The sequence below is a fragment of the Micromonospora sp. WMMD1102 genome (assembly GCF_029626265.1).
Lineage (GTDB): Bacteria > Actinomycetota > Actinomycetes > Mycobacteriales > Micromonosporaceae > Plantactinospora.
In genome coordinates this window covers 4,520,344-4,578,014 of record NZ_JARUBN010000001.1, presented here as the reverse complement: position 1 = coordinate 4,578,014, position 57,671 = coordinate 4,520,344, and the positions used below count along the sequence as shown (strand labels likewise).

48 protein-coding genes and 2 pseudogenes (2 of these 50 only partly in view) are annotated in these 57,671 nt (G+C 72.7%); 46 read left to right on the top strand and 4 right to left on the bottom strand.

What is annotated here, in order from left to right; all coding sequences use genetic code 11:
* From O7626_RS20410 to O7626_RS20335, 16 genes are all read left to right on the top strand, one after another.
* On the top strand, positions 1-138 hold the final stretch of the coding sequence (locus O7626_RS20410) for a PadR family transcriptional regulator (RefSeq protein ID WP_278062753.1). 498 nt of this gene lie to the left of the window's left edge; 138 of the gene's 636 nt are visible here — the last part of the coding sequence; the start codon falls outside the window, past its left edge; it ends in the stop codon at positions 136-138.
* Positions 135-857, top strand: a complete 723-nt coding sequence (locus O7626_RS20405; protein WP_278062752.1) for an ABC transporter ATP-binding protein — start codon at positions 135-137, stop codon at positions 855-857. The genes O7626_RS20410 and O7626_RS20405 overlap by 4 nt, the downstream gene beginning before the upstream one ends.
* Positions 854-3,355: an FtsX-like permease family protein gene (locus tag O7626_RS20400; protein WP_278062751.1), complete on the top strand. Its 2,502-nt coding sequence runs from the start codon at positions 854-856 to the stop codon at positions 3,353-3,355. Before O7626_RS20405 ends, O7626_RS20400 begins: the two co-directional genes overlap by 4 nt.
* A gap of 192 nt (positions 3,356-3,547) precedes the next feature.
* Complete coding sequence (aspS, locus tag O7626_RS20395; protein WP_278062750.1) at positions 3,548-5,374, top strand: aspartate--tRNA ligase; 1,827 nt, start codon at positions 3,548-3,550, stop codon at positions 5,372-5,374.
* A gap of 101 nt (positions 5,375-5,475) precedes the next feature.
* A complete protein-coding gene (locus O7626_RS20390) occupies positions 5,476-7,176 on the top strand; it encodes a hypothetical protein (RefSeq protein ID WP_278062749.1) in 1,701 nt (566 codons plus the stop codon).
* A 236-nt stretch (positions 7,177-7,412) separates the two neighbouring features.
* Complete coding sequence (locus O7626_RS20385; RefSeq protein ID WP_278066225.1) at positions 7,413-8,033, top strand: helix-turn-helix domain-containing protein; 621 nt, start codon at positions 7,413-7,415, stop codon at positions 8,031-8,033.
* Positions 8,030-9,382, top strand: coding sequence for an MFS transporter (locus tag O7626_RS20380; protein ID WP_278062748.1), 1,353 nt, complete (start codon positions 8,030-8,032; stop codon positions 9,380-9,382). The genes O7626_RS20385 and O7626_RS20380 overlap by 4 nt, the downstream gene beginning before the upstream one ends.
* Positions 9,383-9,480: 98 nt before the next feature.
* Entirely contained in the window at positions 9,481-9,696 is a 216-nt protein-coding gene (locus O7626_RS20375; RefSeq protein ID WP_278062747.1) for a hypothetical protein, read from the top strand.
* Positions 9,697-9,772: 76 nt separating this feature from the next.
* Positions 9,773-11,230 carry a replication-associated recombination protein A gene (locus tag O7626_RS20370; protein ID WP_347404803.1) on the top strand — a complete coding sequence of 486 codons (1,458 nt, stop codon included), beginning with the start codon at positions 9,773-9,775 and terminating at the stop codon, positions 11,228-11,230.
* Between the two features lie 2,639 nt (positions 11,231-13,869).
* Positions 13,870-14,511 (top strand): hypothetical protein, encoded by a 642-nt coding sequence (locus O7626_RS20365; protein WP_278066224.1) that lies wholly within the window; start codon positions 13,870-13,872, stop codon positions 14,509-14,511.
* Between the two features lie 173 nt (positions 14,512-14,684).
* Positions 14,685-15,155, top strand: coding sequence for a DUF948 domain-containing protein (locus O7626_RS20360; protein ID WP_278062746.1), 471 nt, complete (start codon positions 14,685-14,687; stop codon positions 15,153-15,155).
* A 43-nt stretch (positions 15,156-15,198) separates the two neighbouring features.
* Positions 15,199-15,504, top strand: coding sequence for a hypothetical protein (locus O7626_RS20355; protein WP_278062745.1), 306 nt, complete (start codon positions 15,199-15,201; stop codon positions 15,502-15,504).
* Positions 15,501-18,182 carry an alanine--tRNA ligase gene (alaS, locus tag O7626_RS20350; RefSeq protein ID WP_278062744.1) on the top strand — a complete coding sequence of 894 codons (2,682 nt, stop codon included), beginning with the start codon at positions 15,501-15,503 and terminating at the stop codon, positions 18,180-18,182. The genes O7626_RS20355 and alaS overlap by 4 nt, the downstream gene beginning before the upstream one ends.
* Complete coding sequence (gene ruvX / locus O7626_RS20345) at positions 18,179-18,640, top strand: Holliday junction resolvase RuvX (protein ID WP_278062743.1); 462 nt, start codon at positions 18,179-18,181, stop codon at positions 18,638-18,640. The genes alaS and ruvX overlap by 4 nt, the downstream gene beginning before the upstream one ends.
* Positions 18,637-19,857 (top strand): endolytic transglycosylase MltG, encoded by a 1,221-nt coding sequence (gene mltG / locus O7626_RS20340; RefSeq protein WP_278062742.1) that lies wholly within the window; start codon positions 18,637-18,639, stop codon positions 19,855-19,857. Before ruvX ends, mltG begins: the two co-directional genes overlap by 4 nt.
* 1 nt (position 19,858) lies before the next feature.
* Positions 19,859-20,704, top strand: a complete 846-nt coding sequence (locus O7626_RS20335) for a shikimate dehydrogenase (RefSeq protein ID WP_278062741.1) — start codon at positions 19,859-19,861, stop codon at positions 20,702-20,704.
* Positions 20,705-20,797: 93 nt separating this feature from the next.
* Here O7626_RS20335 and O7626_RS20330 read toward each other — a convergent pair whose 3' ends face one another.
* Together O7626_RS20330 and O7626_RS20325 are read right to left on the bottom strand one after the other, a co-directional pair.
* On the bottom strand, positions 20,798-21,088 hold the full coding sequence (locus O7626_RS20330; protein WP_278062740.1) for a hypothetical protein: 291 nt from the start codon (positions 21,086-21,088) through the stop codon (positions 20,798-20,800).
* Between the two features lie 2 nt (positions 21,089-21,090).
* Complete coding sequence (locus O7626_RS20325; RefSeq protein WP_278062739.1) at positions 21,091-21,294, bottom strand: hypothetical protein; 204 nt, start codon at positions 21,292-21,294, stop codon at positions 21,091-21,093.
* Between the two features lie 121 nt (positions 21,295-21,415).
* On the opposite strand from O7626_RS20325, the gene O7626_RS20320 reads away from it, so the two are divergent.
* From O7626_RS20320 to O7626_RS20310, 3 genes are all read left to right on the top strand, one after another.
* Positions 21,416-22,192 (top strand): helix-turn-helix transcriptional regulator, encoded by a 777-nt coding sequence (locus O7626_RS20320; RefSeq protein ID WP_278062738.1) that lies wholly within the window; start codon positions 21,416-21,418, stop codon positions 22,190-22,192.
* Entirely contained in the window at positions 22,185-22,370 is a 186-nt protein-coding gene (locus O7626_RS20315; RefSeq protein WP_278062737.1) for a DUF397 domain-containing protein, read from the top strand. Before O7626_RS20320 ends, O7626_RS20315 begins: the two co-directional genes overlap by 8 nt.
* Positions 22,371-22,767: 397 nt before the next feature.
* Entirely contained in the window at positions 22,768-24,738 is a 1,971-nt protein-coding gene (locus O7626_RS20310) for a hypothetical protein (RefSeq protein ID WP_278062736.1), read from the top strand.
* A gap of 220 nt (positions 24,739-24,958) precedes the next feature.
* Here the strand turns inward: O7626_RS20310 and O7626_RS20305 are convergent.
* Positions 24,959-25,327, bottom strand: a pseudogene (locus tag O7626_RS20305) (MerR family transcriptional regulator); the annotation flags it as partial.
* A 641-nt stretch (positions 25,328-25,968) separates the two neighbouring features.
* On the opposite strand from O7626_RS20305, the gene aroC reads away from it, so the two are divergent.
* From aroC to nusB, 6 genes are all read left to right on the top strand, one after another.
* Complete coding sequence (gene aroC, locus O7626_RS20300) at positions 25,969-27,147, top strand: chorismate synthase (protein ID WP_278062735.1); 1,179 nt, start codon at positions 25,969-25,971, stop codon at positions 27,145-27,147.
* Positions 27,147-27,662, top strand: a complete 516-nt coding sequence (locus O7626_RS20295; protein ID WP_278062734.1) for a shikimate kinase — start codon at positions 27,147-27,149, stop codon at positions 27,660-27,662. The genes aroC and O7626_RS20295 overlap by 1 nt, the downstream gene beginning before the upstream one ends.
* A gap of 1,433 nt (positions 27,663-29,095) precedes the next feature.
* Entirely contained in the window at positions 29,096-30,172 is a 1,077-nt protein-coding gene (gene aroB, locus O7626_RS20290; RefSeq protein WP_278062733.1) for a 3-dehydroquinate synthase, read from the top strand.
* The gene (aroQ, locus tag O7626_RS20285; RefSeq protein ID WP_278062732.1) at positions 30,169-30,615 is read left to right on the top strand and encodes a type II 3-dehydroquinate dehydratase; all 447 of its coding nucleotides are present in this window, start codon (positions 30,169-30,171) and stop codon (positions 30,613-30,615) included. Before aroB ends, aroQ begins: the two co-directional genes overlap by 4 nt.
* 100 nt (positions 30,616-30,715) lie before the next feature.
* A complete protein-coding gene (gene efp / locus O7626_RS20280; RefSeq protein ID WP_278062731.1) occupies positions 30,716-31,273 on the top strand; it encodes an elongation factor P in 558 nt (185 codons plus the stop codon).
* Positions 31,274-31,296: 23 nt separating this feature from the next.
* On the top strand, positions 31,297-31,707 hold the full coding sequence (gene nusB / locus O7626_RS20275; protein WP_278066223.1) for a transcription antitermination factor NusB: 411 nt from the start codon (positions 31,297-31,299) through the stop codon (positions 31,705-31,707).
* A gap of 486 nt (positions 31,708-32,193) precedes the next feature.
* Here nusB and O7626_RS20270 read toward each other — a convergent pair whose 3' ends face one another.
* On the bottom strand, positions 32,194-32,682 hold the full coding sequence (locus O7626_RS20270; RefSeq protein ID WP_101366736.1) for a transcriptional regulator: 489 nt from the start codon (positions 32,680-32,682) through the stop codon (positions 32,194-32,196).
* Between the two features lie 283 nt (positions 32,683-32,965).
* On the opposite strand from O7626_RS20270, the gene pyrR reads away from it, so the two are divergent.
* From pyrR to O7626_RS20165, 21 genes and pseudogenes are all read left to right on the top strand, one after another.
* Positions 32,966-33,547: a bifunctional pyr operon transcriptional regulator/uracil phosphoribosyltransferase PyrR gene (gene pyrR / locus O7626_RS20265; protein ID WP_278062730.1), complete on the top strand. Its 582-nt coding sequence runs from the start codon at positions 32,966-32,968 to the stop codon at positions 33,545-33,547.
* Entirely contained in the window at positions 33,547-34,470 is a 924-nt protein-coding gene (locus O7626_RS20260; protein ID WP_278062729.1) for an aspartate carbamoyltransferase catalytic subunit, read from the top strand. Before pyrR ends, O7626_RS20260 begins: the two co-directional genes overlap by 1 nt.
* Entirely contained in the window at positions 34,470-35,831 is a 1,362-nt protein-coding gene (locus O7626_RS20255) for a dihydroorotase (RefSeq protein ID WP_278062728.1), read from the top strand. Before O7626_RS20260 ends, O7626_RS20255 begins: the two co-directional genes overlap by 1 nt.
* Before the next feature lies 1 nt (position 35,832).
* Positions 35,833-36,987: a glutamine-hydrolyzing carbamoyl-phosphate synthase small subunit gene (gene carA / locus O7626_RS20250; protein ID WP_278062727.1), complete on the top strand. Its 1,155-nt coding sequence runs from the start codon at positions 35,833-35,835 to the stop codon at positions 36,985-36,987.
* On the top strand, positions 36,987-40,355 hold the full coding sequence (gene carB, locus O7626_RS20245) for a carbamoyl-phosphate synthase large subunit (RefSeq protein WP_278062726.1): 3,369 nt from the start codon (positions 36,987-36,989) through the stop codon (positions 40,353-40,355). Before carA ends, carB begins: the two co-directional genes overlap by 1 nt.
* Positions 40,352-41,416: a quinone-dependent dihydroorotate dehydrogenase gene (locus O7626_RS20240; RefSeq protein WP_278062725.1), complete on the top strand. Its 1,065-nt coding sequence runs from the start codon at positions 40,352-40,354 to the stop codon at positions 41,414-41,416. The genes carB and O7626_RS20240 overlap by 4 nt, the downstream gene beginning before the upstream one ends.
* Positions 41,413-42,732 carry an adenosylmethionine--8-amino-7-oxononanoate transaminase gene (locus O7626_RS20235; RefSeq protein ID WP_278062724.1) on the top strand — a complete coding sequence of 440 codons (1,320 nt, stop codon included), beginning with the start codon at positions 41,413-41,415 and terminating at the stop codon, positions 42,730-42,732. The genes O7626_RS20240 and O7626_RS20235 overlap by 4 nt, the downstream gene beginning before the upstream one ends.
* 102 nt (positions 42,733-42,834) lie before the next feature.
* The gene (gene pyrF / locus O7626_RS20230) at positions 42,835-43,677 is read left to right on the top strand and encodes an orotidine-5'-phosphate decarboxylase (protein ID WP_278062723.1); all 843 of its coding nucleotides are present in this window, start codon (positions 42,835-42,837) and stop codon (positions 43,675-43,677) included.
* Between the two features lie 171 nt (positions 43,678-43,848).
* Positions 43,849-44,166, top strand: coding sequence for an integration host factor, actinobacterial type (gene mihF, locus O7626_RS20225; protein ID WP_101366727.1), 318 nt, complete (start codon positions 43,849-43,851; stop codon positions 44,164-44,166).
* 26 nt (positions 44,167-44,192) lie between these two features.
* Positions 44,193-44,705 (top strand): guanylate kinase, encoded by a 513-nt coding sequence (locus O7626_RS20220; protein ID WP_278062722.1) that lies wholly within the window; start codon positions 44,193-44,195, stop codon positions 44,703-44,705.
* Positions 44,706-44,865: 160 nt separating this feature from the next.
* On the top strand, positions 44,866-45,129 hold the full coding sequence (gene rpoZ, locus O7626_RS20215; RefSeq protein WP_101366725.1) for a DNA-directed RNA polymerase subunit omega: 264 nt from the start codon (positions 44,866-44,868) through the stop codon (positions 45,127-45,129).
* A 20-nt stretch (positions 45,130-45,149) separates the two neighbouring features.
* A complete protein-coding gene (gene coaBC / locus O7626_RS20210) occupies positions 45,150-46,355 on the top strand; it encodes a bifunctional phosphopantothenoylcysteine decarboxylase/phosphopantothenate--cysteine ligase CoaBC (RefSeq protein WP_278062721.1) in 1,206 nt (401 codons plus the stop codon).
* 90 nt (positions 46,356-46,445) lie between these two features.
* Positions 46,446-47,639, top strand: a complete 1,194-nt coding sequence (gene metK / locus O7626_RS20205; protein ID WP_278062720.1) for a methionine adenosyltransferase — start codon at positions 46,446-46,448, stop codon at positions 47,637-47,639.
* A gap of 38 nt (positions 47,640-47,677) precedes the next feature.
* Positions 47,678-49,801 carry a primosomal protein N' gene (locus O7626_RS20200; RefSeq protein WP_278062719.1) on the top strand — a complete coding sequence of 708 codons (2,124 nt, stop codon included), beginning with the start codon at positions 47,678-47,680 and terminating at the stop codon, positions 49,799-49,801.
* A gap of 238 nt (positions 49,802-50,039) precedes the next feature.
* Positions 50,040-51,026, top strand: coding sequence for an AAA family ATPase (locus O7626_RS20195; protein WP_278062718.1), 987 nt, complete (start codon positions 50,040-50,042; stop codon positions 51,024-51,026).
* A gap of 203 nt (positions 51,027-51,229) precedes the next feature.
* A pseudogene (def, locus tag O7626_RS20190) lies at positions 51,230-51,757 on the top strand (peptide deformylase); the annotation flags it as partial.
* Positions 51,758-51,857: 100 nt separating this feature from the next.
* Positions 51,858-52,784 carry a methionyl-tRNA formyltransferase gene (fmt, locus tag O7626_RS20185; RefSeq protein WP_278062717.1) on the top strand — a complete coding sequence of 309 codons (927 nt, stop codon included), beginning with the start codon at positions 51,858-51,860 and terminating at the stop codon, positions 52,782-52,784.
* Positions 52,781-54,382, top strand: coding sequence for a transcription antitermination factor NusB (locus tag O7626_RS20180; protein ID WP_278062716.1), 1,602 nt, complete (start codon positions 52,781-52,783; stop codon positions 54,380-54,382). Before fmt ends, O7626_RS20180 begins: the two co-directional genes overlap by 4 nt.
* Positions 54,383-54,576: 194 nt before the next feature.
* The gene (locus tag O7626_RS20175) at positions 54,577-56,691 is read left to right on the top strand and encodes a xanthine dehydrogenase family protein molybdopterin-binding subunit (RefSeq protein ID WP_278066222.1); all 2,115 of its coding nucleotides are present in this window, start codon (positions 54,577-54,579) and stop codon (positions 56,689-56,691) included.
* Positions 56,692-56,729: 38 nt separating this feature from the next.
* On the top strand, positions 56,730-57,410 hold the full coding sequence (gene rpe / locus O7626_RS20170) for a ribulose-phosphate 3-epimerase (RefSeq protein ID WP_278062715.1): 681 nt from the start codon (positions 56,730-56,732) through the stop codon (positions 57,408-57,410).
* Positions 57,411-57,432: 22 nt separating this feature from the next.
* Positions 57,433-57,671, top strand: partial view of a response regulator gene (locus tag O7626_RS20165; RefSeq protein WP_278062714.1) — the start only. 769 nt of this gene lie beyond the right edge of the window; only the first 239 of its 1,008 coding nucleotides appear in the window; its start codon is at positions 57,433-57,435; its stop codon lies beyond the right edge, outside the window.

Sequence of the window (57,671 nt, the reverse complement as noted above, 5' to 3'; positions counted from 1 at the left end):
GTCGAGGCCACGGTGCTGCGGCGCCGGCGTCGCAACACCCCGCCCGCTACCGCCGATGCCGGTGAGCCCGCCGGTGGCGGCGTGGCAGCCGGTGGCGGCGAGGCGGCCGGGGCCGACCGACCGGAGGCGGTGCGATGAGCGCCCCGGTGTTGCGGTTCGACCAGGCGAGTCGGACCTACCGCTCCGGCGACACCGAGGTGCACGCCCTGGACGGGGTCAGTTTCGAGGTGGCGGCGGGGGAGTTGGTCGCGGTGATGGGCCCCTCCGGCTCCGGCAAGTCCACCCTGCTCGCCCTGGCCGGCGGACTCGACACGCCCACCCGGGGCAGCGTCGAGGTCGAGGGTGCCACTCTCGCCGGCCTGGACGCCCCGGCGCTGGCCCGGCTGCGCCGGGACCGGATCGGCTACGTCTTCCAGAACTACAACCTGGTCGCCGACCTGACCGCCGCCGAGAACGTCGCACTGCCCCGGGAACTCGCCGGGGTACGCCCCCGGGCGGCCCGCCGCGAGGCGCTCGCCGCACTGTCCCGGGTCGGCCTGGCCGATCTCGCCAAGCGTTTTCCCGACCAACTCTCCGGCGGGCAGCAGCAGCGGATCGCCATCGCCCGCGCGTTGGTCGGGCAGCGTCGGCTGGTGCTCGCCGACGAGCCGACCGGTGCGCTGGACTCCGAGACCGGCGAGGCGGTGCTGGCGGTGCTCCGGGCCCAGGTCGATGCCGGCGCCGCCGGGGTGCTTGTCACCCACGAACCCCGCTACGCCGGCTGGGCGGACCGGACCGTCTTCCTCCGCGACGGCCGGCTGGTCGACACCACCGGCCCCCGGGCCACCCCAGAACAACTGCTCGGCGGTCGCGGATGACCGGCGAGTCCACCGGCTCGTGGCGCATCGCGTTGCGGATCGCCCGCCGCTCGGCCCGCCGGCACCCCGGCCGGGGGCTGCTGATCCTGCTCATGCTGTTCCTGCCGGCGTACGCGGCGACCGTCCTGGTCGTCTCCTGGGCGAAGCTGGGCGCCGTGGACCGGGACGTCACCTTCTGGATGGGCAACGCAGACCTGATCCTCAGCGCCAGTCCGGCCGACCTCGACAAGCTGGCCGCGACCCTGCCGCCCGGCAGCCGTACCGCCCCGCACGGCACCGGCCGGACGGTGGTCGAGACCGCTGGCGACGGGCTGGCCAGCTACGAGTACGAGGCGACCGACCCGACCGACCCGCTCAACCACGGCCGGTACGTGGTCCGGGACGGGACGGTCCCCCGGCACGCCGCCGAGGTGGCGCTGACCCGGGTACTGGCCGACCAGATCGACGCGCGGGTGGGTGACCGGGTACGTGCGGGTATGCCGCTGCGGGAGCTGACAGTCGTCGGGATCGTCGACATCAGCCGGTCACTGCGGATCCCCGCCCTGGTCGCGCCCGCCGATGCGGAGTTGTCCCCGCAGGGTGGCCGGGAACTGCTTGTCGACCTGCCGGCCGGGGCGGGCTGGTCCGGCCCGCGCCCCGGCACGAGTGTGGGGATCGGGCCGGACGGTACCGCCACGCCCACCGGCATCCAGTACGGACTGCGTGAACGGTCCGCTGCGGGGCCGACCGCAGCGTACCTGGCGACCCAGGCAGCGGCCGCCGCCCTGGTGGTCAGTTTCGCGGCGGCCCAGGTGGTGCTGCTCGTCGGTGCGGCGTTCCTGGTCGGCGCGCGCCGGCAGCGCAGGGAACTCGCCCTGGTCGCGGCGGCCGGTGCCAGCCCTCGGCAGGTCGGCAGGATCGTCCTAGCCGGCGGCCTGCTCTTCGGCGCTGTCGCGGCCGGGCTCGCCGCGCCTGCCGGGATCGGCACGGTCGTGCTGGCCGGACCGGCCGTCGAGCGGATCTCGGACCATCCGTTGCTGGAGCTGAAGGTGCCCGGCTGGTCGGTCGCCGGGGTCGCGGTGCTTACCGTGCTGGTCGGGCTCGCCGCCGCGTACCTGCCGGCCCGTTCCGCGGCCCGGGGACCGTTGCGGGCGGCCCTCGGCGGCCAGCGGGACCGGTCGCGGGCCGACCTGGGCTGGCTGGCGGCGGGCCTGGCGCTGCTGGTCGTCGGCGCGGCGGTGCTGGTCGGGTCGGCGCATCCGGACGGCCGGGTCGAACTTCTCGCGCTCGGCGGGATCATGCTGCTGCTCGGGGTGACCATCGGCGCGCCGGCGCTGGTCCGGATCGTCGGTCGGCTGGCGCCCGGGCTGCCGGTCTCGGCCCGGCTCGCGCTGCGGCACTCGGCCCGGCACCGGTTGCGTACCGGGGCGGCTGTGGCGGCGGTAAGTGCGGCCGTTGCCGGCAGTGTCGCGTTGGGACTTGTCGGTGCCGCTCGGGACGACGCCGCCCAGGTGTGGCGGGTCGCCCGGGACGGACAGGTCCTGCTGCCCGCCGAGGCTGCGACCGTGCTCGGACCGGCCGGGATCCGCCGACTCGCCGACACCCTGCCGAGCCGGAGCGTGGTCGCCCTGCGGATCGGCACCGACCCGAAGCTCGGGCCCGGCGCCGTGGTCGCGCCGGAGTCGTGGGACCCGGCGACGCACGTCGGTCCGGCCGGCGACCAGCTCGCGATCGCGGTCGGTGGTGCCGAGACGATCCGGGCGGTCACCGGCCGGGAGCCGACCGCCGCTGAACTCGCCGCCCTCCGGGACGGCGCGGCGGTGCTGTTCAACGACATCCTCGCCACCGACGGACGGGCCGTGGTCGGCATCGGTGCCTCCGGGCCGGTCACCGTGCCGGCGGTGGTGGCGGTCTCCGGCGAGTACTTCCGGGATCTGCCCGGGATGGTCGTCGCCGAAGCCACCGCGCAGCGGCTCGGGCTTACCGTCACGCCGGGGCGGTTGCTGGTGGACACCGAGCGGATGCCGCGCCCGGAGGAGGTGGCCGCCGCCACCACGGTGCTGCTGCGGGAGCAACTCGCCGCCTCGTCGCAGTCCCCGCCGATGCGGGTCGAACCGGCCCGCCCGCAGCGTGGCCCGACGGAGACCAGGATCATGTTCTGGGTACTCGCGGCGGTAAGCGCGGTGGTGACCGTGGCGGCGACAGGTGTCGCTGTCGGCCTCACCGCCACCGAACTCCGCAACGACCTCGCCACGATGACGGCGGTGGGGGCCGGGCCACGGGTACGCCGGCGGATCACCGCAGCCCAGGCCGCGGTGGTGGCCGGGCTCGGCGCGCCGCTCGGCGTGCTCGCCGGTCTCGGCCCGGCTGCCGGGTACGTCGCGTTCAACACCTCGGCCCACTGGCGGACGCCCTGGCTCTACCTGCTGCTGCTCGGGCTGCTGCCGCCGGTCGTGGCCACGGTGCTGGCCGGGGTGTTCACCGGTAGCCGACCGCTGCCGGTGCGGCGCACCGACTGATCCGGCCCGGCGCACCGAACTGGTCCGGTCCGGGTGCGTCGGGTGGTCCGGTCCGGGACGTCGGGTGTCGGGTGGCCATCCCGGGTGGGCGCCCGGCGCCACCGGCCACCCTGACAGAATGTCGGGGCAGAATCGGTCACCGGAACGCCCGCCACCGCCGTGCGGCGTCACACCCGTGAGGAGACACCTGTCGTGATCCGTACCCATGATGCCGGCACATTGCGTGCGACGGACGCCGGCAGCGCGGTGACCCTCGCCGGCTGGGTCGCCCGGCGGCGGGACCACGGCGGGGTGATCTTCGTCGACCTGCGGGACGCCTCCGGCGTGGTGCAGGTGGTCTTCCGCGAGGGGATGGAGTCCGCCCACGCGCTGCGCAACGAGTTCTGCGTCAAGGTCACCGGCGAGGTGACCCGCCGGCCGGAGGGGAACGACAACCCCGAACTGGCCACCGGCGAGATCGAGGTGACGGTCGACCGATTGGAGATCCTCTCCGAGGCGGCGCCGCTGCCGCTGCCGGTGGACGACCAGGTGGAGGCCGGTGACGACGTACGCCTCAAGTACCGCTACCTCGACCTGCGGCGCGGCGGCCCGGCGAGGGCGTTGCGGCTGCGCTCGGCGGCCAACCAGCTCGCCCGGCGGGTGCTGCACGACCGCGACTTCCTGGAGATCGAGACGCCGACCCTGACCCGGTCGACCCCGGAGGGTGCCCGCGACTTCCTGGTGCCGGTACGCCTCCAGCCCGGCACCTGGTATGCCCTGCCGCAGTCCCCGCAGCTGTTCAAGCAGCTGCTGATGGTCGGCGGGATGGAGCGGTACTACCAGATCGCCCGCTGCTACCGGGACGAGGACTTCCGGGCCGACCGGCAGCCGGAGTTCACCCAGCTCGACATCGAGATGTCGTTCGTCACCGAGGACGACGTGATCGACCTCGGCGAGGAGATCGTCGCGACCCTCTGGCGGGAGCTGGCCGGGCACGAGATCGACCGGCCGATTCCCCGGATCACCTGGCACGACGCCATGGACCGGTACGGCTCCGACAAGCCCGACCTGCGTTACGGCGTCGAGCTGACCGAGCTGACCGACTACCTGCGCGGCACCGAGTTCCGGGTCTTCGCCGGGGCGATCGACGCGGGCGGCTACGTCGGTGCGGTGGTGATGCCGGGCGGCGCCGGGCAGAGCCGCAAGGAACTGGACGGCTGGCAGGACTGGGCGAAGGCGCGGGGCGCCCGCGGCCTGGCGTACGTGGTGCTGGACGCCGAGTCCGGCGAGGCCCGGGGACCGGTGGCGAAGAACCTGTCCGCCGAGCACCTGGCCGGACTGGCCGACGCGGTCGGGGCGAAGCCGGGTGACGCGGTCTTCTTCGCCGCCGGTGCGCAGCGGCGGGAGGCGCAGGAGTTGCTCGGGGCGGCCCGGATCGAGATCGCCCGCCGGGCCGGTCTGGTCGACGAGAACGCCTGGGCGTTCTGCTGGGTGGTCGACGCGCCGATGTTCGAGCCGGCCTCCGACCAGGAGAGCGGCCGGGCGGGTGGCTGGACGGCCGTGCACCACCCGTTCACCTCGCCGAACGCCGACTGGGTCGACCGGTTCGAGGAGGCGCCGGACCGGGCGCTGGCGTACGCGTACGACATCGTCTGCAACGGCAACGAGATCGGTGGCGGTTCGATCCGTATCCACGGTGCCGACGTGCAGCGCCGGGTCTTCGACCTGCTCGGCATCAGCCCGGAGGACGCGGCCGACAAGTTCGGCTTCCTGCTGGAGGCGTTCAAGTACGGCCCGCCGCCGCACGGCGGGATCGCCTTCGGCTGGGACCGGGTCTGCATGCTGCTGGCCGGGGCGGACTCGATCCGCGAGGTGATCGCCTTCCCGAAGACCCGGGGCGGGTTCGATCCGCTGACCAGCGCACCGACCCCGATCACCGCACAGCAGCGGACCGAGGCGGGCATCGACGCGAAGCCGAAGCCGGCGGCACCGGCGCACGGCGGGACCGCCGGGGTGGCCGCACCGGTCGAGCCCTCCTGAGCCCGCCGTCGGTCGACAATTGACTCCTGGTTCAAGGCGGCGCTCCGGGACGGTCGGGGGTGGGCGGCAATCGACTTGCCGCGGATGCTCATACTCGGTCCATGGCGCCCAACCCTGATCTGTTCATCGACTTGGACCCGAGCGAGGCGGGATCCGAGGTCGTCAAGACCGTCGTCCTGCCCTGGTCGGGCCAGAGCACCCCACTGCGGATCCCGGCCGGGCTTGGCGACGGCACCGTGCTGCGGCTGCCCGGCATCGGTCCGGCCACCGTCCCCGGCGGCCCACCCCGGGACGCGTACGTCCAGATCCGGATCGTGCCGGGCGGAGGCGGCGCGGTCCCCGCGAGCTTCGGAGTCGCACCGTTCGGTACGCCCGGCCCGGTCCCGCCGGTGACCTCAGCCCCGCCGACCACCCCGTTCGGGGCTCCGCCGCCCGTCTCCGCCCCGCCGACCACGTCGTTCGGCGCTCCGCCGCCCGTTTCCGCTCCGCCGAATTCCCCGTTCGGGGCGGGACCGCCGACCACTCCGTTCGGGGCTCCGCCGCCGGTCTCCGCCCCGCCGACCACTCCGTTCGGGGCTCCGCCGCCCGTCTCGGCTCCGCCGACTACGCAGTTCGGGGCGGGCCCGCCGGTGTCGGGGCCGCCGACCGCGCCGTTCGGCACCCCGCCGGTGTCGGGTCCGCCGACCACCCCGTTCGGCGCTCCGCCGCCGGTGTCGGGTCCGCCGGGGGCTCCCTTCGGGGGCGGCCCGGGCGGCCCGGGTGGACCGCCGTTCGGTGCGCCGCCGCAGTTCGGCGCGTTCCCGCCGCCGCCACCGGCCAAGTCGGGGCGCGGCAAGATCATCGCCATCGTCGGCGGCGCCGTCGCCGTCGTCCTGCTGGTGGCCCTGGCGGTGCCGCTGGCCATCTGGGCCGCCAGCCGGGGCTCGGACGACCCGCCCGCGAACCGGAACACCTCCGGTCAGGGTGCGGAGCCCTCGCCGAGTGCCGCGCCGGTCACCGCGCAGGAATACCAGGCGCTGCTGGCCGAGGTGGACAAGGCGATCGCCCCCGGCTTCACCCAGCTCGGCGCGGCCAAGAACCCCAAGGCGGTGAGCGCCGCAGCCGGGACCATCGGCCGGACCCTCGACCAGCAGATCACCGCGCTCTCCGGCGTGGTGCCGCCGGAGAACGCCGCGACGGCACACGCCGACCTGCTGCGCGGGCTGGAGGGCATGGTCGACTCGATCACCGAGACGGGCTCGGCCGCCGGAGCCGGGGAAGTCTGCCTCGGCTCGTCGGCGCTGGCCCGGGTCAGTCGGGACCCGGCCGCCGAGGACGTACGCACCGCCGGGCAGGCGCTGGCGGCGGCCGACCCGGCGCAGCCGTACCAGGTCGGCGCGTTCGTGCCGAAGAAGACGGCGGACGGCAACCGGCGGCTCGGCAACGGCTCCTACCTCAAGCGGGTACGCAGTGGTCAGGGGCAACTCAAGATCGAAAACGGCGGCAGCAGCGACGCCGTCATCAACCTGGTACTCGGCAGCGCCAAGGCCCCGACGGTAAGCGTCTACGTCCGGGGCAAGGGCAAGCACACCGTCTCCTCGATCAAGGACGGCACCTACCGGATCTACATGACCGGTGGCAAGGACTGGGACGCCCGGGCCAAGGCGTTCAGCCGGAACTGCAACTTCCAGCGGTTCGAGGACACCTTCAAGTTCACCACGACCTCCAGCCAGTACACGATCTGGACGATCACGCTGACCCCGGTCGCGGGTGGCAACGCGCGGACCAGCGAGGTCGACCCGAACACGTTCCCGGGCGGCTGACCGGGAGTCATACCGCAGGGACGGCGCCAGCCGAAGGCGTACCGGCCGGATCGAGGGATCCGGCCGGTACGCCTGTTTTGTCGTCGGATAGTACTGCGCAAACAACGCCCAGATCTTGTGCACAACTATTGTGCATAGGATCTGTGCATAGTTACTGTGCATGCATGGCAGCTGAGACGACGGGCGGCGACCCGACCGCACCACAACGGTCGGCAGGTGACGCCCCCGCGCCCTCGGTGGTGGTGCTGGACAGCGCGCAGATCCGGATCCTGGCCCACCCACTCCGGTCCCGGCTGCTCGTCGCGCTCCGTTCCGACGGCCCGGCCACCGCGACCGGGCTGGCCGAGACGCTCGGCACCAACACCGGGGCCACCAGCTACCACCTGCGGCAGCTCGCCGACGCCGGGCTCGTGCTGGAGGAGCCGGACCGGGGAAGTGGACGGCAGCGCTTCTGGCGGGCGGCGCACCAGTTCAGCAGCTGGAGCGACGCCGACTTCGCCGACGATCCCGACGCCCGGGCGGCGGCCGACTGGCTGACCCGCAACGCGGTGCGCCTGCACACGAGCCTGGCCGAGCGCTGGCTCGACGACCGGCACAGCTATCCGGCCGAGTGGCAGCAGGCCACGACCTTCTCCGACGTGCTGCTCCGGCTCACCCCGGCACAGTTGCGGCAGCTCAACGACGAGCTGTGGGAGGTGGTCGGGCGCTACCGGGCGGCCGTACCGCCGATCGACCGGGTGCCGGCGGCGCAGCCGGCGGACGGCGCCGAACACGTACTGCTCTATCTACAGAGCTTTCCGGTGCGCGGCCCGGTCCCGCTGGCCGGCGGCGGCACCGGGCCGGGGGAGCCGTCGTGAGCACCCTGACCGTCCGGCAGGTACGCCGGCGTTACCTGGTCCTGCACGCGCTCCGCTGGCTGCCCAGCGGGCTGCTCATCCCGGTACTCATCCTGCTGTTGCTGGAACGCGGGCTCAGCCTGCCGCAGGTCGGCCTCGTCGCCGCGGCGCAGGGCGTGGTGGTGCTCGCGCTGGAGCTGCCGACCGGCGGGCTCGCCGACGCGCTGGGCCGCAAGCCGGTGCTGGTCGGGGCCGTGCTGGTCAACCTCGGATCGCTGTTGCTCTTCCTGGCCGCCGACTCCTTCGGGCTCTTCCTGCTCGCCTTCGTGCTACAGGGGATCTTCCGGGCCCTGGACAGCGGCCCCCTCGAGTCCTGGTACGTCGACGCCGCCCTGGCGGCCGACCCGGACGCCCCGATCGAGCGCGGACTCAGCGCCGGCGGGGTCGTCCTCGGCATCGCCATCGGGGCCGGCGCACTGCTCAGCGGCGGCCTCGTCGCGCTCGGCCCGGTCGGCGGGATCAGCGCGCTCACCCTGCCGCTGCTGGTCGCCATCGCCCTGGAAGTCGTCGCCCTGACCGCCCTGCTCCTGTTGCTGGTCGAGGTGCGCCCGGCCGCCGGGACGGCCGCGCTGCGCGGTTCGCTGCGGGCCGCGCCGGCCGCGGTCGGCGGCGCGCTGAAGCTGGCCCGCCGCTCCCGGATCGTGCTCGCGCTGATCTCCGTCGAGCTGTTCTGGGGCTTCGGGATGGCCACCTTCGAGGCACTGCTGCCGGTCCGGCTCGCCGAGGTGCTGGGCGACCCGGACCGGGCGGCGGCACTGCTCGGACCGACCGCCTCGGCGGCCTGGCTGGCCTCGGCCGGCGGCGCGGCGGTGATCGCGTACGCCAGCCGGTGGCTGGGCGTGCCGCTCTGCGCCGGGCTGCTCCGGATCCTCCAGGGTGCCACTGTCGTCGGGATGGGACTGCTCGCCGGGCCGGTCGGGATCATCGCGGCCTACCTGCTCTGTTACGCCGTGCACGGCGCGTCCAACCCGCTGCACGCCGGACTGCTGCACCGGCAGGTCGACGGCCCGTACCGGAACAGCGTGCTCTCGCTGAACTCGATGGTGGCCCAGCCGTCCGGCGCGCTCGGCGGCGTACTGCTCACCTCGCTGGCCGCCGCCACCTCGGTGAGTACCGCGATGGTCGTCGGCGGGGTGGTGCTGGCCGTCGCCGCACCGCTCTACCTGCCCGCCTGGCTGGCCGGCCGGCCCACCCCGGCGTCCGCCGCCCTCCCGGACCCGGATCCGGTCTCGGCTTCGGATCCGGTCCCCGTCCCGGTCTCGTCGGATCACACCGGCGGGCCTGCTACGACCGGGTCTGACCGGATCTGACGGGGCCCGGACGACCCTGCGCCGGGCGGGTGGATTGGCGGGCGAGGCGCCCGGGTACATCCTGGCCGACCTACTGGGACCCCCGCCGGGAGGAACTCATGCTTGCCTATATTGCCGCCGGTGTCTTCGGCTTCGCGCTGCTCTTGGACCTGTTCGACGAGGACCTGGGTGCGCCCGACCTGTTCAGCACCTCCACCCTGATGTTGATCGGCCTGCTCTGCCTGGCGCTCTACCTCGCCGGGGTGGGCCGTGGCCCGGGTGCCGGCGGCGGTGGCGGCCGGTGGTACCGGGGACGCCGGCCCGGCCGGGGCTGAGGTCGGCCGGGATCGCGACCGGTCCGGTTATCGGTGCATTTCCGGCACCGGAAACCGGGCCGGTAGTGTCTTCCCGATGGAGTCCGACGGCCTGTTCTCTCTCGTCGATCCCGCTGGCGGACGTACCGCGCCGGCCGGGACCGCCGCCGACGGCTTCACCGCACCCGGCGCCGATTCGCCGTTGCCGGTCCGGATGCGTCCGGCCAGCCTGGACGAACTCGTCGGACAGGACCACCTGCTCGCCCCCGGTGCACCGCTGCGACAGCTGGTCACCGGGGCGTCACCGATGTCGGTGATCCTGTGGGGGCCGCCGGGCAGCGGCAAGACCACCATCGCGCACCTGGTGGCCGGGGCGACCGAGCGGCGCTTCGTGGCGATGTCGGCACTTTCCGCCGGGGTCAAGGACGTCCGCGCGGTGATCGACACCGCCCGCCGGGAGCGGCGGGCCGGGGGACGCCCGACAGTGCTCTTCATCGACGAGGTGCACAGGTTCAGCAAGACCCAACAGGACTCGCTGCTGGCCGCGGTCGAGGACCGCACCGTCACGCTGCTGGCGGCGACCACCGAGAACCCGTACTTCTCGGTCATCTCGCCACTGCTGTCCCGGTGCGTACTGCTCACCCTGCAACCGCTGGACGACGACGCGGTACGCGGGCTGCTCCGCCGGGCCGTCGCCGACGAACGTGGCCTGGCCGGTGCGCTCACTCTCGCACCCGACGCCGAGGAGCACCTGGTCCGGCTCGCCGCCGGGGACGTACGCAAGGCGCTCACCGCGCTGGAGGCGGCGGCCGGTTCGGCGACCGCGCTGGGCGGGAGCGTCATCGACCTGGCCACCGCCGAGCAGGCCGTCGACGTGGCGGCGGTGCGCTACGACCGCGACGGCGACGCGCACTACGACGTGGTGAGCGCGTTCATCAAGAGCATGCGGGGCTCCGACGTGGACGCCGCGCTGCACTGGCTGGCCCGGATGCTGGTGGCCGGCGAGGACGCCCGGTTCATCGCCCGGCGGATCGTGATCTTCGCGAGTGAGGACGTCGGGATGGCCGACCCGGGTGCGCTGGGCGTGGCCACCGCCGCCGCACACGCCGTCGAGTACGTCGGCCTGCCCGAGGCGCAGCTCAACCTCGCCCAGGCCGTGATCCACATGGCCACCGCGCCGAAGTCCAACTCGTCGACCACGGCGATCGGGGCGGCGATCGGGGACGTGCGGGCGGGGCGCGGCGGTGCGGTGCCCCGGGCTCTGCGCGACGCACACTATCCCGGGGCACGTGGACTGGGACACGGCACCGGTTACCGCTATCCGCACGACGACCACCGGGGGGTGGTCACCCAGCAGTACGTCCCGGACGACCTTGTCGGGGTGGACTACTACCAGCCGAGCGGGCACGGTGCCGAGCGCGCCGTCGGCACCCGGCTGCCGCTGCTGCGCCGGATCGTCCGGGGAGAGCCCGCACCACCACCATCGGAAACTGCCGGCAACGGCAGGCCGGCGGCGGACGGTGGCGGGACAGTCGAGGGGGAGGAACACCAGTGAGATCGCGCGGTTCGGACCGGGGCGACGACGGCCACGACGAGCGGCGGGAACCACAGGGCAAGGCACGCCGGTGGGGCCGGGGCAGGTCGCCCGAGGCGCCACCCGTGGAGCCGGAGGTCAGTGGCGAGGAACTCGGCTGGATCTCCGACCTGCGTACCGCCAAGGAGCAGAAGGTCGACATCGGTCCGGCCGACGGCTCCAGCCCGACCGATCCGCCGCCCCGGCTGCCCGCCGCCTACGAGCGGCTGCCCGAGGCCGGCCCGGAGACGACCGGGTCGATGCGGCCTGCCGGGGCACCGCCGGCCGATCCGCCGGTCGGGCCGGGCCGGCGGCACGACGACGAGCCGACACCCGGCCCGGCCCGGCGGGCCCCGGAGCCGGACGACGCCGCCCCAGCGCCCGCCCGGGGTGCCGGTGCGCAGCCGCCACGCCCCGAGCCGAGGACCTCGGCCCCGCCGGTCGTGCCCGCGCCACCGCTCGGTCGCCCCGGCCGTGCGGCCGAGCCGGTCTCCCCGACGGCCTGGTCCGGGCCGGCGCCGGAGCGCCGCCCGGCCGGTGACCGGGACGAGCCGGCGATCCGGCCGGGCAGCACACCGTGGCCGGGTGAGCCGGTGTCGTCCGCCGGGCACCAGCCACGGCACGGCGCCGCGTCACTCGAACCGGGTCCGGTCCGGCGGGCGGCGGAGGGCCGGGGCGACGAGTCGACCGCACGCCGCTCGGCCGCACCCGGGGAGATCGGCGAGGGCCGGCACGGCCGCCCGGCCGGCCACGCCGCCGGTGACCTCCCCGGTCCCGGCAGCCCGGCCGGTCCCGGCGACCGGTTCGGCGCACCGGCTGTTCCGGCCACCGGCGACTTCGTCGTACCGGCCTCCGGCAACGCCCCGCCGTTGCCGGCCGCTCCGGGCCGACCGGGTGCCGCCGAGCGTGACCCGGACGGCCCGGGACGCGGCGGTCCGGTGCTCGGCGCCCGGCGTCCCGATGCCGTCCCGCCGCCCTCCGGCGCCCATGCCGCCGGTACGCCGTCCGCCGCCGGCTACGCACCGGGCGCCGGAGTGCACGCCTCCGGCGGCACGCACTCGGCGGGCAGGGACACGTCCGCCGCTTCCGGCGGTACGCACGCCTCGGGTCCGGGCGGGCGTGCCGCCGGCACCGGCGGGGTGCACCCGGCCGGCGGCGCGCACGCCGCGGTCAGCGGTCCGCCCGGCGCGGGAGCGGCGCCCGGCCCGGCCGGCGCCCACGCGGCCGGCGGGCCGGAGACCCGTCCGCCCGGCCATCCGGAGCGACCCGGGGACTGGATCCGCAAGGCGGCCCGGGGAGGTGTCCGTCCGGTCACCCCGGCCGCCGGGTACGGGCCACCCGCCCCGGCATCCGGAGCCGGTGCGCCCGGTTACCCGCCGTCCGGCCCGGCCGGCGGCCCCGAGCCGGTCGGCCGGTCGGCCGGCGGCCACGGATCGGCATCCGGACCGGACCTGTCCACCGGACCGGGCCGGGCAGCCGCTCGCACACCGTCCGGGTTGGACGACCTCGACGTCGGACGACCGGGTCCGGGCCGGCACGGCGCGCTGCCGACCGAGGAGCCCCGGGACGAGGGGCGGGTGCCCCGGGTACGTCCCGGCGGCGCTGGTGTCTCCGGTCCGCCGTACGGCACCGACGGTGCGGGCGGTGGACGGCACGGTGCGCCGCCGGTGGTACCGGGTCGGCACGGCGCGGTCGCGCCACCGGCCGGGGGCCCGCGCGGCGACCGTCCGGTCAGCGGGGGCCCGTCCGGAGCCCTGCCGGGACCGGGTGGCTCCCGCGGTACGCCGCCGCGCGGTGGCATCCCCCGGCACGGCGAACCAGGTGACGAGCCCCGGGCGACGGCCGGACTCGGCCGACCCGTGGAACCATTGGATCGGCGCGGTGCCCCGGGCGGCAGGTACGCCGTCGAGCCGGCTGACCGTCCCGGCCCGCCGGGTCCCGGTCGGGGTGACGTCCCGGCCGCCCGCCCGACCAGCGGTCGCGCGGCTGCCCCGGCCGACGGTGGACCGGCAGGGCGAAGTGGTGGTGCCGCCTTCGAGGGTGCCCCTGGCCGAACCGGTGCTGCCGCCTTCGACGGTGGACCGGCGGGGCGGAGCGGTGGCACCGCCTTCGAAGGCGCGCCGGGCCGAACCGGTGCTGCCGCCTTCGACGGCGCTCCCGGTCGACCTGCCGCCACCACACCCGGCGGCCCGGCTCGGGCGTCCGCCCGGGGACCCGTCGCGCCGGTCCAGCCCGGACCCGCGTCCGCCCCGCCGGCCCGGGACCAGGGTGCCGCTGCGCCGACCCGCTCCGGCCCGGCCGAGACCGGCCGCGGTGCCACCGCCCGGCCGACCCCCGGACGGCTCGACGGCCCACCCCGGGACGACGCGGTCCGGCCCGATCCGCCCGTCCGACCCGACACCCCACCCCGGACGGCCCGCCCCGACTCCGGCCGCCCGGACAACGCTGGCCGCCCCGACACCGGCCGACCCGCCGGATCCGGCCGGCCGGACGGTCCGTCCCGGCCGGATCCCGCGATCCGTGCCGCCGCCGTGCCGCCGGCCGCCGCCCCCCGCCCGGATGCCGGGCCCGACCGGTCCGCGGAGCCGTCGGCGGAGCCGGCCCGTGGCGCCCGGGCCGAGCTGCGCCGCCAGCTCCGCGAGCAACGGCGGTTGAAGACGGTCGCCCTGCTCCTGGCCAGCCTGCTGGTGCTCGGCGCGCTGCCGACGTACTTCGGCGTCCGGGCCGCGACCCGGGATCCGGTGTTCAACTCCCTCGACGCGCTGGCGGTGCCGGCCTGGGCCGCCACCGACACGGTCGACGGGGTCAGCGGCAGCCGGTGGTGCTTCATCGAGTGCCGGTTCCGGGAGCGGACCGTCCAGTCGGACCGGTCGTGGGAGGAGACGGCGCAGGTCTACGAGACCGCCCTGAACCGCGAGGGATGGCGACCGTGGAAGGTGGCGCTCTGCCCGGAGCAGCCGGTCGAGGGGCACTACACCTGCTGGCGCCGGGACGAGCTGACCCTCGACATGTGGGTACGCCAACCGGCCTGCCCCGAGGCGCCGGTCGGCACACCGGGCGCGGCCCCGGCACCGGCCGCCACCGGGCCGGGAGGGGTGAAGTGTGACGGTGCGCTGATCTCGATCAAGGTCCGCAACGCGATCGCGGACGACCGGATCGGTCCGCAGCCGACCACCGACCCGTCGCTGACCGGGGTGGATCCGGATCCACTCTTCACGGACGATCCGCTCGGCGGGCTGACGCCCACCCCCACCCCGTCGTGAGGCCGGCACTCGTCACCGACGGTAGGGTTGCGGGTTGGTACTCCGAGGGGCATTCCGGGTAACCGTCGTGACGCGGTGCCGGACGTCCGGGTGAGATGCCTGGCGCGCGATTTCCGAGACGCTGCATTTCCGCGAGACGCTGCATTTCCGAGACGGTGCATGGAGGAGGACGGGTGGACGCTGGAGAGATCGGTCAGATCGCCGCGCTGGTCGCGGCGGGTGCGTTCCTGATGCTGGTGTTGGTGCTGGCCAGGCCGATCTGGCGGCTGGGCAACACGGTGGACGCGGCGACCCGGGCGATCAACGACATCAACGAGCGCACCGCGCCGCTGCTGGGCAACATGAACGTCACGGTGGAGAACGTGAACACCGCGCTGGGGCAGGTGCAGACCTCGCTGGACGGGGTGAACATCCAGCTCGCCAAGATCGACACGATGACCGGGCACGCCCAGAACGTCACCGCCAACATCGCGAACCTGAGCACCGTGGTCTCGGCCGCCGCGGCGAACCCGCTGGTCAAGGTGGCCGCCTTCGGGTACGGCGTGCGCAAGGCTGCCTCCGCCCGGCGGCGCGCCGAGGACGAGCGCGAGGTGCGTACCACCCTGAAGCAGCAACGTCGGGCCGCCCGGCGCGGCGGGCACTGACCCCCCGCGCAGCGGCGACCCGGCACGAGGGAAGGATGAGGCCATGAGACGACTGCTCTGGTTGGGCATCGGGCTGGCCGTCGGCGCGCTCGTCGTCCGGAAGCTGACCCGCACCGCACAGGCGTACACGCCGCAGGGGATCGCCGGCTCGGTGGCGCAGTCCGCGGGTGGCCTGGTGCAGTCGCTGCGGGACTTCGCCGACGACGTGCGGGACGGCATGGCCGAGCGTGAGCAGGAGATCCACCAGGCGTTCGCCGAGGGGGTCGCGTTCGACGACCGCTTCGAGGAGTTGCGCGAGGATCCCCGCATCGGCGACCGCGAGTTGTTTCCGGAGGAAGGCACCCGATGAGAACGGCGGAAGTCAAGCGGCGCTACCTGGCGCACTTCGAGGCCAACGGGCACACGGTGGTGCCGTCCGCTCCGCTGCCGGCGATCGACGACCCGAACCTGCTCTTCGTCAACGCCGGCATGGTGCAGTTCGTGCCGTACTTCCTCGGGCAGCAGACGCCGCCGTTCCGGCGTGCGGTGTCGGTGCAGAAGTGCATCCGTACCCCGGACATCGACGAGGTCGGCAAGACCTCCCGGCACGGCACGTTCTTCCAGATGAACGGAAACTTCTCGTTCGGCGACTACTTCAAGGAGGGCGCGATCGCGCTCGCCTGGGAGCTGGTCACCAAGCCGGTCGCCGAGGGCGGGTTCGGGCTCGATCCGGAGCGGATCTGGCCGACGGTCTACCTGGACGACGACGAGGCCGAGGCGATCTGGCGCCGGACCGGGGTGCCGGCGGAGCGGATCGTCCGGCGCGGCAAGGCGGACAACTTCTGGTCGATGGGGATCCCGGGGCCGTGCGGGCCCTGCTCGGAGATCTACTACGACCGGGGCCCGGCGTACGGCCGCGAGGGTGGCCCGGCCGTCGACGAGGACCGCTACCTGGAGTTCTGGAACCTCGTCTTCATGCAGTTCGAGCGGGGACCGGGGACCGACAAGGAGAACTTCCCGATCCTCGGTGACCTGCCGGCGCAGAACATCGACACCGGGATGGGCCTGGAGCGGATGGCCGCGATCCTCCAGGGTGTCGACAACCTCTACGAAATCGACGAGGTGCGGCCGATCCTGGACCGGGCGGCCGAGCTGACCGGCCGGCGGTACGGCGCGAAGTCGGGGCACGCGGCGAGCGAGTCGCACCCGGACGACGTACGGCTGCGGGTGGTCGCCGACCACGTCCGGACCGCGCTGATGCTCATCGGTGACGGGGTGACCCCGGGCAACGAGGGGCGCGGCTACGTGCTGCGCCGGATCATGCGCCGGGCGATCCGGGCGATGCGGCTGCTCGGCTGGCAGGAGCGGGCGCTGCCCGAGCTGCTGCCGGTGGCCCGGGACTGCATGTCCCCGTCCTACCCGGAGGTGGCGAAGGAGTTCGACCGGATCTCGTCGTACGCGTACGCCGAGGAGGACGCGTTCCTCTCCACGCTGCGGGCCGGCACCACGATCCTGGACACCGCGATCGCCGAGACCCGCTCGGCGGGCGGGGCGAAGCTGTCGGGGGACAAGGCGTTCCAACTGCACGACACGTACGGCTTCCCGATCGACCTGACCCTGGAGATCGCCGCCGAGCAGGGGCTCTCGGTGGACCAGGACGGGTTCCGGCGGCTGATGGCCGACCAGCGGTCCCGGGCCAAGGCCGACGCGCAGGCCCGCAAGACCGGCCACGTCGACCTGTCGGCGTACCGTTCGGTGCTGGACTCCGACGGGCCGGTCCAGTTCACCGGCTACACCGAGGTGTCCCGGGAGTCGTCGGTGCGGGCGCTGCTCGGTGCCGGCGGCACTCCGGTCGAGGTGGCCGGTGAGGGCGAGACGGTCGAGCTGGTGCTGGACGCCACCCCGTTCTACGCCGAGGGCGGTGGCCAGCAGCCGGACGTCGGTCTGGTCACGGTCGGCGCCGGCCAGGTCGAGGTGCTCGACGTGCAGCAGCCGATCCCGGGGCTGATCGTGCACCGGGCCCGGGTGGTCCGCGGCGAGGTACGCACCGGCGAGGCCGGGCTGGCCGAGATCGACGTGGTACGCCGCCGGGCGATCTCCCGCTCGCACACCGCGACCCACCTGGTGCACCAGACGATGCGAAACTTCCTCGGCGAGGCGGCGACCCAGGCCGGTTCGCTGAACGCGCCGGGGCGGCTCCGGTTCGACTTCAACACCCCGACCGGGGTGGCGCCGAGTGTGCTGCACGACGTGGAGCAGCAGGTGAACGAGGTGCTGCTGGCCGACCTGGAGGTGCACGCCTTTCTCACCTCGCAGGAGGAGGCCCGCCGGCTCGGCGCGATGGCACTCTTCGGCGAGAAGTACGGCGACGAGGTCCGGGTCGTCGAGGTCGGCGACTACGCCCGGGAGCTGTGCGGCGGCACCCACGTGGCCCGGTCGGCGCAGCTTGGCCTGGTGAAGATCCTCTCCGAGTCCTCGATCGGCTCCGGGGTGCGCCGGGTGGAGGCGCTGGTCGGGCTGGACGCGTTCCGGTTCCTGGCCAAGGAGCACCTGCTGGTCTCCCGGCTGGCGGAGCTCTACCGGGTGCCGGGCGAGCAGGTGGCCGACCGGGTCGAGCAGACCGTGGCGCAGTTGCGGGACGCGGAGCGGGAGTTGGAGAAGCTCCGCGCCCAACTGGTGCTCGGCGGTGCGGCGACGCTCGCGGCGAACGCCCGGGACGTCCGTGGGGTGGCTTTCGTCGGCACCGAGGCGCCGGAGGGCGCGGGCGGCAACGACGTGCGTACCCTCGCCCAGGAGATCCGGGGCAAGATCGACCCGGCGCGTCCGGCGGTGGTCGCGGTGGCGGCCCGGTCCAACGGCAAGGCGTCCCTGGTGGTGGCGGTGAACGGCGCGGCGAAGGACCGGGGTGTCTCGGCGGCGGCCCTGGTCAAGGGTGCCCTCTCCGGCCGGGGTGGCGGCAACGCCGACCTGGCCCAGGGCGGCGGCCTGCCGGCCGGCGAGGCGCCGAGCCTGCTGGCGGCGGTCGAGAAGGCCCTCGCCGAGGCATGATCGTGCTGCCCCGTGGCGTACGGCTCGGCGTCGACGTCGGTCAGGTCCGGGTCGGCCTGGCGGTCTCCGACCCGGACGGCATCCTGGCGACGCCGCTGGTGACGCTGGCCCGGGACCTGAAGACAGGCATCGAGGCGGTTCCCACCGATATCGCGGAGATCGCCCGCCTTGTCGGGCTGCACGAGGTGGTCACCGTCGTGGTCGGCCTGCCGGTCACCCTGGCCGGCGGGCACGGCCCGGCGGCGACCCAGGTGAAGGCGTACGCGCAGCGGTTGGGGCCGGCGATCGCACCGGTGCCGGTGGAACTGGTGGATGAAAGGATGTCGACCGTCGTGGCTTCTCGTAGGCTAGCCGAGCGGGGCGTCCGAGGACGGCGCCAACGGGCGGTGGTCGATCAGGCGGCCGCGGTGGAGATTCTGCAGAGCTGGCTGGACAGGCAGCGGAGGCGGACAGGATGATCGACGACTTGGAGCTCGCGTTCGACGAGCGTGCGGAGAAGGGACGACACCGGCGCGGCGCGCAGCGCAAACGCAACGGCAAGCAGAAGCGTGGCGGACGCGGCCGGACGGTCGCCGCGCTGCTGATGGCGTTCGTGCTGCTGGGCGTGCTCGGCGGCGCCGGCTGGTATGGCTTCGACCGGGTGCAGGGCTACTTCGTCACCCCGGACTACGACGGGACCGGCAGTGGTGAGGTGCAGGTCCAGGTCGAGGAGGGCCAGAGCATCGCGCAGATCGCCGACACCCTGGTTTCGGCCGGCGTGGTGAAGAGCACCAAGGCGTTCATCGAGGCGGCCCAGGAGAACTCCCGGAGCCAGAACATCCAGCCGGGCCTCTACAAGGTCCGCAAGGAGATGAACGCCGACGCGGCGCTGGGCATGCTGCTCGACCTGAAGAACAAGCTGGTCAACGGCTTCCTGGTCCGGGAGGGCGCCACCGCCAAGCAGATCTTCAAGGCGCTGGCGGCCGAGACGAAGCTCCCGGTCAAGGACTTCGAGACCGCCGCCAAGGACCTCGAAGGGCTCGGCATCGCCGACTTCTGGTTCAAGCGCGACGACAAGCAGACGGCACGCAAGTCGATCGAGGGCTTCATCTTCCCGGACACCTACGAGCTGCCGCCGAACGCCAGCGCCGAGTCGATCCTCAAGTTGATGGTGCAGCGCTTCATGTCGGTCGCCGAGGACATCGACTTCGTGGACCGGGTGCAGAAGGAGCGCGAGATCAGCCCGTACGAGGCGCTCATCGTGGCGTCGCTGGCCCAGGCCGAGGCGGGTAACCCCGACGACCTGGGCAAGATCGCCCGGGTGGCGTACAACCGGATCTACAGCGGCGACCACTACTGCAAGAACGGCGGCGGCCTGACCGGCTGTCTGGAGTTCGACGTCGGGATCAACTACTACTGGGAGTTGACCGGCAAGAAGACCAAGCGCTCCGCGGACATGACGAACGCCGAACTCTTCGATTCGAAGAACCCGTACCGGATGCACGGCAAGGCCGGGCTGCCGCCGGGGCCGATCAACAACCCGGGGCAGAAGGCCCTGGAGGGGGCGATGGACCCGCCGAAGGGCGACTGGCGGTTCTTCGTGGCGATCGACAAGGAGGGCCACTCGGCGTTCGCGGAGACGGCCGAGGAGCACGCCCGCAACGAGCAGAAGGCCCGAGAGAACGGCGTGCTCTGAGGTGACGGCGAGCGAGGTGGGTGTGCGGCGCCGAGCGGCGGTGCTGGGCAAGCCGATCGCCCACTCGCTCTCCCCGGTGATCCACAACGCCGGCTACGCGGCGGCCGGGTTGACCGGCTGGTCGTACACCGCGATCGAGTGTGCCGAGGTCGAGCTGGCGGACCGGGTGGCCGCGTTCGGCCCGGAGTGGGCGGGGCTCTCCCTGACCATGCCGCTGAAGGAGGCGGCGCTCGCGGTGGCCGGCGAGGTCTCGCCGGTAGCCGCCGCGATCGGTGCCGCGAACACTCTGGTACGTCGGCCGGACGGCTCCTGGGCCGCCGACAACACCGACGTACCCGGGATGGTCGACGTGCTGACCGACGCCGGTGTGCCGGCCGGCGCCGAGGTGGTCCTGCTCGGTGCCGGCGGCACGGCCCGGGCCGCGCTCGCCGCCGCCGTCCGGCTGGCCGCCCGCCGGGTCACCTGCCGGGTGCGCCGCCGCGCCGCAGGCGAGGAACTGGCCCGGCTGGCCGACATGCTCGGGCTGCGGTTCGAGATCGCCGAGTGGGCGGCCCCGACCGGGGCGGACGGTGCGGATCTGGTGATCTCGACCGTGCCGAAGGGCGCCGCCGACGACTTCGCGGCGGCGGCCCGGTCCTGGCGCCCGGAGACGGTCTTCTTCGACGTCGTCTACGACCCGTGGCCGACGCCGCTGGCCGCCGCCGCGTCGGCGGCCGGCTGCCAGATCGTCTCCGGCCTCGAATTGCTGCTGGCCCAGGCGGTCGGGCAGTTCGAGCAGTTCACCGGGGTGCCCGCCCCGGTCGCCGAGATGCATTCCGCGCTCGCCGCCGCCCGCGCCGCGCGCTGAACCCCGGTCCGGGCCGGGGCGCGCAGAGACCCGCCCCGGAGCGCCGAGGGGAAGGCGGCGAACCGAGGCGGGCCGGTCGGGTGACGAGGCAGGTCATTGGCGGCGCCGGGGCACCCAGTAGAGGATCTGTCCGGCGATCAGCGCGGGGTGGGTGTCGGGCATGGCTTGCATGGCGCGGGTGAGGTGTACGCCGAGGTACATCATCAGGCCGACCCGGTTGCCTTTGAAGCCGACAAGCAGGGCCAGTCGAGCCGGTGCGCAGGGCCAGGGGTCCCGGCAGCTCTGGCAGCTGTACGACGGCGCCGGAACGTGTCCACCGGCCGGGTAGCGACGCTGGGCGAGCCGGCGCATGTGCCGGTACCAGCGCTCCTGTGGCCCGATCACGGCTACACCCGCTCCGACCGGGTGACCTTGGGGGAGAACGCCTCCATGCCGGCCCGATACTCCGCCTCGGTCATCGGTCGCAGCGGGGGGCCGAACGGCAGCGGAATCCGTTTCAGCGAGTCTGGGCAGATCCAGCGGTGGCCACAGCGGCAGTAGCGCCACAGCCGTCGCCAGTCTCGTCGGTGGGGCCGCCTTTCCTGCGTCATCGGGTCACCTCTCAGTTCTTGTCTGCCTTCCACCCTGGACTCATTGCCGCCTGGAGCGGAATATGAGCAGGCGAGAGTATCGAAGGATATTGACCAGTTGATCGAGAGTGGGGTGGATTAGGTGAACGACCTACGCGAGATCCTCAGGACACAGCGAACGCGGGCGAAGCGAACTCGGGATCAGGTCGGGGCGGCTGTCGGCCTGAGTGGAGCGTCGATCGCGGCGTTCGAGCAGGGCCGGATGATTCCTCAGCCGGACACCGCCGAACGCCTTGACGCGCATTTCAAGACCGGAGACCAGATCCAGCGGGCGACCACGGAGGCGCGCAATGACGCCCGGCCCATCTGGCTGCGCCCCTGGACGGAGCAGGAGCAGCGGGCAACCATGTTGCGCTGCTTCGAACACAGCCTGATTCCCGGACTACTTCAGACCGAGGCGTACACCCGGGCGCTGCTGGCCAGCGGCAGGCTGCCCGAGGATGTGATCGAGCGGACGACGCAGGTGCGGCGTGAGCGGCAAGCCGCGACGATCAACCGCCCCAACCCGCCGATGCTGTCTGCGCTTATCTGCGAGGTGGCGCTCAGCTATGGGCCTGCCGACGTGATGAAGGAGCAGTTGGAGCATCTGGTCGAGCTGAGCCGCCGGCCGCAGGTGCAGATCCTGGTTGTGCCCCGGGCCGCTGGCCTGCATCCTGGCCTCCAGGGGGCGTTCGTGTTGGCCACCCTGCCGGCCCGGGGGCGGGCCGTCTATCTTGACGACCAGCTTCGAGGACGCTCGGTGACCGACGGGGCGGACGTGGACGAACTGGAGCGATCGTGGGAGATCGTCCGCGGTCTGGCCCTGCCTGTAAGCTTGTCGCAAGACCTGATCATGAAGGTGGTCAACAACCATGACTGAGCCGAACTGGCACAAGAGCAGCCGCAGCGGCACCAACCAGGGCAACTGCGTCGAGGTTGCCGACAACCTTCCGGGCCGGGTGCTGGTCCGGGACACCAAGGACCGGGATGGCGGCACCCTGACGTTCGGGCCGGCCGCCTGGCGGGCCTTCGTCGGTGAGATAGCCCTGCGGTCGTAGCCGTCAGAGACACGGCCAGCGCCCCGCTATCCGGACGACCGGGCAGCGGGGCGCTCATGTGCGTTATGCCGGGGCGGGACCGGCGGACGTACGCGATCGCCCGGTTTCCCACAGGCTCGGTGTGACATTCAGACTCCTACGACGCTGAATCGTCCTTGCTACTCGGCGCGGCGCCCGGTGGCCGGGATTAGCCGCGAGCGACCGGTGACGTTGTGTAGGAATCGGCCATTCCGGTGCGAGCCACTCAATTTCCGCTTCTGCCGAATACAGTGCGTCGGTCTCTCTTCGTCAATGGCCGAGGAACGTTCGCCTAGCACGCCGCCGTGGGGGACCGAGGGCTCAGCCCGGTCGCCTATGACCTGCGTGCCGGAAGGAGCCGCAGCTCAAGGCAACCCTCGTGGCCACCGCGACGAACCTGTCCGGCGCGGACATCTCCGCCGAGGGAGCCGGGGAGGTCAACCTGGGCACCGCGATCGCCGCCCCGGTCGTACCGGACACCGGCAGCCTCAACCTGGGGGTACAGGAGTGGCCGCACGATGACGACGAGCCGGTGGTCCGGACGGTTATCTACCGCAACGACGGCACCGCAGCGGTGACGCTTGACGTGGACGCGACGCTGACCGGACCAGATGGTGCCGCGGCACCGGAAAAAATGATCGCCGTAACACCGGAGCGGGTCACCGTACCGGCGGGCGGAACCGCGGCGGTCAAGGCGACGGTGGACACCTCGGTCAGCGCGCCGGACGGCCGCTACACCGGACGGATCACCGCGTCCGCGGCAGGCGTGGCACAGCCGGTGTCCACGCTGGTGTCGGTGGTGCGCGACGTCGAACGGTACGCGTTAACGGTAAAGGTGGCGGACCGCCACGGGGCGGACGCCGTGGACCACTTCAGTATGATCACGTCTCGGGCCGACCATTCCAATGTCGTCGAATGGACCCCGGGAGGTTACACCACCCGGCTTCCGGTTGGTGACTACACGGTTGGTGGCCTGGTGTTCACGGACTCCGGCACCGACGCGGAGACGATCACCCTCCTGGCCCAGCCGAGACTGAAACTGACCAAGAACATGACCATCGTGCTCGACGCCCGTACGGGCCAGCCCGTCACGGCTACGGTTCCGGAGCCGACCGCCACCTTCATGGGCGCGAACATCGGCTACCGGGTCATCGCGCCCTACCCGGCGAGCAGTTCGTCGTTGTACTGGCTCAACGAGCGCAGCGGCTTCGACAACCTGTTCACCGCGCAGATCGGTCCATCGGACACCAGCGATACCTTCCGGTCCGACATCTACGCAGACTGGGGCAAGGCGGCGGCTGACGGTAGCTTCCTGGACAGCCCGTACACCTACCACCTGGGCTGGGTCACCTCCGGCTCGCTACCGACCGGCCTGACCCGGCGCATCCGTCCCGCGGACCTGGCGACAGTCAAGACCGACTATCACTTTCCAGCGGGGCATGCAGGCTCGGCAGGCTCGGTGCCGGTGGGTGGGACCGGGTTCATAAATACGTTGGATATGAGTAGGCCGGGACAATACACCCATTACTATCACGGCAACGACAACCTGCGTTGGACACACGTCTTCACTCAGATGGACGCGTCGAGGTGCACCGAGACCGCGTTGGCGCAAGGCGACCTGAGCTACCGGGCAGGGCGGACCTACCAGGAAACCTGGAACGGCGGTGTTCTTGGTCCGGCCTTCGGCAACTGGCCGGCGCGCTCATACAACGGGATACGACGCAGCCCTGACGACACGATCAGCGTCTACGACGGCCTGCTCGTCGATCCGACCCCGGGACGCGGAAGTCTTCCAAAAGGCTGTACAGACAGTGAGCGCACGGCCCTGTACCGCAACGGCGAAATGGTCGCCGAGAATCCTTCCGCATATGGCGTGCTCAGCGCGAGCGTGCCCCCCGACGAGGCGGCGTACCGGCTCGAGGCGGCCGTCGACCGGTCCAGCCACAATGTAGTCTCGACGAAAATCTCGGTGGCGTGGACGTTCCGCTCCCGGCACAACGCCGCCAGCCTGCCGGTCGCGCTGCCCTTGATGGCCGTGCGGTACGCACCCGCACTGGAGGCGGGCTATGCCGCACCGGCCGGGCAGCCGTTCCAGATCCCGATCCGGGTGGACCATCAGCCGGGCTCGGTAGGTGGCAAGGTCACCGGACTTACCGTGGAGGTGTCGTACGACGACGGCGCGACCTGGAAGACCGCGCCGGTCAGCGGTGGCGGGGGAAAGTGGCTCGCGTCGGTGACGCATCCGACTGGCGACGGGCACGTGTCGTTGCGGGCCACCGCCACCGATAGCAACGGCGGCAAGGTCGAGCAGACGATCATCCGCGCCTACCTGCTTCGCTCCCAGGGCTGAGCACACGTTGACGCGGGTCAGCCACCACACAGGGACGATTGTCGTGGTGGCTGACCCGCGCCGATCCTGCCGGGCGGACGAACATGCGGTGAATGACTGGGCAAAGCCCAGCCGGTCCAGCCTCGCTGCCCGAGCAACTCGATCAGCCGACGGGCCGGCGGCACGGTGTCGAACACCAGCGCGTCCATCAGCTTGACCAGCGGTGGCTCGTCTCCGTGTCGTCGACGTAGTCCTCGCCCTGTTCGTCGGCCATCCGGTTCTCCCCGGAGGTGAGCCGGGCGATCCGCTCCCGGCGCCGCTGCCGTTGCCGGATCTCCGCCCGTAACCGCTTGTCGATCTCGGCGACAGCCGCCCCGAACTCCTCCTCGTCGGCCTGTAGCAGCTCCCGTACCCGGGTGAGCGGAACCCCCGCCTCGGCGAGGGTCCGGATCTTGATCAGCTCGACCATGGCGGTGGCGTCGTACCTGCGATAGCCGGAGTGGTCCCGCTCCGGCTCCGGCAGCAGGCCCCTGGCGTGATAGTGCCGAACCGCGCGCACCGTCACGCCGGCATATGACGCCAGTTCACATTGCCGCGCGGCTTGCGCGATCCGGCTACCTCCACACCACTGGTTTCATTGGTCATGCTGCCATGCTCAAGGGTTGCCCCTGGGTCAGGGTCAAACCCGGCCGTAGCGACATGACCTCACACACACCCGCGCCGCCAGCCTGTTGCGCCACACAGGCTGTGGCCGGCCGTCGCACGGGCGCGCCGATACCGTTCGAACACGGACGGGATCGCCAAGCTCTAAGGCCGAGCCTGGAGCCTGAACGGCACCCGCTTATGCCGCGATCGGCGCGCATCCCGGAGGCGGTGTACGAACCCGACGCGGCTGTAGAGCTGCGGGTAGTTGGCCAGGTGTTTCTCGATGCCGACGATGAGCAGGTCGGCGTAGCGCCCCTGGTGTGCCGGTCCTCGCCGCCGGGTTCGGCGTCGGCCTCTCCCTGATCGTGGCTGCTACAGGGCCGGCGTGTCGTGCTTGGGTGTTGGAGTCGACAGGGTCGGTCCGGGCCGACGGCCAACTGCACCGGCTCGCCGACCAGGAACGTGCCGACCAGCCGCCCGAGCCGTCGGGACCTGCCGGTCCGTAGGGCGGGACGGTACGGCCGGCGGTCCGGGAGCGCGCAGGGCCCGTGTCAAACTTGACCGGCGGGCGGCCGGCCCGGTCGTCACGAGGAGAGGGTTGCTGTCGTGTTGCGCTGGTTGACGGCGGGAGAGTCGCATGGACCCGCCCTGGTGGCGGTGCTCGAAGGGTTGCCGGCCGGGATCGAGGTGACCAGCGAGGAGATCGTCCACCAGTTGGGCCGTCGCCGGCTCGGCTACGGCCGGGGCGCCCGGATGGCGTTCGAGCGGGACGAGGTCGAGATCGTCGGCGGTCTCCGGCACGGCCGGACCCTGGGCAGCCCGGTGGCGATCCGGGTCGGCAACTCCGAGTGGCCGAAGTGGCAGACCGTGATGGCGGCCGATCCGGTCGACGCGGAGGTGCTGGCCGGGCAGTCGCGGAACGCGCCCCTGACCCGCCCCCGTCCCGGGCACGCCGACCTGGCCGGCATGCAGAAGTACGGCCACACCGACGCCCGGCCGATCCTGGAGCGGGCCAGCGCCCGGGAGACCGCCGCCCGGGTCGCGGTCGGCACCGTCGCCCGGTCCCTGCTCCGGCAGGCGCTCGGCATCGAGATCGTCTCGCACGTCGTGGAACTCGGCTCGGTCGCCGCCAAGCCGGGCCTCCAGCCCCGCCCCGAGGACGCCGAGCGGATCGACGCCGACCCGCTGCGCTGCCTCGACCCGGAGGCGAGCGCCCGGATGGTCGCCGAGGTGGACGCCGCCAAAGCCGACGCCGACACCCTCGGCGGCATCGTCGAGGTGTTGGCCTACGGCGTGCCGCCGGGGCTGGGCAGTCACGTGCAGTGGGACCGCAAGATCGACGCCCGGCTCGCCGCCGCGCTGATGTCGATCCAGGCGATCAAGGGTGTGGAGATCGGCGACGCCTGGCAGCAGGCCCGGTCCCGGGGCTCGGTGGCGCACGACGAGATCGTCCCGACCGCCACCGGGGTACGCCGGGTCACCGACCGGGCCGGCGGCCTGGAGGGCGGGATCACCACCGGCGAGCCGCTGCGGGTACGCGCCGCGATGAAGCCGATCTCCTCGCTGAACCGTGCACTCTCCACCGTGGACGTGGCGACGGGCGAGCCGGCGACCGCGATCAACCAGCGCTCCGACGTCTGCGCCGTACCGGCCGCCGCTATCGTCGCCGAGACGATGGTCGCGCTGGTGCTGGCCGAGGCGGCGCTGGAGAAGTTCGGTGGCGATTCGGTTGCCGAGGTCCGCCGCAACCTCGCCGGCTACCTGGACAACCTGGTGATCCGCTGATGGCGCCCGTCTGTGTCCTGGTCGGCGTGATGGGCGCCGGCAAGACCAGCACCGGGCTGCTGGTCGCCAAGGGTCTCGGCGTCGACTTTCGGGACACCGACCGCGACATCGAGGCGACGGCCGGCAAGCCGATCCCGGAAATCTTCGTCGACGACGGCGAGGAACACTTCCGGACCCTGGAACGGGCTGCGGTGGCGGACGCGCTGGCCTCCTTCGACGGAGTGCTGGCGCTCGGCGGCGGCGCGGTCCTCGCCAAGGAGAACAGGACCGCCCTGGCCAGGCACCGGGTAATCCACCTCTCGGTCGAGCTGCCGGACGCGGTCAAGCGGGTCGGCCTGGGCACCGGCCGGCCGCTGCTCGCGATCAACCCCCGGGCCACCCTGAAACACCTGCTCGACCAGCGGCGTCCGCTCTACACCGAGGTGGCCACCTGGACCGTCGTCACCGACGGGCGAACCCCGCAGCAGGTGGCCGAGGAGATCTTGGCCGGGCTGGCCGGCGACCGGGTCGGCTGACGACTCCGCCGTGCCGAGCCGGTCGCCGCCGTCGACGCCACTCGGTTTGGCTGATCGAACGCTCCGTCACCGACACCACCGGTCGGCACCTGAGCGCCGCCGCCCAACATCGGCGTGGCCAGCCACACTCCGAGCAGGCCACGCCCGCCCAGGTCGCCGCCTTGCACCAGGACCACCCTGCCATCGAATCACTGCACTGGATCAGAGACACCTGCTACCGCGAAGACGCCAGCAGAGTCCGTACCCACAACGGACCCCACGTCCTGGCCTCCATGTGCAACCTGGGCCATCAACGCCATACGCCTGGCCGGACGCCGCGACACCACCGAAGCCACCCGCTGGGGCCAGCCGCAACATGACACGGCCCTTCACCATCCTCCGACTCGCTTCATGATGTTAGAACGCCCGTGCGAGGCCCGGTGACGCCAGTTTGAAGTCGCCTCGTGGTCGACTTGCTGCCGAAGGGACTGCTGGCAGTCCAGTCGACCATGGGAGGGGATCAATGCGAACAATCTCGAAGCTGTTACGCCGAGGAATGGTAATCACTGCAGCGTGCCTCCTCAGCCTGACCGCCACCGTCGCCGTGGCGGCAGCCGAGACAACTTCGGCTGGCAGCTCAACCGCTGCCTTGGCGGTCGGGAAAACGTATCACTTCGTCGAGTCAGGCGCGAGGATCCGGCGCGAGCCGAACTTCAACAGCACCGTCCTCGGTCTTGGATATCCAGGCCAGGTCTTCTGCGTTTTCCAGATTGGAGGAGGAGGGTGGCTTTACGGAAATAACTTCGCTACCGGCGTCACAGGATGGACGCACTATTCCGTCGCGGCCCCGGACGGCACAAATTGTGGGGAAACCATTCCTGGCATGCACGAAGGGCCCTGATATGGTGACCCGCCAGCAGCCCTTCCCGGCCGAGAGCGAGGAAATTGTTATCAGCGCCCTGGGCCACGGATAGATCTGTCCTGGGGAGTTTGCCGTAACGAGGCATCACCACTGGTTCATTCAGGTTCACCCTTTCGGTCTTCCCCTCACCTGTGACACCGGTCGGAGCGGGTGCCCCCTTGGGCTACCCCCTGGGCTTCGCACCCGGCCGCTACCAGCCACGCACGCCAGAGGCGGGGACCGGTCCAGGACACTGACCGAAGTCACGTCTTCGACATCGAGTCGAACCTCCAGTCGACGGGCTGCTCAAGGCGTGCGACCTCGTGTAGCACCTGTCATCGGCACGACCGGATACCGGCAACTGGCGCCGACGTCACCCTGCGTGATGAGCGGATCGCGGCAAGGCTGAGCGGCGGGAGAGTCGCATGGTCCCGCCCTGGTCGCGGTGCTGGAAGGGTTGCCGGCCGGGTCGAGGTGACCAGCGAGGAGGTTCTGGCCGGGCTGGCCGGCGACCACCCCTGTCGGCGGGCCCCGTCCTCTAGGCTCTAGCCCGATGGACGAGCTGACCCGCATTCCGGTCGGCGGTGACCGGCCGTACGACGTCCTCGTCGGCCGGGGCCTGCTGGCCGCGTTGCCGCCGTTGCTGGGCGGTGCCGAGCGCGCCGCCGTGCTGCACGCCCCGCCGCTGAAGGCGCACGCCGACGAAATCGCCGAGCGACTGCGCGACGCCGGGATCGAACCACTCACCGTCCCGGTGCCGGATGCCGAGGCAGGCAAGGACATCGAGGTGGCGGCCGACTGCTGGGCGCGGCTGGGCGCGGCGGGTTTCACCCGTACCGACGCGGTGGTCGGGGTCGGCGGCGGTGCGGTTACCGACCTGGCCGGCTTCGTCGCCGCGTGTTGGCTGCGCGGGGTCCGCTGGGTGCCGGTGCCGACCTCGCTGCTCGGCATGGTCGACGCGGCGGTGGGCGGCAAGACCGGGATCAACACGGCTGCCGGCAAGAACCTGGTCGGCGCCTTCCACCCGCCGGTCGGGGTGCTCTGCGAGCTGGGGATGCTGGACTCGCTGCCGGCCCTGGACCTGACCGCCGGGCTGGCCGAGGTGGTGAAGTGCGGCTTCATCGCCGATCCGGCCATCCTGGACCTGCTCGAGTCTGACCCTGCCGCCGCGACGGACCCGGCCGGGCCGGTGGTCCGGGAGCTGACCGAGCGGGCGATCCGGGTGAAGGCCGACGTGGTCTCCGGTGACCTGCGCGAGGCGGGCCGGCGGGAGATCCTGAACTACGGCCACACCCTCGGGCACGCGATCGAGAAGGTGGAGGGCTACCGCTGGCGGCACGGGCACGCGATCTCGGTCGGCCTGGTCTACGCCGCCGGGCTGGCCCGGCGGACCGGCCGGCTGGACGAGCCGACCGCGGCCCGGCACCGGGCCCTGCTGGACACGCTCGGACTGCCGACGAGCTATCGGGCGGACGCCTGGCCGGAGTTGCTGGCCGCGATGCGGGTGGACAAGAAGACCCGGGGCAACCGGCTGCGTTTCGTGGTGCTGGACGGGCTGGCCGAGACCGGCATCCTGGACGGCCCGGACGACGAGCTGCTCTTCGAGGCGTACGCCGAGGTGGCGGAATGAAGGTCTACGTACTCAACGGGGTCAACCTGGGCCGGCTCGGCACCCGACAGCCCGAGGTGTACGGCGCGACCAGCCACGCCGACCTGGTGGCGAGCTGCCAGGCCACCGGCAAGGAGCTGGGGCTGGACGTGGAGGTCCGGCAGACCGACGTCGAGCCGGAGTTGATCGGCTGGCTGCACCAGGCGGCCGACGAGGAGGCGGGGGTGGTGCTGAACCCCGCCGCCTGGTCGCACTATTCCTACGCGCTCCGGGACGCCTGCGCGATGCTGCGCGGCCCGCTGGTCGAGGTGCACATCTCCAACATCCACTCCCGGGAGGAGTTCCGGCACCACTCGGTGGTCTCGGCGGTGGCGACCGGGGTGATCTGCGGCCTCGGGCTGGACGGTTACCGGCTGGCCCTGCTGCACCTGGCCGCCCTGCGGGACCGGTCCGCCCGGGGCTGACCGGCCTCCCGCGTCGGTGAAACGGGCTGGTCATCATCAACTGGACGCTGCTTGTAGACTTGCCGGGTCCGTCCGCCCGTATTGAAGATCAAGGCAGGAAATGGCCACCACCAACGACCTGAAGAACGGTCTGGTCCTCAACCTCGACGGCGAACTCTGGTCCGTCGTGGAGTTCCAGCACGTCAAGCCCGGCAAGGGTGGGGCCTTCGTGCGCACCACGCTGAAGAACGTGCTGTCCGGCAAGGTGGTGGACAAGACGTTCAACGCGGGCACCAAGGTCGACACGGCCACCGTCGACAAGCGGACCATGCAGTACCTCTACGCCGACGGCGAGGACTACGTCTTCATGGACCTGGAGACGTTCGACCAGATCCCGGTGCCCGGCGGCACGGTCGGCGAGGCGGCCAACTACCTGCTGCCCGAGGCCGAGGCGATCGTCGCCACCCACGAGGGCGTGCCGCTCTACGTCGAGTTGCCGACAAGCGTCGTGCTGGAGATCACCTACACCGAGCCGGGCCTTCAGGGCGACCGCTCGACCGGTGGCAACAAGCCGGCGACCGTCGAGACCGGGGCCACCGTCCAGGTGCCGCTCTTCATCACCACCGGCGAGAAGATCAAGGTCGACACCCGCGACGGCCGCTATCTCGGCCGAGCCTGATGGCGGAGGGCCCCAAACAGCAGATGCCGGCCCGCCGCAAGGCGCGCAAGCGGGCCCTGGACGTCCTCTACGAGGCGGACCTGCGGGCCCGGCCGGTGGCCGAGGTGTTGACCGGCTATCTCCAGCGGTTGGAACGGCCGCACCCCGAGCACCTGGGCTACGCGGTCGGGTTGATCGAGGGCGTGGCGGAGAACCAGGCCCGGATCGACGAGTTGATCGACAGCTACGCCGAGGGCTGGACGCTGGACCGGATGCCGGTGGTCGACCGTAACCTCGCCCGGATCGCCATCTACGAGCTGCTCTACGTCGAGGAGATCGACGACGCGGTGGCGATCAGCGAGGCGGTGGAGTTGGCCCGGCAGATGTCGACCGACGACTCGCCCCGGTTCCTCAACGGCCTGCTTGGCCGGATCGCCGAGTACGCCACCCGCTGAGCCGTAGCCCGGCGCTGCCCGCCGCCAGGGCGCGGCGCGGCCGATCGAGGCTGGCTGTCGAGCTGACTTGTTCCGCGACTCCGCATGTCCGGGGCGGTTGGGCCGCGGAGGGCAGTTCTGTCGACGTGGGTTCTCGGCCGCCGTGGGTTGTCTGTGGTGGAGACTGTCGAGCTGCCCCGTCTGCGCTCCCGCTGAACGCCGGCGTCCCCGTTGGCCCGGCGACGCCGGCTCCGCCGGGGCGCGCACGGCCATGTGGGTGGGCGCACGGGTGGGGCAGCTCGACAGCTCTGCCTGGAGTTGCGGACGGCCAGGTGGGTGGGCGCACAGGCGGGGCAGCTCGACAGTCTCCGCGTCGAGGTAGCCCTGCCAGCACGCGAGGGCCGGGCGAGAGTGCGGGGGCCGGGCGAGACTGCGGGGGCCGGGCGAGACCGCAAACGACTCGCGGGGCCTGCGCCGGGTGGGCACGGACCCCGCGAGGCCGGGTGATCAGGACGCGAAGAGCGCCCGGGGGTCGGCGACGAGCACACCGTGCTCGGTGAGCCGCTCGATCAGGCCGGAGGGGGAGGAGTCGTAGACGATCGCGAGCGCCCGGAGGTCGTCCGCGCGAATCGACAGCACCCGTCCGTTGTAGTCGCCACGCTGCTGCTGGATGGCCCGGGCATAGCGGGCGACGTAGGCGAGATCCTCGGAGGCCTCGTCGTACAGGCGTTCGAGGTCGAGCACGATCTTGTTCGTCGGCTCGTGACGGACGCCACTGCCGTCGGGCAGCAGTTCCGAGACGGGCACCCGGTAGAAGTCCGCGAGTTCGGCGAGACGGGACACCGTCACCGCCCGGTCGCCCCGCTCGTACGAGCCGACCACGACGGCTTTCCACCGTCCGTTTGACTTCTCCTCCACCCCCTGCAGGGAGAGTCCCTGCTGCTGACGGATAGAGCGCAGGCGCGCGCCCAACGACTTGGCGTATTCAGAGGGCATTCGGCACTCCCAGTGCTGGTCGGGGATCTCCCCAGCGATCGCTACGGAGCGTGACGGTACGGGGATAACGACACGTGGTCAAGTGCTAGTTACCTACCTATTACAAAGATCGTGTTCGGCCGGGCGGTTTCGACTCGCTGATCCGAGGGTCAGCGGCCCGCCGAGGTCGACGCCGTGGCCAGTGGTAACGTGACGAGAGCCCCGGCCCAGGCCCCGCGAGGCAAGCGCCGGAATCCGACGTCCTTTAACGACCCGTCCCGTGAGGCGGGGAAGGGGGTCCGCCGTGGCGTACCCGCAGGCTGCCCAGCCGCAGCCGACCCCACCACCGTCCGTGAAGGTCATCCTGACCAGCGCCGAACTGGCCCGGGTGGTGGACCGCATCGCACACCAGATCCTGGAGAAGACCCAGGGTGCCGCGGCTACCGTGCTGCTCGGGATTCCCACCCGGGGCGCTCCGCTGGCCCGCCGGCTGGCCGCCCGGATCAACGCCTTCGAAGGCATCGCCGTACCGGTAGGTGTGCTCGATATCACTCTCTACCGTGACGATCTCCGCCGGCACGCGGTCCGCGCGATCGGGCCGACCCAGGTGCCCCCGGAGGGGATCGACGGCAAACGGGTGATCCTGGTCGACGACGTCCTCTTCTCCGGCCGGACCGTCCGGGCCGCTCTGGACGCGCTCGGCGATCTCGGCCGGCCCAGCTCGGTGCAGCTCGCCGTACTCGTCGACCGGGGCCACCGGGAACTGCCGATCCGGGCCGACTACGTCGGGAAGAACATCCCGACGGCGCTCGCCGAGAGCGTCAAGGTGACCCTCGCCGAGACCGACGGCACCGACGAGGTCAAGCTGATCGGAGGGGCGGCATAGTGCTCAAACACCTGCTTTCCGGGGCGGATCTCGACGCGGCCACCGCCACGCTGATCCTGGACACCGCCGCCGAGATGGCGACCGTGGCCGGCCGCGAGGTGAAGAAGCTGCCGGCGCTGCGCGGCCGTACCGTGGTCAACCTCTTCTACGAGGACTCCACCCGGACCCGGATCTCCTTCGAGGCGGCGGCGAAGCGGCTCTCCGCCGACGTGATCAACTTCTCGGCCAAGGGCTCCAGCGTCTCCAAGGGCGAGAGCCTGAAGGACACCGCGCTGACCCTCCAGGCGATGGGGGCCGACGCGGTGGTGATCCGGCACCCCGCCTCCGGCGCGCCGCACCGGCTCGCCAACTGGGTCGAGGGCTCGGTGCTCAACGCCGGGGACGGCACCCACGAGCACCCGACCCAGGCGCTGCTGGACGCGTACACGATGCGGGCCCGGCTCGGCCGGGTCGCCGGCCTCTCGGTCGCGGTGGTCGGGGACGTCCTGCACAGCCGGGTCGCCCGCTCCAACGTGCTGCTGCTGGCCACCCTGGGCGCCAAGGTGACCCTGGTCGGGCCGCCGACGCTGATCCCGGTCGACATCGGCACCGCGCTGGCGCCCGGCACCGAGGTCTCCTACGACCTCGACGCCGTGCTGCCCACCTCGGACGTGGTGATGATGCTGCGGGTGCAGCGGGAGCGGATGGCCGACTCCTTCTTCCCGTCCGCCCGGGAGTACGCCCGGCGCTACGGGCTCGACGGACCCCGGATGGCCCGGCTGCCGGACCACGCCATCGTGATGCACCCGGGTCCGATGAACCGCGGGATGGAGATCGCGCCCGAGGTGGCCGACTCGCCCCGCTCCACGATCGTCGAACAGGTCGCCAACGGCGTCTCCGTCCGGATGGCCGTCCTGTACCTGCTGCTGGGGGGAATGAACTGATGACCGAGTTGACGGCCGGGGGTGACCCGGAGGCCGCGTACCTGATCCGGGGCGTGCGGGTGCTCGGCGCCGAGCCGACCGACCTGCTGCTGACCGGTGGGGTGGTCGCCGAGACCGGAACCGGCCTGGCCGCCCGGGGAGCCCGGGTGGTCGACGGGGACGGGCTCGTCGCACTGCCCGGCCTGGTCGACCTGCACACCCACCTGCGCGAACCGGGCCGGGAGGACGCCGAGACGGTCGAGTCCGGCTCGCGGGCGGCGGCACTGGGCGGCTACACCGCCGTCTGCGCGATGGCGAACACCTCGCCGGTCGCCGACACCGCCGGGGTGGTCGAGCAGGTGTGGCGGCTCGGCCGCGAGGCCGGGCTGGTCGACGTGCAGCCGATCGGCGCGGTCACCGTCGGGCTGGCCGGCGAGCACCTGGCCGAGCTGGGCGCGATGGCCGAGTCCGCCGCCCGGGTCCGGATCTTCTCCGACGACGGGCACTGCGTCGCCGATCCCCGGCTGATGCGCCGGGCCCTGGAGTACGTGAAGGCGTTCGACGGGGTGATCGCGCAGCACGCCGAGGAGCCCCGGCTGACCGAGGGCGCCCAGATGCACGAGGGCGAGGTCTCCACCCGGCTCGGCCTGACCGGCTGGCCGGCGGTGGCCGAGGAGGCCATCATCGCCCGGGACGTGCTGCTCGCCGAGCACGTCGGCAGCCGGTTGCACGTCTGCCACCTCTCCACCGCCGGCAGCGTCGAGGTGCTCCGGCACGCCAAGGCCCGGGGCGTCCGGGTCACCGCCGAGGTGACCCCGCACCACCTGTTCTTCACCGACGAGGTCGTGAGCGGGAGGAGTGAGCTTGCGAGCCCCGCACTCGCGAACAGCGCGGGAACAGGCGCAAGTTACGACCCGGTGTTCAAGGTGAACCCGCCGCTGCGTACCGCCGCCGACGTCACCGCGCTGCGCGCCGCACTCGTCGAGGGGATCATCGACGTCGTCGCCACCGACCACGCCCCGCACGCGCTGGAGGACAAGGAGTGCGAGTGGGCGTACGCCCGGCCGGGGATGCTCGGGCTGGAGACGGCGCTCTCGGTGCTGCTCGACGTACTCGGCGAACGGTGGGACCTGATCGCGGAGCGGATGTCCCGGACGCCGGCCCGGATCGCCGGGCTGGCCGAGCACGGCCGGACCCCCGCACCGGGGGTACCGGCGAACCTGACCCTGGTGGACCCGGCCGCCCGGCGCACCGTCGACCCGGGCGAGCAGGCCAGCCGCAGCCGCAACACCCCGTACGCCGGGCTCACCCTGCCCGGCCGGATCGTCGCGACCTTCCTGCGCGGCGAGCCGACGGTACTGGACGGAAAGGCGGTGCGCTGAGGTGGGCAACCGCAGACGACCCGCGATCCTGGTCCTGGAGGACGGTCGGAGCTTCCGCGGCGAGGCGTACGGCAGCGTGGGGGAGACCTTCGGCGAGGCGGTCTTCAACACCGGGATGACCGGCTACCAGGAGACGCTCACCGACCCGTCGTACCACCGTCAGGTGGTGGTGCAGACCGCGCCACACATCGGCAACACCGGGGTCAACGACGAGGACGACGAGTCGGGCCGGATCTGGGTGGCCGGCTACGTCGTCCGGGACCCGGCCCGGCTCGGCTCGAACTGGCGGGCCACCGGCGCGTTGGAGGACCGGCTCGCCACCGAGGGTGTGGTCGGGATCGCCGGGGTGGACACCCGGGCGCTCACCCGGCACCTGCGGGAGCGCGGCGCGATGCGGGTCGGCATCTCCAGCCGGACCGAGGACCCGGCGGAGCTGCTGGTCCGGGTGCGCCAGGCACCGAAGATGACCGGCGCCGACCTCTCCGCCGAGGTGACCACCGCCCGGCCGTACGTCGTGCGGGCCGAGGGGGAGCACCGGTTCACGGTCGCCGCGCTCGACCTGGGGATCAAGCGGAACGTGCCGCGCCGGCTCGCCGCGCGCGGGGTCACCACGCACGTGCTGCCGGCCACCTCCAGCATCGAGGACCTGCTGGCCACCGGCGCCGACGCGGTCTTCTTCTCGCCCGGGCCGGGCGACCCGGCCACCGCCGGGCATCCGGCCGGGCTGGCCCGCGAGGTGATGCGCCGGCAGATCCCGCTGTTCGGGATCTGCTTCGGCAGCCAGATCCTCGGCCGGGCGCTCGGCTTCGGCACCTACAAGCTGGGGTACGGCCACCGGGGCATCAACCAGCCGGTGCTGGACCAGGCCACCGGCAAGGTCGAGGTGACCAGCCACAACCACGGTTTCGCGGTCGACGCGCCGCTGAACAAGGTGATCGACACCGACTTCGGCGGGGTCGAGGTGAGCCATGTCTGCCTGAACGACAACGTGGTCGAGGGGCTGCGGGCGAAGGACGTGCCCGCGTTCACCGTGCAGTACCACCCGGAGGCGGCGGCCGGCCCGCACGACGCGGACTACCTCTTCGACCGCTTCGCGGAACTTGTGGAGCGAAAAGGCAAGAGCAGCGCGGAACTGATCGAGAAGAAGGGCTCCTGATGCCCAGGCGGACAGACCTCAAACACGTACTGGTGATCGGGTCGGGGCCGATCGTGATCGGCCAGGCCTGCGAGTTCGACTACTCCGGCACCCAGGCCTGCCGGGTGCTGCGCGCCGAGGGGCTGCGGGTCAGCCTGGTCAACTCCAACCCGGCGACCATCATGACCGACCCGGAGTTCGCCGACGCCACCTACGTCGAGCCGATCACCCCGGAATTCGTCGAGCTGGTCATCGCCAAGGAACGGCCGGACGCCCTGCTGCCCACCCTGGGCGGGCAGACCGCGCTGAACACCGCCGTGGCGCTGCACGAGTCCGGCGTGCTGGCCAAGTACGGCGTCGAACTGATCGGCGCCGACATCGACGCGATCCGGCGCGGCGAGGACCGGCAGCTGTTCAAGGAGATCGTCGCCAAGGCCGGCGGCGAGACCCCGCGCAGCCGGGTCTGCCACTCGATGGACGAGGTCCGGGCCACCGTCGCCGACCTCGGCCTGCCGGTGGTGATCCGGCCGTCGTTCACGATGGGCGGGCTCGGCTCCGGGATGGCGCACACCGACGAGGACCTGGAGCGGATCGCCGGGACGGGGCTCTCGGCCAGCCCGGTGCACGAGGTGCTCATCGAGGAGAGCGTGCTCGGCTGGAAGGAGTACGAACTCGAACTGATGCGCGACAAGCACGACAACGTCGTGGTGGTCTGCTCGATCGAGAACGTCGACCCGATGGGCGTGCACACCGGGGACAGCGTCACGGTCGCCCCGGCGATGACCCTCACCGACCGGGAGTACCAACGGCTGCGCGACCTCGGCATCGCGGTGCTCCGCGAGGTCGGGGTGGACACCGGCGGCTGCAACATACAGTTCGCGGTCGACCCGCGCGACGGCCGGCTGGTCGTGATCGAGATGAACCCCCGGGTCTCCCGGTCGTCGGCGCTGGCGTCCAAGGCGACCGGCTTCCCGATCGCCAAGATCGCCGCGAAGCTGGCTGTCGGTTACACGCTGGACGAGATCCCGAACGACATCACCCTGAAGACGCCGGCCGCTTTCGAGCCGACCCTCGACTACGTGGTGGTGAAGATCCCCCGGTTCGCCTTCGAGAAGTTCCCGGCCGCCGACCGGGAACTCACCACCACGATGAAGTCGGTCGGCGAGGCGATGAGCCTGGGCCGGAACTTCGCCGAGGCGCTGAACAAGGCGATGCGCTCGATGGAGACGAAGGAGGGCGGCTTCTGGACCGTGCCGGACCCGGAGGGCACGACCGTGGAGTCGACCCTGGCGGCGCTGCGGATGCCGCACGACGGGCGGCTCTACAGCGTCGAGCGGGCACTCCGGCTCGGCGCGTCGGTGGCGCAGGTCGCGGAGGCGTCCGGCGGGATGGATCCCTGGTTCCTGGACCAGATCGCCGGGCTGGTCGAGCTGCGCGCCGAGCTCGTCGCCGCCGCCGTACTCGACGAGGAGCTGCTGCGCCGGGCCAAGCGGGCCGGCATCTCCGACCGGCAGCTCGCCGCGCTCCGGCCGGAACTGGCCGCCGAGGACGGGGTACGGACGCTGCGGCACCGGCTCGGGGTACGCCCGGTCTACAAGACCGTGGACACCTGCGCCGCCGAGTTCGCCGCCGGTACGCCGTACCACTACAGCAGTTACGACGAAGAGACCGAGGTGACCGGGTCGGACCGGCCCAAGGTGCTGATCCTCGGCTCCGGGCCGAACCGGATCGGCCAGGGCATCGAGTTCGACTACTCCTGTGTGCACGCCGTACAGGCGCTGCGCAGCGCGCCGCTGGGCCCAGCCGCTGCGTCCGGTTCCGGCGCCGAAGGCGCCGGCTACGAGACGGTGATGGTCAACTGCAATCCGGAGACCGTCTCCACCGACTACGACACCGCCGACCGGCTCTATTTCGAGCCGCTCACCTTCGAGGACGTGCTGGAGGTCTGGCACGCCGAGGACAGCTCGGGCAGGGCGGCCGGCGGGCCGGGCGTGGTCGGGGTGATCGTCCAGCTCGGCGGGCAGACCCCGCTGGGCCTGGCGCAGCGGCTCAAGGACGCGGGCGTGCCGATCGTCGGCACCAGCCCGGAGTCGATCCACCTGGCCGAGGAGCGGGGCGCGTTCGGTGCGCTGCTGGACCGGGCCGGGCTGCGTTCACCGGCGCACGGCACCGCCACCTCCTTCGCCGAGGCACAGGGCATCGCCGCCGAGATCGGCTATCCGGTGCTGGTCCGGCCGTCGTACGTGCTCGGCGGGCGGGGCATGGAGATCGTCTACGACGACGAGACGCTGCGCGGGTACATCTCCCGGGCCACCGACATCTCGCCGGACCATCCGGTGCTGGTGGACCGCTTCCTCGACGACGCGATCGAGATCGACGTGGACGCGCTCTGCGACGCCGACGGCGAGGTCTTCGTCGGCGGGGTGATGGAGCACATCGAGGAGGCCGGCATCCACTCCGGCGACTCGTCCTGCGCACTGCCGCCGATCACGCTGGCCAGCTCGCACCTGGCGGCGGTACGCCACTACACCGTGCAGATCGCCCGGGGCATCGGGGTGCGCGGCCTGCTCAACGTGCAGTACGCCCTGAAGGACGACACCCTCTACGTACTGGAGGCGAACCCGCGGGCCTCGCGTACCGTGCCGTTCGTCTCCAAGGCGACGGCGGTGCCGCTGGCCAAGGCGGCGGCCCGGATCATGCTCGGCGCCACCATCGCCGAGCTGCGTGCCGAGCGGCTGCTCCCGCCCAGCGGGGACGGCACGACCACCCCGGCCGACGCGCCGGTGGCGGTGAAGGAGGCGGTGCTGCCGTTCAAGCGGTTCCGCACCCCGACCGGCAAGGGCATCGACTCGCTGCTCGGCCCGGAGATGAAGTCCACCGGCGAGGTGATGGGCATCGACACCGCCTTCGGGCACGCCTTCGCCAAGTCGCAGGCGGCGGCGTACGGCTCGCTGCCGGTCGAGGGCAAGGTCTTCGTCTCGGTGGCCAACCGGGACAAGCGCGGCATGATCTTCCCGGTCAAGCGCCTCGCCGACCTCGGCTTCGAGATCGTCGCCACCACCGGCACCGGTGAGGTGCTGCGCCGGCACGGCATCTCCTGCACGCTGATCCGCAAGCACTACGAGGAGGGTGCCGACTCGCCCGACGCGGTCTCGCTGATCGCGGCCGGCGAGGTGGACCTGGTGATCAACACGCCGCAGGGTTCCGGGGCGAGCGCGCGCTCCGACGGGTACGAGATCCGCAGCGCGGCGGTCGGCGCGGACATCCCGTGCATCACCACCGTGCCCGGCGCGGCGGCGGCGGTGATGGGGATCGAGGCGCTGATCCGGGGCGACATGGCGGTCCGGCCGCTCCAGGAGCTGCACGCGGCGCTGCGGGCCGGCGAGTGAGCGCGCCGACCACGACGGAGCCGGGCCGGAGCGCGGCGGGCGGGGGAGCGGTCTTCGACCGGATCGTCCGGCCGGCGCTGTTCCGGCTCGGCGGCGGCGATGCCGAGACCGCGCACGAGTGGACGTTGCGCCGGCTGGCCGGGTTGTCCCGCAGCCCGGCCGCGCTGGCGCTGCTGCGCGCCCGGTACGCCGTCGCCGCCCCACGCACCGTCTTCGGGGTCAGCTTCCCCAACCCGGTCGGGCTGGCCGCCGGGATGGACAAGGACGGCGCCGCGCTGCCGGCCTGGCCGGCACTGGGCTTCGGCTTCGTCGAGGTCGGCACGGTCACCGCGCGCCCGCAGCCGGGCAACCCCCGGCCGAGGCTGTTCCGGCTGCCGGCCAGCGCGGCGGTGATCAACCGGATGGGCTTCAACAACGCCGGGGCGGACGCGCTGGCCGCCCGGCTGGCCGCGCTGCGCCGGCCGCTGGGGGTGCCGCTCGGCATCTCGCTGGGCAAGTCCAAGGTCACCCCGCTGGACGACGCGGTCGCCGACTATCTGGACTCGTACCGGGCGCTGGCGCCGTACGGGGACTACTTCGCGGTGAACGTCTCCTCGCCGAACACCCCGGGACTGCGTAAGTTGCAGGACGCGGCGCACCTCGACGCGCTGCTGACCGCCCTGGTGGGGGAGAAGCCGGTACTCGTCAAGATCGCTCCGGACCTGACCGAGCCGGCCATCGCCGAACTGCTGGCGGTCTGCCTGGACCGGGGCGCGGCCGGGGTGATCGCCACCAACACCACGCTGGGCCGGGACGGGATCGCCGACTCCGACGCGCACCGGGCCGGCGAGTCGGGCGGGCTCTCCGGGCGGCCGCTCACCGCGCGTACCCGCGAGGTGGTCTCCTTCGTGCACCGCGAGACCGGCGGCGCGCTGCCGGTGGTCGGGGTGGGCGGCATCCTCGACCCGGCCGACGCGACCGCGCTGCTGGACGCCGGAGCCGACCTGGTGCAGCTCTACACCGGCTTCGTCTACGGCGGGCCGGGACTGGTCCGCGCGGTGGCCCGGGCGACCGGGCGATGAGCCCCGGGGAGCCCGCGACAGCGGGGCCGCAAGGTACGCCGACGACCCCGGCGCAGATCGTCGAGGCCGACCGGGCACACGTCTGGCACCCGTACGCCCCGATGCCGGCCCGCACCGACCCCTACGTCGTGGAGAGCGCCGAGGGCGTGCGGCTGCGCCTGGCCGACGGCCGGGAACTCGTCGACGGGATGTCGTCGTGGTGGGCGGCGATCCACGGCTACCGGCATCCGGTGCTGGACGCCGCCGTCACCGACCAGCTCGGCCGGATGAGCCACGTGATGTTCGGCGGGTTGACCCACGAGCCCGCCGTCCGGCTCGCCGACACCCTGGTCCGGCTCACCCCGCCCGGCCTGGAACACGTCTTCCTCTGCGACTCCGGCTCGGTCTCCGTCGAGGTGGCCGTCAAGATGGCCCTGCAGTACCAGCGGGGCCGGGGGCGACCGGAGCGGCACCGGCTGGCGACCTGGCGGGGCGGCTACCACGGGGACACGTTCCACCCGATGAGCGTCTGCGACCCCGAGGGCGGGATGCACTCGCTCTGGACCGGCGTACTGCCCCGGCAGGTCTTCGCCGGCCCGCCCCCGCCCGGCGTCGACTCCCCGGTCGACCCGGCGTACGCGTCCGCGCTCGCCGACGCGCTGCACCGGCACGCGGGCGAGCTGGCGGCGGTGGTCGTCGAGCCGGTGGTGCAGGGTGCCGGCGGGATGCGGTTCCACAACCCGGAGTACCTGCGGCTGCTCCGGGAGGTCTGCACGGCGCACGACATCGTGCTGATCTTCGATGAGATCGCCACCGGCTTCGGCCGGACCGGCGCGCTCTTCGCGGCGGAGCACGCTCGCGTCACCCCGGACGTGATGTGCCTGGGCAAGGCGCTCACCGGCGGCTACCTGAGCCTGGCCGCCACGCTCTGCACCCCGGCGGTCGCCGAGGGCATCTCCGCGACCGGGGTGTTGGCGCACGGTCCGACCTTCATGGGGAACCCGCTTTCCTGCGCCGTCGCAAACGCCTCCATCGGGCTGCTGGAGGCCGGAGACTGGGCGTCCGACGTCCGGAGGATCTCCGCCGCGCTCTCGGCCGGCCTGGCGCCGTTACGGGGCGCCGCCGGGGTGGCCGACGTCCGGGTGCTCGGCGCGATCGGGGTGGTGCAACTCGACCACGACGTGAAGCTGACCGAGGCGACCGAGGCGGCGGCGGCACACGGGGTCTGGCTGCGCCCGTTCCGGGACCTGGTCTACACGATGCCGCCGTACGTCACCGGCGACGCCGACCTGTCCCGGATCTGTACGGCGATCGGCGCCGCTGCCGCCGCCGGCTGACCGGTGCCGCTCGGCGACGCACCGGCGGCGGCCGGGTAACTGACAGATGGTCGCGGCGCCATGGCAGAGGGTCATGGCAGCCGCCGGAGAGGGGAGAGTCGGATGGAAGATTTCGGCAGTCGGTTGCACCGGGCGATGGCGGAGCGCGGACAGTTCTGTGTCGGCATCGACCCGCACCCCGCACTGCTCGCCCGATGGGGGTTGCCCGACGACGTCGACGGGTTGACCCGGTTCGGCGAGACGGTGGTCGAGGCGCTCGGCGACCGGGTCGCGGTCTTCAAGCCGCAGTCGGCGTTTTTCGAGCGGTTCGGCTCGCGCGGGGTCGGAGTTCTTGAGTCAATTATCCGACAGTTGCGGGGCGCGGGAGCGCTCGTTCTGCTTGACGTCAAGCGCGGCGACATCGGCTCGACGGTCGCCGCGTACGCCGACGCGTACCTCGATCCATCCAGCCCGATGTATGTCGACGCGATCACCGCGAGCCCCTTCCTCGGGGTCGGCTCGCTCGCCCCGATGTTCGAAACGGCACGCAAGTACGGCGGCGGCGTCTTCGTGCTGGCGCTCACCTCGAACCCCGAGGGCGCGAGCGTGCAGCGTGCCGTCGGCGCGGACGGGCGGACCGTCGCGCAAACGATCATCGAAGAGATTTCGCAGCTCAACAGGGGTGCGGAGCCGCTCGGCAGCTTCGGGCTGGTGGTCGGCGCCACTGTCGGCGAGACCGGACACGACCTCTCCGGAGTGGGCGGTCCGCTGCTCGCTCCGGGCCTCGGCGCGCAAGGTGCACGCCCCGACGACCTGCGTACGGTCTTCGGCGGCGAGCTCGCCAGGGTGCTCCCGTCGTACTCCCGGGAGGTGCTCGGAGCGGGCCCGGAGCCGGCCGCGCTGCGCGCCGCGGTGGACCGGACGCTTGCCGATTGTCGGGCCGCGCTGACCGCTGCCGGTCAGTGATCTTCCGATTACGCTGACATGATCATGGCGTGCCCACGTTGCCGAAAGCTCCGATGGCCGCTAGTTTTCCCGGCGCTGGGAACCACATACCCCTTTGGTTGCCAGGCACACCACGTTTCACAGATGCGACGGCGCGTCCCGCCCGTCGCGATAGGGACCTGAGGAGAACTGGTGCCGCTCCCCCAACTGAGCCCCGAACAGCGCGCAGCCGCGCTGGAGAAGGCCGCGGAGATCCGCAAGGCCCGGGCGAAGCTCAAGGAAGAGCTCAAGCAGGGCAAGACCAACCTCGCCGCCGTCCTCGACCGTGCGGAGTCGGACGACGTCGTCGGCAAGCTGAAGGTATCGGCCGTACTTCAGGCCATGCCGGGAATCGGCAAGATCCGAGCCACCCAGATCATGGAGAAGCTCAAGATCGCCGACAGCCGTCGCCTCCGTGGCCTCGGTGAGCAGCAGCGCAAGGCACTGCTTGGAGAATTCTCGGCGAACTAGCTCCACCCGCCGTGTAGAAACAAGCAGTGGGTACGCATGACGATGTCCGCCCAGCGGCTCGTCTCACGGTCCTTGCCGGTCCCTCCGGGGCCGGCAAGGACAGCGTGACGCAACTCGTCCGGGCCCGATTGCCACGGTTGTGGCTGTCGGTCCCGGTCACCACCCGCCCCGCTCGGCGCCACGAAATCGACGGGGTGCACTACCACTTCGTCGACCGGGCCGAATTCGGCCGGCTGCTCGACGGCGGAGAGCTGCTGGAGTGGTCGGACATTGGCGTCCACCGGTACGGCACACCCGCCGGGCCGGTGCGGCTCCGGTTGTCGACCGGCCGCCCGGTGCTGCTCCCCATCGACCTGCGCGGCGCCCGCCAGGTGCGGACGGCGCTGCCGTCGGCCCGGCTGGTCTACCTCGCCCCGACCCGGGCCGACGCCGACGCCGCCGGTCGGGAATTCGACGCCACGGTCGTCAACGACGTTGTCGGGCGGGCCGCTGACGAACTGGTAAGCTTGCTCGGTTCGTCCTTTCTGACGCCGACCTGAGACACGCCGACCCGGGCTTTCCCGCCAGGGGCCATGCCGACCCGCCCCGCCAGGGGCCATGCCGGCCCGGTCGGCGCGGATTCGAGTCGGGCACAGACCTGAGCCAACTCCGACCCGACCGCCACGCCCGGCGGTCGAGAGACACCGAGGTTTATCTCCCGTGGGATCCATCGCCAGTCCCGAAGGCATCACCAACCCGCCGATCGACGAGCTGCTCGAGAAGACCACCTCGAAGTACGCTCTGGTGATCTTCGCCGCCAAGCGTGCCCGCCAGGTGAACGCCTACTACAGCCAGCTCGGCGAGGGCCTGCTCGAGTACGTCGGCCCGCTGGTGGAGACCACTCCGCAGGAGAAGCCGCTCTCGATCGCGATGCGCGAGATCAACGCCGGTCTGCTCACCGCCGAGCCGACCGACCAGCCGTAGGGCCGCACCGGGCGTTCGCGATGACCGAGGTCCTGCTCGGGGTGGGCGGCGGGATCGCCGCCTACAAGGCCTGCGAGCTGCTCCGGCTCTTCACCGAGTCGGGGCACCGGGTCCGGGTGGTGCCGACCGCCTCCGCGCTGCGTTTCGTCGGTGCGCCGACCTGGGCGGCCCTGAGCGGCCAGCCGGTCGCCGACGACGTCTGGGCCGACGTGCACGAGGTGCCGCACGTCCGGCTCGGCCAGGCCGCCGACCTGGTGGTGGTCGCCCCGGCGACGGCGGACCTGCTGGCCAGGGCCGCGCACGGACTCGCCGACGACCTGCTCAGCAACACCCTGCTGACCGCCCGCTGCCCGGTGCTGCTCGCCCCGGCGATGCACACCGAGATGTGGGAGCACCCGGCCACGGCGGACAACGTGGCCACGCTGCGCGGCCGGGGCGTGCTGGTGATCGAGCCGGCGAGCGGCCGGCTGACCGGTGCCGACACCGGCAAGGGCCGGTTGCCGGACCCGGCCGAGATCTTCGCGGTGGCCCGCCGGGTGCTGGCCCGGGGCGTCGCCGAACCTCGCGACCTGGCCGGCCGGCGGGTGGTGGTCACCGCGGGCGGCACCCGCGAGCCGCTGGATCCGGTCCGGTTCCTCGGCAACCGCTCGTCGGGCAAGCAGGGCTACGCCTTCGCCCGCACGGCGGTGGCCCGGGGCGCCCGGGTGACTCTGGTCGCCGCGAACGTCGGGTTGCCGGACCCGGCCGGCGCGGAGGTGGTCCGGGTCTCGACCACCGAGGAGCTGCGCAAGGCCACCCTGGAGGCCGCCGAGACGGCCGACGCCGTGGTGATGGCGGCGGCACCGGCGGACTTCCGGCCGGCGACGTACGCCGCTCAGAAAATCAAGAAGTCGGACCGGGGCGGCACGCTCACCGTCGAGCTGGTGGCCAACCCCGACATCGCCGCCGAGCTGGGCGAGCGTCGGCGACCGGGGCAGGTGCTCGTCGCCTTCGCCGCCGAGACCAGCGACGCCGAGGCCAACGCCCGGGCCAAACTGGCCCGTAAGCGGGCCGATCTCATCGTGGTCAACGAGGTGGGGCCGGACAAGGTGTTCGGTGCCGACCACAACACGGCGGTCGTACTCGGCGCTGACGGTTCGACGACAGCGTTTCCGGAGCAATCCAAGGAAGATCTCGCCGACGGCGTCTGGGATCTGGTAGTAACGCGCTTAACCGGCCTGTCATGACCGGGCAGCATGCTCATCGGGCAGGGTCGGGGGACCGGGCGGCCGTGACTACACTGCCGCGTCAACTGAATTCGAGATCTTAGGAGCACCGTGGTACGTCGCTTGTTCACCTCGGAGTCGGTCACGGAAGGCCACCCCGACAAGATCGCTGACCAGATCAGCGACGGCATTCTCGACGCGCTGCTGGACCAGGATCCGCGGAGCCGGGTCGCGGTCGAAACTCTCATCACGACCGGCCAGGTGCACGTCGCGGGCGAGGTGACCACGAAGGCGTACGCCGACATCCCGGCGATCGTCCGCGAGACGATCCTCGGCATCGGGTACGACTCGTCGAAGAAGGGCTTCGACGGCGCTTCCTGCGGCGTCAGCGTGTCGATCGGCTCGCAGTCGCCGGACATCGCGCAGGGTGTGGACAGCGCGATCGAGCTCCGCTCCGGCTCCTCGGAGAGCGCGCTGGACGCCCAGGGCGCCGGCGACCAGGGCATGATGTTCGGCTTCGCCTGCTCGGAGACGCCCGAGCTGATGCCGCTGCCGATCGCCCTGGCGCACCGGCTGGCCCGCCGGCTCTCCGCCACCCGCAAGGACGGCACGATCCCCTACCTGCGGCCGGACGGCAAGACCCAGGTGACCATCGAGTACGACGGGCTGCGCCCCGTCCGGCTCGACACGGTGGTGGTCTCCAGCCAGCACGCCGCCGACATCTCGCTGGAGTCGCTGCTCACCCCGGACGTCCGCGAGCACGTCATCGCGCCGGAGCTGGAGGAGCTGGGTCTCGACATCGACGGCTACCGGCTGCTGGTCAACCCGACCGGCCGGTTCGAGATCGGCGGCCCGATGGGCGACGCCGGACTGACCGGACGCAAGATCATCGTCGACACCTACGGCGGGTACGCCCGGCACGGCGGCGGGGCGTTCTCCGGCAAGGACCCGTCCAAGGTCGACCGCTCGGCCGCGTACGCGACCCGCTGGGTGGCGAAGAACGTGGTCGCCGCCGGGCTGGCCGAGCGCTGCGAGGTCCAGGTGGCGTACGCGATCGGCAAGGCGCACCCGGTGAGCACCTTCATCGAGACCTTCGGCACCGAGAACGTGCCGGTGGACCGGATCGAGCACGCGGTCCGCGAGGTCTTCGACCTCCGGCCGGCGGCGATCATCCGGGACCTGCACCTGCTCCGCCCGATCTACCGGCAGACCGCCGCCTACGGCCACTTCGGCCGTGAGCTGCCCGACCTGACCTGGGAGAGCACGGACCGCGCCGCCGACCTCAAGTCGGCCGCGGGAGCCTGACGACCGGCAAGCGCAGCGACCGGCAGCCCGCACCCGGGTTGCCGGTCGCTCGCGTCTGCGTCGACGTGCCGCTGGCCCACCTGGACCGGCCCTTCGACTACCTGGTCCCGGCGGAGCTGTCCGAGCAGGCCCGGCCGGGCACCCGGGTCCGGGTCCGCTTCGCCGGCCAGTTGGTCGACGGCTGGCTGCTGGACCGGGCCGAACTCTCCGCACACGACGGCCGGCTGAACTACCTGGAACGGCTGGTCTCGCCCGAGCCGGTGCTGACCCCGGAGATCGCCCGGCTGGCCCGGGCGGTCGCCGACCGGTACGCCGGCAACCTCGCCGACGTGCTGCGGCTGGCCGTTCCGCCCCGGCACGCCCGGGTCGAACGCGAAACCGCCCCTCCCGCGCCGGCATCCGACGCCGCTGCCGTCGAGGACCCCGCTGCCGCCGGGCAGGCCGGCGCCGTCGACGAGGCGGGTGCGGTCGAGAACGCCGGTGCCGTCGTGGAGCCGGGTGCCGTCGAGCAGGCTGCTGCCGTCGAGCAGGCTGCCGGCGTCGAGGAGGCCGCTGCCGTTGTGCAGGCCGGTGCCGTCGAGGAGGTCCGGGCCGAGCCGGTCACGGTGCCGGCCGAGAAGGGCTGGCGGGACTATCCGGCCGGGCCGGGATTCCTGCGGGCGCTTACCGACGGGCGGGCACCCCGGGCGGTCTGGTCGGCGCTGCCCGGCGAGGACTGGCCGGCCCGGTTCGCCGAGGCGGCGGCGGCGACCGTACGCGGCGGCCGGGGAGTGGTGGCGGTGGTGGCCGACGCCCGGGACCTGGAACGCCTCGACGCCGCGCTCACCGCGCTGCTCGGCACCGGGCGGCACGTCGCGCTCTCCGCGGCACTCGGGCCGGCCCGCCGGTATCGGGCGTTCCTGGCCGCCACCCGGGGCCGGGTGCCGGTGGTCATCGGAACCCGGGCCGCGATGTTCGCCCCGGTCGCCGACCTCGGACTGGTGGCGGTCTGGGACGACGGGGACGACCTGCACGCCGAGCCCCGGGCGCCGTACCCGCACGCCCGGGAGGTGCTGCTCACCCGGGCGCGGCTCGGCGACGCGGCGGTACTGGTCGGCGGGTACGCCCGGACGGCCGAGTCGCGGCTGCTTGTCGAGACGGGCTGGGCGAAGGAGATCGTGCCGGACCGGTCGACGCTGCGCGCGCGTACCCCGAGGATCACGCCGACCGGCGACGACCCGCAGTTGGCCCGCGATCCCGCCGCCGCCTCGGCCCGGCTGCCGAGCCTGGCCTGGGACGCGGCCCGGGCGGCGCTGAAGGCCGACGCACCGGTACTCGTGCAGGTGCCCCGGCGCGGCTACCTGCCGTCGGTGGCCTGCGCACACTGCCGGGCGCCGGCCCGGTGCCCGCACTGCGCCGGCCCGCTCGCCCTGCGCTCGGCCAGCGCCGTCCCGGCCTGCCGCTGGTGCGCCCGGGTCGCCGCCGGGTACGCCTGCCCGCAGTGCGGCGGGCGGCGGCTGCGGGCGGCGGTGGTGGGTGCCCGGCGGACCGCCGAGGAACTCGGGCGGGCGTTCCCGGGCGTGCCGGTCCGCACCTCGGGCCGGGACGAGGTGCTGCGCGGCGTGCCCGGCGACGCGGGTCTGGTGATCGCGACGCCGGGCGCCGAGCCGGTGGCCGACGGCGGCTACGGCGCGGTGCTGCTGCTCGACTCCTGGGCGTTGCTGACCCGGGCCGACCTGCGGGCCGGGGAGGAGGCGCTGCGCCGATGGCTGGCGGCGGCGGCGCTGGCCCGGCCCGGCCCGGCCGGCGGTCGGGTGGTGGTGGTCGCGGACGGGTCGCTGGCGCCGGTGCAGGCGCTGCTGCGCTGGGACCCGGGCTGGTTCGCCGGCCGGGAGCTGGCCGAGCGGCGCGAGCTGGGCTTCCCGCCGGCGGCCCGGATGGCCAGCCTGACCGGGACGGCGGCGGCGGTGGCGGAACTGCTCGACGAGGCCCGGCTGCCGCCGGCGGCCGAGGTGCTCGGCCCGGTGCCGGCGCCGGACGGGCAGGAGCGGATGCTGGTCCGGGTGCCCCGGTCCCAGGCACCGGCGCTGGCGCTGGCCCTGCACGAGGCGGCCGGGGTCCGGACGGCCCGCAAGGCCGGGCAGCCGGTCCGGATCCAGGTCGACCCGCAGGACATCTTCTGAAACGGCGGACGGCTACCTCCGGAGACGACTGTCGAGTGTCGGAATCCGACACGGAGGGTGGTTTTGGCCATGACTCTCGGTGGGTATCGGAAGTCCGACGGACGCGGAGTCCGACCGGTGGGTGGGGATTCGGGTGATACCATCGCCCATCTGCTGCACGCAGGACGCGTGACGGAGAGTGACCGCGCCGGTTCGGCGTACCAAATATCGAAAACCTGCGATCAGGGGTGGGTAGGTCGTGACCGGTCGTCAGTCGATCGTCCTGAACGGTGACCTCGGCAGTGGCAAGAGCACCGTCTCCATCAAGCTCGCCAAGCGGCTCGACCTGCGCCGGGTGAGTGTGGGCGACCTCTATCGCGAGATGGCCCAGCAGCGGCAGATGACAGCGCTCCAGCTCAACCTGCACGCCGAGCTGGACCAGGCGGTCGACGGCTACGTCGACCAGCTCCAGCAGGACATCGCCGACTCCGGCGAGCAGTTGATCGTGGACAGCCGGCTCGCCTGGCACTTCTTCAAGGACGCCCTGAAGATTCACATGATAACCGAGCCGACCGAGGCGGCCCGCCGGGTGCTGGCCCGGCCCTCCGGCCCGGCCGAGAGCTACACCTCGATCGAGGAGGCCCGGGCCAAGCTCCAGGAGCGCAGCGAGAGCGAGCGCAACCGCTTCCTCGTCCGGTACGGCGTCGACAAGGCGAAGCTGCGCAACTACGACCTGATCTGCGACAGCACCAAAGCCTCGGCGGACGAGGTGGTGGAGCACGTCATCGCCGCCTACGAGGGCTCGTTCGGCCAGCAGATCCTGCGGGACACCCCGCCGTTGCTGCTGCTCGACCCGGCCAGGATCTACCCCAGCCAGGAGATCCAGGGGCTGCGCGGGCTCTGGGAGTCGGACTTCGTCGCTCAGGTCGGGCAGGCCGGCGAGGAGGCACTGGAGCCGCTGCGGATCGGCTACACCGGCGAGAAGTTCTTCGTGGTCGACGGGCACCGCCGGCTCAGCGCCGCGCTGCGCAACGGCTTCAAGCTGGTCCCGGGGCAACTCGTCGCCGAGTGCGACGAGCCGGTGGTCGGCGGGCTCAGCGCCATCGAGTACTTCCGGGCCGAGGTCGGACTGAGCGTGATCTACGACTGGGACGCCGCGCACGGTACGGCGCTGCCGCTGCCCGAGCACATCCTGGAGCGCACCGACGCCGTCGTACTGGCCGGCGAGCCGGGCACCCAGCCCTGACCAGCCCTCCCCGGTCGCAGTGCCCGTCGGGCCGGGTACTCCGGCCGGGCGGCACAGTACCGCGATCGTGACCCGGGCCACTGCCGGCCCGGGTGCCGTCCTGACCTCCGGTCCGGCCCGACCCGGCTCGCCCCTCGGTCGCCCGGCGCGCCCGTAGACTGGGTGCGGCACCACCGAACCCATCCGTGAAGGAGCCGTCCCGCGTGACCGTCCAGCCCATCCGCCTGTTCGGGGACCCGGTGCTGCGCACCCCGGCCGACCCCGTCGTCGACTTCGACGCCGAACTGCGCAAACTGGTCGCCGACCTGACCGACACGATGCGGGAGCAGAGCGGCGCCGGTCTCGCCGCGCCGCAGCTCGGGGTGGGCCTGCGGGTGTTCGCCTTCGACGTCGACGACGTGCTCGGGCACCTGGTCAACCCGGTGCTGGAGTTTCCCGACTCCGACGAACAGGACGGCCCGGAGGGCTGTCTCTCCATCCCCGGGCTCTACTTCGACACCAAGCGCCGGCTCAACGTCGTCGCCAAGGGCTTCAACGAGTACGGCGACCCGATGCAGATCGTCGGCACCGGACTGATGGCCCGGTGCGTGCAGCACGAGACCGACCACCTCGACGGGGTGCTCTTCCTGGACCGCCTCGACGCCGAGGGGCGCAAGGAGGCGATGAAGGCGATCCGCGCGGCGGACTGGTACGACACCGACGCCCCGCCGGTGGTCAAGGTCAGCCCGCACGACCCGCCGGCCAACCGGCGCCAGGGGTTCGCCGCCAAGCTGGGACTGGGCGGCTCGGAGCGTTCCGCCAGCCCGTTCGGTCTGGGTCGGTGACCGGCCGGTGCGCCTGATCTTCGCCGGTACGCCGGCCGTCGCCCTGCCCAGCCTGGACGCCATCGCCGCCTCCGGGCACGAACTGCTGGCCGTGGTGACCCGGCCGGACGCCCCGGCCGGGCGGGGCCGGGGACTGCTCCGGTCACCCGTCGGCGCCTGGGCCGACGAGCGGGGGATCGAGGTGCTCACCCCGGCCCGGCCCCGCGAGCCGGAGTTCCTCGACCGGCTGCGCGCGCTCGCCCCGGACTGCGTGCCGGTGGTCGCCTACGGCGCGCTGGTGCCGCCGGAGGCACTGGAGATCCCCACGTACGGTTGGGTCAACCTGCACTTCTCGCTGCTGCCCGCCTGGCGGGGCGCCGCCCCGGTGCAGCACGCGGTGCTGCACGGCGACCAGCTCACCGGCGCCAGCGTCTTCCAGCTGGAGGCCGGGCTGGACACCGGACCGGTCTTCGGCACCGTGACCGAGGAGATCCGTCCGACCGACACCTCCGGCGACCTGCTGGAGCGGCTCGCCCGCAGCGGCGCCGGGCTGCTGGTCGGCGTGCTGGACGCGATCGGGCAGGGCAGTGCGCGGGCGGTCCCGCAGCCTGCCGACGGGGTGACGCTGGCGCCGAAGCTGACCGTCACGGACGGCGAGGTGCGCTGGTCGGAGCCGTCCTTCGCGGTGGACCGGCGGATCCGGGCGGCCACTCCGGCACCCGGTGCCTGGACCACCTTCCGGGGTGACCGGGTCAAGCTCGGTCCGGTGCGGCCGGTCGGCAACGGGCCTGAACTCAAGCCCGGCGAGCTGCTGGTGGAGCGGGGCCGGGTGCTGGCCGGGACCGCCAGCACACCTGTGGAGTTGGGCGAGGTGCGGGCGGCCGGCAAGCGCGCCATGCCGGCGACCGACTGGGCCCGGGGCGTCCGGGTCGCGGCCGGGGAGCAGTTCGGATGAGCGACGTTACCGGACAGGTCGGCGGCACCCAACGGGCCGGTGCCGGCCGGGACCGCGACGACCGGGCACCGGGCGGTGCCGGGCACCGCCGTACCGACCGGGCCGGCACCGACCGGGGACCCGACGACCGGGGACGTCCCGAGCGGGGACGCGACGACCGGGGACGTCCCGAGTGGGGACGTGCCGGACGGGGCGGCGACCGGCGGGACCGCGACGGGCGGCCGGCCCGGACGGGGCGACCGGCGGCGGACCTGCCCCGGCAGGCGGCGTACGAGGCGATCGAGGCGGTGCACCGGGACGACGCGTACGCGAACCTGGTCCTGCCCGGCATCCTGCGCGACCGGCGGCTGCACGGCCGGGACGCCGCCTTCGCCACCGAACTGACCTACGGCACGCTGCGGGTCCGGGGCACCCTGGACGCGATCCTCACCGCCGCCGCCGGCCGGGAGGTGGCCCGGATCGACCCGCAGCCCCGGGACGCGCTGCGGCTCGGCGCCTACCAGATCCTCTACACCCGGGTCCCGCCGCACGCCGCCGTCTCGGCAACTGTCGACCTGGTCCGCTCGCTCGTCCCGGGGGCGTCCGGGTTCGCCAACGCCGTGCTGCGCGAGGTGGCCGGCAAGGACCTGGACACCTGGCTGACCGAGCTGGCTCCGCCGGCCGAGACCGATCCGGTCGGGAACCTGGCGCTCACCTACAGCCATCCGGAGTGGATCGTGCGCTCCTTCGCGGAGGCGCTCGGCGGCGACCTGGCCGAGACCACCCGGCTGCTGATCGAGGACAACCAGCGCCCGGCGGTGCACCTCTGCGTCCGGCCGGGCCGGGCCGACGCGGTCGAGGTCGCCGACGAGGTGGGCGGGGCGCCGGGCGCCTTCTCGCCGTACGCGGTCTACCTGCCCGGCGGTGCCCCCGGCGAGCTGGCGGCGCTGGCCGACGGCCGGGCGCACGTCCAGGACGAGGGTTCCCAGCTGGTGGCCGCCGCGCTCACCGCCGCCGAACTCGACGGCGACGACGAACGCTGGCTGGACCTCTGCGCCGGGCCGGGTGGCAAGGCCGGGCTGCTCGGCGCGCTGGCCGCGCAGCGGGGGGCCCGGCTGACCGCCGTCGAGGTGGCCGAGCACCGGGCCCGGCTGGTCTCCCAGGCCGTACGCGGGCTGCCGGTGACCGTGCTGACCGCCGACGGGCGTACCGTCGGGCGCGACCCGGACCTGCCGGCGGACTCCTTCGACCGGGTACTCGTCGACGCGCCCTGCACCGGTCTCGGCTCGCTGCGGCGTCGCCCGGAGTCCCGTTGGCGCCGCCAGCCGTCCGACCTGCCGGCGCTGACCCGGTTGCAGCGGGAGTTGCTCGGTGCGGCGCTGCGGGCGGTCCGTCCCGGCGGGGTGGTGGCGTACGTGACCTGCTCGCCGCACGTGGTGGAGACGCACGTCTCGGTGACCGAGGCGGCGCGGCGCTCCGGCGCGTCGGTCGACTTCGTCGACGCCCGGCCGCTGCTGCCGGCCGGAATGCCCGGTCTCGGCGACGGCCCGACCGTGCAGCTCTGGCCGCACCGGCACGGCACCGACGCGATGTTCCTGGCGGTACTGCGCCGGAACTGACCGCCCGCCCACGACCGGCGACGCGCACTACCCGCCCACGACCGGCGACGCGCACCGCCGCCCGCGATTGGCGCGGCGCGCCGCCCGCCCTCCGAACGGCGACGCGCCGTCCGCCCGACGAGGGGGCGGTGACGCTTCCGGCGAAAGCGGGTGGACGGGGGCGTCGGGTTACATACATTGCAGGTGTGGACGGGATGACCCTGCCGGTCCGAGTCATCGGCACTCCGCTGGACCGGTTCGACGGACCCGCGAAGGTCACCGGGACGGCCCGGTACGCCTTCGAGCACCCGGTCGACCGGCCGGCCTATCTGTTTCCGGTGCAGGCGACGGTAGCGGTGGGCCAGATCGTCGCCGTGCACGCCGAGGCGGCGCTGAGCGAGCCGGGTGTGCTGGCGGTGCTGACCCACGAGAACGCGGCCCGGATCGCCTCCTTCGACGATCCGGAGCTGGTCGTCCTGCAGACGCCCGAGGTGTCGTACCGGGGGCAGTTCGTCGCCGGGGTGGTGGCGGAGACCTCGGAGGTCGCGCGGTGCGCCGCCGACCTGGTGCAGCTGGACTACCGGCCCGGTCCGCACGACGTCGTACTCGACGCCGACCATCCGGACCGGTACCCCCCGGAGGCGATGAACGGCGGGTTCGCCACCGACAGCGTGCACGGTGACCCGGAGGCGGCGCTGGCCGGCGCGGCGGTACGCCTGGACGCCACCTACAGCACCCCCTGGTACCAGCACGCCCAGCTGGAACCGCACGCCACCATCGCGCAGTGCGTCGACGACCGGCTCACCCTGCACGTGGGCACCCAGGGCGTGCACCGGCTGCGCCAGTCGCTGGCCACCCTCTTCGGGCTCGACGAGGAGCAGATCCGGGTGATCTCGCCACACGTCGGCGGCGCCTTCGGCGGCAAGCTGCACACCCATCCGGACGTGGTGCTGGCGATCCTGGCCGCGTTCGCCGTGCCCGGCCGTCCGGTGAAGCTGGCGCTCACCCGGCAGCAGATGTTCTCCCAGGTCGGCTACCGCACCCCGTCGATCCAGCGGATCCGGCTCGGCGCCGGGCCGGACGGCAGGCTGGTCGCGGTCAGCCACGCGGTGGTGCAGCAGACCGCCCGGCACAAGGAGTTCGCCGAGCAGACCGCCACGCCGACCCGGGTGATGTACGCGGCGGAGCACCGCAGCACCACGCACCGGATGGTCCGGCTCGACGTGCCGGTGCCGACGATCATGCGCGCTCCGGGCAAGGCCACCGGGATGTACGCGCTGGAGTCGGCGATGGACGAGATGGCGATCGCCTGCGGGCAGGATCCGGTCGAGTTCCGGATCGCCAACGAGCCGCCCCGCGATCCGGAGCTGGACCGGCCGTTCTCCACCCGCAACCTGGTCGCCTGCCTGCGCGAAGGGGCCCGCCGGTTCGGTTGGGCCGGCCGGGACCCGACGCCCGGGGTGCGGCGGGCGGCCGGCGGCTGGCTGGTCGGCACCGGGGTGGCCGCCTCGATGTACCCGGTCTACCAACTGCCCGGCTCGGCGGCGACGATCCGGCTGGAGCCGGACGGCCGGTACGTCGTCCTGATCGGTGCCGCCGACCTCGGCACCGGCACCTGGACCTCGCTGAGCCAGATCGCCGCCGACGCCCTCGGGGTACCCGTCGACCGGGTGGAGCTGCGGATCGGCGACACGGACCTGCCGCCGGCGATGGCGGCCGGCGGCTCGTCCGGGATGACCTCGTGGGGCAGCGCGGTGGTCGAGGCGGCCCGCCGGCTGCGCGCCCGGGTGGCCGCCGAGCACGCCGACCCGCCGATGCACCCGATCGAGGCGAGCGCCGACATGCCGGAGAACCCGGAGCGGGAGCGCTTTTCGATGTACGCGTTCGGCGCGCAGTTCGCCGAGGTCCGGGTGCACGAGGCGACCGGCGAGGTACGCGCGCCCCGGCTGCTCGGCGTCTTCGCCGCCGGCCGGATCATCAACCCGAAGACCGGCCGGTCGCAGCTGCTCGGCGGGATGACGATGGGGCTGTCGATGGCGCTGCACGAGCGGTGCGTGCTCGACCCCCGGTTCGGTCACGTGGTCAACCACGACCTCGCCGAGTACCACATCGCCACCAACGCCGACGTCGGCTGCGTGGAGGTGCACACGCTCGCCGAGGAGGACCCGTACGTCAACCCGATGGGTTCCAAGGGCATCGGCGAGCTGGGCATCGTGGGTACGGCGGCGGCGATCGCCAACGCCGTGTACCACGCCACCGGGGTACGGGTGCGCGACCTGCCGATCACGCCGGACCGGTTCTTCGCCGACGGTGCCATGATCCGAGGGTGAGCGGAGCCGGAGGTGGCCGGCGTTCGTACACTGGCGCGGTGACCGTACCAGCGCCGATCGTCGCGCCCAGCATCCTCGCCGCAGACTTCGCCCGGCTCGCCGACGAGGTGCGGGTGGTGGAGTCCACGGCGGACTGGCTGCACGTGGACGTGATGGACAACCATTTCGTGCCCAACCTGACCATCGGGCTGCCGGTGGTGCAGAGCCTGCTGGCGGTGACCGCGCTGCCGTTCGACGTACACCTGATGATCGACGATCCGCGGCGGTGGGCGCCGAGTTACGCCGACGCCGGTGCGTACAACGTGACGTTCCATGCCGAGGCGTGCGACAACCCGGTCTCGCTGGCCAAGGACCTCCGCTCGGCGGGGGCGAAGGCGGGGCTGGCGGTCGACCGGGACACTCCGATCGAACCGTACCTTGACCTGTTGCCCAGCTTCGATACATTGCTGATCATGACTATCAAGGCGGGCTTCGGGGGGCAGCGGTTCATCCCCGAACTGCTCGACAAGGTCCGGACCGCCCGCCGGCACGTCGCCGCCGGCCACCTCGAACTGCGGATCGAGGTCGACGGCGGGATCGCGGCCGACACCATCGAGCAGGCGGCGGCGGCCGGCGCGGACGCCTTCGTCGCCGGCACCGCCGTCTACGGCGCCGCCGACCCGGCCGCCGCCGTGACCCAGCTGCGGCGGCTCGCCGAGCGCGCCGTGCCGTCGGCGTGACCGTGCGGAGCGGAGGGCGGGGATGACCGTCGACGGGGTCGCGGAGGAGCGGCCCGACCTGATCCTGGTCGTCGACGACGACGAGGACATCGTCCGGTTCGTCTCGTTCAACCTGCGGCTGCACGGCTTCGAGGTGGCCCAGGCCAGCGACGGCCAGGAGGCGCTGGAGGTGATCGAGCAGCGCCGGCCCGACCTGGCCGTGGTCGACCTGCGGATGCCCCGGATCGACGGGCTGGAGCTGACCCGCCGGCTGCGGGCCAA

Bases quoted from the DNA above. Each gene is read 5' to 3' on its own strand.
- O7626_RS20405 (WP_278062752.1), top strand. From the start codon at position 135: ATGAGCGCCCCGGTGTTGCGGTTCGACCAGGCGAGTCGGACCTACCGC.
- O7626_RS20400 (WP_278062751.1), top strand. From the start codon at position 854: ATGACCGGCGAGTCCACCGGCTCGTGGCGCATCGCGTTGCGGATCGCC.
- O7626_RS20390 (WP_278062749.1), top strand. From the start codon at position 5,476: ATGGCGCCCAACCCTGATCTGTTCATCGACTTGGACCCGAGCGAGGCG.
- O7626_RS20375 (WP_278062747.1), top strand. From the start codon at position 9,481: ATGCTTGCCTATATTGCCGCCGGTGTCTTCGGCTTCGCGCTGCTCTTG.
- O7626_RS20370 (WP_347404803.1), top strand. From the start codon at position 9,773: ATGGAGTCCGACGGCCTGTTCTCTCTCGTCGATCCCGCTGGCGGACGT.
- O7626_RS20355 (WP_278062745.1), top strand. From the start codon at position 15,199: ATGAGACGACTGCTCTGGTTGGGCATCGGGCTGGCCGTCGGCGCGCTC.
- alaS (WP_278062744.1), top strand. From the start codon at position 15,501: ATGAGAACGGCGGAAGTCAAGCGGCGCTACCTGGCGCACTTCGAGGCC.
- ruvX (WP_278062743.1), top strand. From the start codon at position 18,179: ATGATCGTGCTGCCCCGTGGCGTACGGCTCGGCGTCGACGTCGGTCAG.
- mltG (WP_278062742.1), top strand. From the start codon at position 18,637: ATGATCGACGACTTGGAGCTCGCGTTCGACGAGCGTGCGGAGAAGGGA.
- O7626_RS20325 (WP_278062739.1), bottom strand. From the start codon at position 21,294: ATGACGCAGGAAAGGCGGCCCCACCGACGAGACTGGCGACGGCTGTGG.
- O7626_RS20315 (WP_278062737.1), top strand. From the start codon at position 22,185: ATGACTGAGCCGAACTGGCACAAGAGCAGCCGCAGCGGCACCAACCAG.
- O7626_RS20295 (WP_278062734.1), top strand. From the start codon at position 27,147: ATGGCGCCCGTCTGTGTCCTGGTCGGCGTGATGGGCGCCGGCAAGACC.
- aroB (WP_278062733.1), top strand. From the start codon at position 29,096: ATGGACGAGCTGACCCGCATTCCGGTCGGCGGTGACCGGCCGTACGAC.
- aroQ (WP_278062732.1), top strand. From the start codon at position 30,169: ATGAAGGTCTACGTACTCAACGGGGTCAACCTGGGCCGGCTCGGCACC.
- efp (WP_278062731.1), top strand. From the start codon at position 30,716: ATGGCCACCACCAACGACCTGAAGAACGGTCTGGTCCTCAACCTCGAC.
- nusB (WP_278066223.1), top strand. From the start codon at position 31,297: ATGCCGGCCCGCCGCAAGGCGCGCAAGCGGGCCCTGGACGTCCTCTAC.
- O7626_RS20270 (WP_101366736.1), bottom strand. From the start codon at position 32,682: ATGCCCTCTGAATACGCCAAGTCGTTGGGCGCGCGCCTGCGCTCTATC.
- O7626_RS20255 (WP_278062728.1), top strand. From the start codon at position 34,470: ATGACCGAGTTGACGGCCGGGGGTGACCCGGAGGCCGCGTACCTGATC.
- carB (WP_278062726.1), top strand. From the start codon at position 36,987: ATGCCCAGGCGGACAGACCTCAAACACGTACTGGTGATCGGGTCGGGG.
- O7626_RS20235 (WP_278062724.1), top strand. From the start codon at position 41,413: ATGAGCCCCGGGGAGCCCGCGACAGCGGGGCCGCAAGGTACGCCGACG.
- pyrF (WP_278062723.1), top strand. From the start codon at position 42,835: ATGGAAGATTTCGGCAGTCGGTTGCACCGGGCGATGGCGGAGCGCGGA.
- coaBC (WP_278062721.1), top strand. From the start codon at position 45,150: ATGACCGAGGTCCTGCTCGGGGTGGGCGGCGGGATCGCCGCCTACAAG.
- O7626_RS20180 (WP_278062716.1), top strand. From the start codon at position 52,781: ATGAGCGACGTTACCGGACAGGTCGGCGGCACCCAACGGGCCGGTGCC.
- O7626_RS20175 (WP_278066222.1), top strand. From the start codon at position 54,577: ATGACCCTGCCGGTCCGAGTCATCGGCACTCCGCTGGACCGGTTCGAC.